Here is a 56,296-nt window from a genome sequence, read left to right as displayed (position 1 = left end):
CACTCCCCCTTCGCCCGACACCACCGGCCCCGTGACCGTCGCCATCACCCGGCGGGTCGACCCGGAGGACGAGATCCTCATGCACGCCTGGGCCGAGGCCGGCACCACTCTCGCCCAGCGCTTCCCCGGCTTCCTCGGCTCGGGCTGGGTTCGCCCGTCGCCCCAGTCCGCCGACTGGCACATGCTCTACCGGTTCGACTCCCCCGCGAGCCTGGCGACCTGGCAGAGCTCGCCGGAGCGCAACCGGTGGCTCTCGACCGGGACCAACCTCGTCCGCGACACCAGGGTCGAGCACCGCACCGGCATCGAGGGCTGGTTCGACGAGCCGGCCGACCACGCGGTCGAGGACCTCGACGCCCCGGCGCCACCGCCGCGGTGGAAGCAGATGGTCGTGATCTTCTTCGCCTTCTTCCCCACCAGCCTGGCGCTGACCTACCTGCTCGCCGCGCCGACCGACGGCTGGCCCGCGTGGGCTCGGGTCCTGCTCACCTGCGCCTTCGCCATCCCGTGGATGACCTATGTCTTCCTGCCCTTCGTCACCCGGCTCTTCCACCCCTGGACCCAGCCACGGCCGAGGACCTGAGAGACGGCGAAGGGGGTGGCCGCCCCGATGCGGGCGGCCACCCCCCTTCGAGGGTCTGGCAGGTCAGCTGCCGACGCGGAACCGGGCGAAGCCGGTGGCCGTCGCCCCGGCCTCCTCGAGGACCTTGCCGACGGTCTTCTTGGCGTCCTTGGCGAACGGCTGCTCGAGCAGCACGTTCTCCTTGAAGAACCCGTTTACTCGGCCCTCGACGATCTTGGGCAGGGCCTGCTCGGGCTTGCCCTCCTCCTTGGCCGTCTCCTCGGCGATGCGGCGCTCGTTGGCCACCGTCGCCTCGTCGACCTCGTCGCGGGTGAGCACGCTCGGGCTGAAGGCCGCGACGTGCATCGCGACGTCGCGCGCCACGTCCTCCGAGCCACCCTCGGTGCCGACCAGGACACCGATCTGCGCGGGCAGGTCGGGGCTGGTCTTGTGCAGGTAGGACACGACCGACGGCGCCTCGAGACGCGCCATCCGCTTGATCTCGATCTTCTCGCCGATCGTCGCGTTGGCGTCGGTCAGCAGGTCCGCGACCGTGCTGCCCTCGTAGGTCGCGGCGAGGAGCTCGTCCGCGGTGGACGCCTTGGACTCGACGGCGGCAGCGAGGACCTTGTCCGCGAGCTCCCCGAAGGGGGCGCCCTTGGCGACGAAGTCGGTCTCGCAGAGGACCTCGACGAGGGTGCCGACGCCGCCCTCGGCCTTCGCGGCGACCAGACCGTTGGAGGCGGTCCGGCCCTCGCGCTTGGTGACGCCCTTGAGGCCCTTCACGCGAAGGATCTCGGTCGCCTTGCCCTTGTCGCCATCGGCCTCGTCGAGGGCCTTCTTGACGTCGAGCATGCCCGCGCCAGTTGCCTCACGCAGCTCCTTGATGTCAGCGGCGGTGTAGTTCGCCATAAGTGGTTGTTCGCTCCCTTGCGTTGATCGGGACGGTCGGTGTCGTCAGGCCTGCGGGGTGGAGTCGGCGGCCTCGGTGGCCTCGGTGGCCTTGGTGGCCTCGGTGGCCTCCGGGCTCGCGCCGGCCTCGGGAGCCGCCGTCTGGGTGGTGTCTGCCGGGGTCGCGTCGGCAGCGGCGGCCTCGGTCGCCGCAGCCTCGGCGGCCTGGCCCTCCTCGGCGGAGGACGCGGCGGTCTCACCGGCTGCCGGGGCGACCTGCTCGGCGGTCTGCGCCGCGTCGCCCTCGAGCAGCTCACGCTCCCATTCGGCCATCGGCTCGGCCTCGGCGCCGCCCTCGGTGGCGCCCTGGTTGCCACCGGAGCGCGAGAGCAGGCCGTCGGCGACGGCGTCGGCGACCACACGGGTCAGCAGCGCGACCGAGCGGATCGCGTCGTCGTTGCCCGGGATCTTGTAGTCGACCTCGTCGGGGTCGCAGTTGGTGTCGAGGATCGCGATGACCGGCAGGCCGAGCTTGCGCGCCTCGTCGACGGCGAGGTGCTCCTTCTTGGTGTCGACGACCCAGACCGCGGAGGGAACCTTGGTCATCGAGCGGATGCCGCCGAGGGTCTTCTCCAGCTTGTCCTTCTCGCGCTGGAGGAGCAGCAGCTCCTTCTTGGTGTAGCCGGAGCCGGCGACGGTGTCGAAGTCGATCTCCTCGAGCTCCTTGAGGCGGGTGAGCCGCTTGGAGATCGTCTGGAAGTTGGTCAGCATGCCGCCGAGCCAGCGGTGGTTGACGTACGGCATCCCGACGCGGGTCGCCTGCTCGGCGATGGCCTCCTGGGCCTGCTTCTTCGTGCCGACGAAGAGGATGGTCCCGCCGTGGGCGACGGTCTGCTTGACGAACTCGTAGGCGTCGTTGATGTAGGTCAGCGACTGCTGGAGGTCGATGATGTAGATGCCGTTGCGCTCGGTCATGATGAAGCGCTTCATCTTCGGGTTCCAGCGACGGGTCTGGTGCCCGAAGTGGACGCCGCTCTCGAGGAGCTGGCGGATGGTGACGACGGCCATGCCGTGGTCCTCCTGTATTCGTGGTTGTCAGTTGGTCCTGGCGCCTGCGTACGAGCCCCACCCGAGAGATCTCGGGACTGCTGTGGTCCGCCCCGGATTCGGAAGAGCTCTTCGTCACCCGGCGAGAAGACGCGCGAATTCGCCCGGACAGACCGGGCGTGGTCCCAGTTTACGCAGGGTGGGGCGAAGGGAGGAAATCGCACGCCCGAGAGCGTCCCGGACAGACCAAAGCCCGGGCACGCCCCCTTCGCGGGAGGCGTGCCCGGGCTCGGGCGAAGGTCACGGCCGCCGGGTCACTCGACGACGGCGACGTCCGGGATGCCGTTCTCCGGCGGGGCGTCCTCGGCGGCCGCGGTGTCACCCTCGGTGATCTCGGCGTCCCCGAGGTCGGTCACGAGCACCTCGGTGAGGTTCTCGTAGTCCTCCCCCTTCGTCTGGGACATCGCCATGCCGGACATGCCGAGGTGGCTCTCCTCGGACCAGCGGAAGGGCGCCAGCCCCGGGCCGGGCCAGTTGGCGCCGTCCTTCTCGATGACCTCGACGATCCGCTCGCGGGTGAGGTCCTCGCCGGAGGCCTGGAGCGCCGAGACGAAGGCGTAGGCCTGCGACATGCCGAAGATGCGGTAGTTGGTCAGCTCGCCCTCACCGTGCTTGTCCCAGACCTCCTGCCACAGCTTGACCCACGGGTCGTCCGGGGTGTCCAGACCGGGGATGTACTCGGTGGTCATCATGCCGTCGAGGGCGCTGCTGCCGTCCTTGACCGAGCCGTCGGAGAACTTCGCGAGCAGCGAGCCGACGAGGTTCACGTCGGAGCCGACGTTGGTGTACATCCACTGCGGGTCGTAGCCGAGCTTCATCGAGACGAGCTGGCTCAGGGCGGTGTAGCTCGGGGTGTTGAAGCCGATGACCAGGTCGGCACCTGAAGCCTTGAGCTTCGAGATCTGCGGCCCGACGTCGGTGTTGCCGGAGGCGTACTCGACGCTCTCGACGATCTGGTCGTCGATGTACATCCGCAGACCCTTCTCGCCGTCCGCGCCCAGCTCGTCACCCTGGAGGAAGAGCCCGACCTTCGCGTCGGGCATGTTCTCCTTGATGTACTGGCCCATGATCTTGCCCTCGATCTCGTAGTCCGGCTGCCAGCCGAAGGTCCAGGGCCGCTTCTCCGGGTCGTTGCCCCAGAGCTGGGCGCCGGAGGAAACCATGAGGTCGGGCACCTCCTCCTGGTTGAGGAAGTCGACGACCGCGCTGTGCGTGGGCGTGCCGAGACCGCCGACGATGGCGAAGACCTCGTCCTTGAGGACGAGCTCGTCGACCACCTTGGAGGTGTTGGTCGGGTTGTAGCCGTCGTCCTTGACGTTGTACTCGATGGTCCGGCCGTGGATCCCGCCGGCCTCGTTGACCCAGTCGTAGTACGCCTGGGCGCCGGTGCTGATCTCGGAGTAGCCGGGGGCGGCCACACCGGTCAGCGGCTTGTGGTCGCCGATCTTGATCGTCGTGTCGGTGATGCCGGTGGTGTCTCCCTCGGCGGCGGCGTCGCCGCCACCTCCGCCGTCGCCGGAGTCGCCGTCCCGCCCCCCGGCGCCGCAGCCGGCGAGGATGAGCGCTGCGACGCTGGTGGCGGCCGCCGCGCGAATGGTTGTCCTCTTCATGGTTTGTTTCTCCTCAGGGGTGATGGTGGGGATGATCAAGAGCGTGAGAGTCGCGCCTGCTGGCGCCACCGAAGCAGGCTGCCGACCAGTCCGGCGGGAGCCAGGAGCACGACCGCCATCGTCGTCAGGCCGAGGACGAGCGGGGCGAGCTCGGCAGCCTGCAGGTCCGAGAGCCCCATGCCGGAGCCGAAATTGGTGACGAAGGTGGGGAGCAGCGAGAGCAGCACGGCGCCGATGAGCGCGCCGGTGAGCGTGCCCAGGCCACCGAGGACGACCGCCATGAGCAGCGTCAGCGAGAGCACGAGGTTGAACCCGCTGGGGGCCGCGATCCTCGTGATCATCGCCATGAGCGACCCAGCAAGTCCGGCGGTCGCGGTGCTCACGACGAAGCAGAGCACCCGGCTGCGACCGAGGTCAATGCCCGCGAGCTGGGCAGCTACCGGGTCGTCGCGGACCGCCCGCCACCGCCGGCCGACGCGGGACTCGCTGAGGTTGCGCAGCAGCAGGAAGGTCACGATGAGGCAGGCGACCGAGACCGTGGCCAGCCACTGCATCGTCCCGGTGTCGGTGCCGGTGAGGAAGAAGAGCGCGTCGTCCGCGAGCGGTGGCACGTCGCGGGTCGGGACGCGCAGGCCCGGCTCGCCGCCGAGGGTGTCCTTGAAGTGGATCGCGAGTGCCGGCACCGCGATCGCCAGCGCGAGGGTGGCACCGGCGATGTACGGCCCGTGCAGCCGCGCCGCCGCGACCCCGACGGCGGCCCCGACGGCCATGGTCACGACGATCGAGATGAGGAGCAGGAGCAGGAGGGGCATGTTCTCCCACCGACCCAGCAGGAGGGCCGTGGTGTAGGCGCCGACGGCCATGAACGCGCCGTGCCCCAGCGAGAGCTGGCCGTTGATGCCGGTGAGCACCGTGAGACCTCCGGCCGCGATCGCCAGGTAGGCGATCGAGGCGACCTGGCCCTGGCGGAAGCCGGAGAGCAGGTCGATCGCGAAGACCGAGACGACGAAGAGCACGAGCGCGAGGAGGGTGCGCCGCAGGATCGGGGACGAGAGCAGAGCAGACATCACACGGTCCGTTCGGTGGAGGTCGAGAAGAGGCCGCCGGGGCGGACGAGGAGGACGACGACCAGCACGATGAGCGCGGCCAGCGGGACCAGGCCCGAGCCGAGGTATCCGCTCACGAGCGAGAGGGTCACCCCCATGAGCAGCCCGCCCACGACGGCGCCCGCGGGGCTGTCCAGTCCGCCGAGCACCGCAGCGACGAAGCCGTACACGACGACGCCGTCCATGTACGAGGGATGGACCAGCCCACCGGCGGCGATGAGCAGCCCCGAGAGCGAGCCGACGACCGAGGCCAGGGCCCAGCCGAGGGTCAGCGTCCGGTTGACCCGGACCCCGAGGATCCTGGCCACCTCCTGGTTGAAGGCCGCCGCTCGCATCGTCAGACCGAGATCGGTCTTCAGGAACAGCAGGCGCAGCAGGGCCATCACGGCGATGACGATGAGGATCGTGAAGACGCTCGTCGGGGTGAGGTTGAAGGTCGTGTCGCCGACCGAGAAGCCGGTCAGGCCGAAGGGAGCGGGGAAGCTCTGGAAGTTGCTGCCGAAGATCACCGCGGCCACGGCGTGCAGGACGATGAAGAGTCCCAGGGTGAGGATGACCGGGTTGATGTGGTTGTCGTGGTCGACATAGCGGATGATCAGCCGCTCGACCAGCGCCCCGAGCACGAACCCGGCGACGAGGGCGGCGACGAAGGCGACCCAGTAGTTCATCCCGGACTCAATGAGGGTAAGGGCGATGAAGGTGGTCACCATCGCCATCGGCGCCTGGGCGAAGTTCACGATCCGGGTGGACTGCCAGATGAGGACCAGGGCGAGGGCGAACGCGGCGTAGACCATGCCGAGCGAGAGCCCGCCAAGGATGGTGTTGATCAGCTGCACGTCGGCTCCTTGTCAGTAGCCCAGGTAGGCATGGCGGAGGTTCTCGTCGGCCGCGAGGATGGCGGCGTCGTCCTGGGCGACGACCTTGCCCAGGCCCAGCACGACACCGACGTCGGCGATGGAGAGGGCGCTGCGGGCGTTCTGCTCGACGAGCAGCACCGTCAGGCCCTGCTCGTGGACGAGCTGGCGGATCACGCCGAAGATCTGGGACACGATGCGTGGCGCCAGCCCGAGGCTGGGCTCGTCGAGCAGCAACATCTTCGGGGTCGCCAGCAGCGCTCGGCCGATGACGAGCATCTGCCGCTCGCCCCCGGAGAGGGTGTGGGCCAGGGCGTTGGATCGGTCACCGAGGATCGGGAAGAGGTCGACCACGTCATCGATGCTCACCGCGTCCCGGTGGGTGGAGCGGCCGAGCGCGCCGAGGCGCAGGTTCTCCTTGACCGTCAGCTCGGTGATCACCCCGCGACCCTCTGGCACGTGGGCCATGCCCGCTCGCGTCATCTGGTCGGTCGAGAGCCGGGTGATGTCGCGCCCGTCGAAGCGGATGGTCCCGGCGTCGGCTCGGTGCAGCCCGGAGATCGTGCGCAGGAGGGTGGTCTTGCCCGCGCCGTTGGCCCCGAGGACTGCCGTGATCCGACCCGCCTCGGCCACGAGGTCCACGTCCTGCAGCGCCGTCACCGGCCCGTAGCGGCTGGTCACCCCGTCGAGCTCAAGCATGGCTTCCTCCCTTCGCGTCCTGCGGCGTCGCGGCGCCGTCGTCGTCGAGAGCCCCGCCGAGGTAGGCCTCGAGGACCGCCGGATCGTTGCGGACCTCGTCCGGGGTGCCGGAGGCGATCTTCCTGCCGAAGTCGAGGACGGCGAGGCGGTGGCACACCCGCATCACGAGGTCCATGTGGTGCTCGACGAGCATCACCGAGATCTCGTCGGCGAGATCGACGATGATGTCGCCGAGCTCGGTCATCTCGGTCTCCGAGAGCCCCGAGGCGGGCTCGTCGAGCAGCAGCAGCTTCGGCTCGGCGACGAGGGCCCGGGCGAGCGCGACCCGCTTGCGAAGGGGGTAGGGCAGGCCTCCCACGACGCTGCCGGCGCGCTCGGCGATGCCGAGCCGGTCCAGGACAGCCATGGCGCGGTCGGTGAGCTGCCGCTGGTCCTTGGCCCCACCCGGGGTCGCCAGGAGGGAGGAGAAGAAGCCGCTGCGCGAGTGCTGGTCGGCCCCGACGAGCACGTTGTCGATGACGCTCAGCCGGTCGAAGAGCCCCAAGCCCTGCAGCGACCGCGCTACGCCGTGGTCGACGAGCTGGTGCGGACGCCACCCGGTGACGTCGCTGCCCTCGAAGCTGATCCGACCCAAGGTCGGGGGGACGAAGCCGCACGCGACGTTGAAGAGCGTGGTCTTGCCGGCCCCGTTCGGTCCGATGACGCCAAGGACCTCCCGGGGCCGCACCTCCACGCTCACGTCGTCCAGGGCGACCACGCCACCGAAGCGCACCGTGATGTCGTCCATGCTCAGCACGGATCGGTGCGCGTCTGCGCCGACCATAGGGCGTCCTTCCTCGTCGAAGGCCCCACGTGAACGTGAGGTCGGATTCAACTCTGGTCGACATTGCCGACGGGCACCATGTGCGGCGCGCACAAAACGCTCCGTGCGGCCTGCCGGTTGTGCGTCGCTGACCAAGCAGGGACGCTGGCATGCTGTCCTGCATGAGCGACGGGACAGCCGCCCCAACGAGCAGGGGCACCGCGGCCGGAATCCGCCCCGTCTCGCCGTTGACGCCGGACGAGCAGGAGCGGCTGCGGGTCGCCTTCGCCCGGCTTCGGCCACGCAGCGAGAGCATCGCCGACCTCGTGGCGTCTCAGCTGCTGGACGGCGGGGACACCGGATACGACCTGCACCGTCCCGAGCGCATCGTCGAGGTGCGGGTCAGCATCCGCGACCACATCAGACGCGGGATCGACCGACTCTCCGGTGAGGCCGCCGACACCGGGCGAGCGGTGGACCTCTGGCGCGAGACCGGGAGGCGCCGCGCCCAGCAGGGCGTGCCGATGCCGCTCGTCCTCGCCACCTACAACTTCGGCACCCGGCTCATGTGGGAGGGACTCCTCGAGATCGGTGAGGAGCTGGACATCGAGGACCACCTGCTGCTCCGGGCCGGCCGCGTGCTCTGGTCGGGCCTGGACATCCAGATCCAGGTCCTTCGCGAGAGCTACCGTCGAGAGGAGCTCGCCCGGGAGCGCCGCGATCCAGCGCGGGTGAACGAGATTCTCGACGGACTGCTGCGCGGGCGCGCCGCCGAGCCAGACTTCGCCGCTCAGGCCCGGGAGGTCCTGGGCATGACCGCGGACAGCCCTCTGCTCGTCGTGGTGTGGCTCCCGACCGAGCTGACGGCGTCTGCTGACTTGGCCCATGAACGCTTGCAGGACGCCGGGTACCTCTCGTACTGGCGTCGGCACGGTGCACATGTGCTCGGACTGATCCCCGACGCCGGCGACGGCGACCGGGCCCGGGCCGCCCTGGCTCGCAGCATGCGGGGCCGGGTCGGTACGGCCCGGTCCCGGGACGGGCTGAACGGGCTGCTCGACGCCCAGCAGTCCGCCCTCGCGGCCGCGGACTCGGTCGCCCGGGACAGCGATGCCGTCGTCGACATCACCGAACGGCTGCCCGAGGCGCTGATGGCCGCCAACCCCGCCCTCACCTCGCTGCTCATCGAGGAGACGTTGCGCCCCCTCCTCGGGCTGAACGGGTCCACCCGCGACGTACTCCTCGAGACGCTCGTGGCGGTCGTCCGGCACGGCGGCTCGGCCACCTACGCGGCCGAGGACCTCGTCTGCCACCGCAACACCGTGATCTACCGGGTCAAGCGGATCGAAGAGCTCACCGGGCGCTCCCTGGACGATCCCCGCGACCGCCTGCTCCTCTCGCTCGCCGCGATCGCAACGCGAGCGGGGCGGGTCGGCCCCGACGACGACGCGCTGTGAGCGTCTCGCACTAGGGTCGTGAGGCATGAGTGATCTCCTGATCCCCCGACTGCGCGCGCACGGCGAGTCCATCTTCGCCACGATGTCCCGGCTCGCGGTGGAGCACGAGGCGATCAATCTCGGCCAGGGCTTCCCCGACGACCCGGCACCGCCCCTGGCGGTCGCGGCGGCCAAGCAGGCCCTGGACGACGGCTACAACCAGTACCCGCCCGCGCGCGGCGTGCCGCAGCTGCTCGAGGAGATCGCGACGCACCAACGGCAGCGGTACGACCTGCCCGTGGACCCCGCGACCGGTGTCACCGTGACGACCGGTGCCACGGGAGCGCTCGCCGGCGCGATCCTCGGACTGGTCGAGCCGGGCGACGAGGTGGTGATGTTCGCGCCCTACTACGACGCCTACGCCGCTCTCGTCGACCTGGCCGGCGGAGTGCGCCGCAGCATCCCCCTTCGCTTCCCGGACCTGACCGTCGATGCCGAGGCGCTCGCGGCGGCGTGCGGCCCCAAGACCCGGGTGATCATGCTCAACAGCCCGCACAACCCGATGGGCAAGGTCTACACGCCCGCCGAGCTGGAGATCATCGCCGAGCAGGCGCGCCGGCACGACGCGATCGTCCTCAGCGACGAGGTGTACGAGCACATGACCTTCGACGGGCACGAGCACACCCCCATCGCGACGCTGCCGGGGATGTGGGAGCGCACCATCACGATCTCCTCCGCGGGCAAGTCCTTCTCGGTCACCGGGTGGAAGGTCGGCTGGGCGTCTGGGCACCCCGACCTCGTCGACGTCGTGGCCGGGACGGCCCAGTGGCTCACCTTCTCCGGCGGGGGCGCGATGCAGGTGGCCGCGGCCGAGGCGCTGCGCAACACCGACGCCATCGTCACCGAGATGAACGAGTCGCTGCTGAGGCGACGGGACCTGCTCGTCGAAGGGCTGAGCGCCGCCGGCTTGACGCCCCGGGTGCCCGAGGGCACCTACTTCGTCGTCTCGGACACCTCGGGCATCGGGGTCGACGACGTCGACGCCTGGTGCAGGGAGATTCCAGAGGCGAAGGGGGTAGCCGGGGTTCCCGTCTCGGCCTTCTGCGACGAGCCCGGCCACGGTCAGACCTTGGTCCGGTTCGCCTTCTGCAAGAGCGAGGAGCGGATCCGCGAAGGGACCCGCCGGCTGGCTCGCTGACGACCCGGTCTCCACAGGTCGGATCCGCGCGGCACGGTTGTCCACCTCGGCGCCGACGGTCTATTCGGCGGCCAGCGCTCTCGGCATCGTCGTGCGTATGCCGACGCACCCCGCCCTGGTCCTCCTCGCGCTGTCGTCGTCTGCGGCGGTGTCTCTCGCCGCAGCACCCCCGCCCTACGGGCCCGCCCGCCCCGTGGAGCGCGCCGCCGGTCAGGTCGAAGAGACAGGTGAGGACCGGGCGGGTTCTTGGCAGTGGCCGCTGCGGCCGAGGCCGGAGGTCGCGGCAGCCTTCGACGCACCATCGAGCCGGTGGGGTCCGGGCCATCGCGGTCTCGATCTCGTGGGCTCCAACGGTGCCGAGGTCCGCGCGGTGGCGGACGGCGTGGTGTCCCACCGTGGCCGGGTCGCTGGGCGCCCGACGATCTCGGTGACGCACGCGAGCGGTCTGCGCAGCACCTACGAGCCGGTCACCAGCGAGCTGCGGACCGGTGAGCGGGTAGAGCGCGGGGAGGTGATCGGCGAGCTGGTCGAAGGCCCGGACCACTGCGCCGAGGCAACCTGCCTGCACCTCGGCGCGCTGCGCGGCCGCGACTACCTCGACCCGTTCCCCCTCTTCGGCTCGCCCCGGGTCATCCTCCTCCCCACCGCCCCCTGACCTCCCCTTTCGCAGATCCCCAAGGAACCTCAGACCAACGGCCCCCTCCCCCTTCGCAGATCCCCGGGGAACATCAGCCGAACGGCCCCCCTCCCCCTTCGCAGATCCCCGGGGAACATCAGACGAACGGTCGGCGGCGAGCGCCGGTCGATCAGGCTCGGGGGTGGGCCTGCTCGTAGGAGCGGCGCAGACGCTCGGCCGAGACATGGGTGTAGATCTGCGTCGTCGCCAGCGAGGAGTGCCCGAGGAGCTCCTGGACCATGCGCAGGTCGGCTCCCCCGTCGAGCAGGTGGGTGGCGGCGCTGTGCCGCAGGGCGTGGGGCCCGACATCCGGCGCGTCGGGAACGTGCCGGAGCAGCTCGTGGACGACCGTGCGGACCTGGCGCTGGTCGACACGTCCCCCCCGACGGCCGAGGAAGAGGGCGTGCCCCGAGGCTGCAGTGGCGAGACGAGGTCGGCCCGAGGCGAGCCACTCCCCTACCGCGCGGGCGGCGGGCTCGCCGAACGGGACGATCCGCTCCGTGCGTCCCTTGCCCAGCACCCGCACGACCTGGCGGGGTGAGTCGACGTCGTCGACGTCGAGGCCGCACAGCTCGCCGACCCGGATCCCGGTGGCATAGAGCAGCTCGAGGACGGCGCGGTTGCGGATGTGCACGGGATCGTCGTCGTCGGCAGCGACCGCGGCGATGTCGAGCAGCTCGGTCGCGGCGCCGGCGCTCAGCACGTCCGGGAGGGTTCGGTTGCGTCGCGGGCTGGCGAGCCGGACCGACGGGTCGACCTCTACCCGACCGGTGCGGCGGGCCCAGGCGAAGAAGGTCCGAACTCCCGCGGAGCGGCGCGCGAGCGTGCTGCGTGCCACCCCCGACCGCGACTGCTCACCGAGCCAGGATCGAAGGTCGGCGAGGGTGATCTCGCGCAGGTCCTCGGCGGCGGTCTCCTCGACGCACCAGGTGAGGCAGCCGAGGACATCGCCCCGGTAGGCGCGGACGGTGTGCTCCGAGAGATCTCGCTCGCGGGCCAGGTGGGTGACGAACTCCTCGACGAGAGTCTGCGCCCACGGGCTGCTCACGTGAGCACCTCGCGCAGACGGCTCTCGCACGCGCGAAGGAGCTCGTCCGGAGGCGCGCCGGCGTCGAGCTCGACGACCGGACGCCCGATCGAGCTGAGCCACTCGCGGTGCGCGAGGATGTTGCGGCCGTCGAAGTGAGGATCGTCGTACCCCGCGCGCCACGCGAGGAAGGCTCGGTGGTCCTCGTGCAGCGGTCCTCCTGGGGCGATCGCCTCGGCGCCATATCGACGCCGTTGCCGGTCCTCCAGCCGGGCCATGCGCGTCGCCGGGTCCAGGGTGAGGAAGACGACGGCCCGAACGCGGTCGACCACCCTGTCTTCGGCGCCTTGCCACCCCATGACCGAGCCGGACAGTGCCCACGCCGGGCGAGGGAGGAAGAGCAGCTCCATGAGGTCGACCCGATGCTCGGGCTCTCTCTTGTCGCGGTATGGCGGGTCGGTCGGGAGCCAGTAGTAGTCGTCGGCGTCGGCGTGCGGCACCGACCAACGCGCCGCGAGCGCCGACGCCAGGGTCGTCGTGCCGGCCCCACCGGCACCGGTCACGAGGACACGACACGGCAGCTCGGGCATGAGGGTCAGCATCGCAAGCGGGCGTGCACCGATCAACGCCCCTCGCCGCGCAGCCACCCCCCGAACTCGCCCTGGACCGCCCACCCCTGGACCGAGAGCACCCCGAGCTGGGCGAGGATCTCCTCCACCGGCATGAGCAAGGCGGACGCGAGCTCACCGACCGTGGTCTCCTTGCGCACGCGCAGGAGGTCGTGCACCCGGCGCTGATGCTGAGTCAGGACGTCGGCCGAGCGAGCGGGTCCGAGCCGCTCGACCTCTTCGCCGTCGATCTCGCCGATATGCCCCGCCAGCCGGATCACATCCCCCGCGTCCACTACGAGCTGAGCCCGCCCAGCAGCGATCCACTCGTTGCACCCGGCCGAGGCCATGGAGGTGACCGGCCCGGGCACCGCCGCCACGGGGATGTGCATGCTCTCCGCCCAGCCGGCCGTGTTCAGCGACCCCGAGCGCAGTCCCGCCTCGACCACGACGACCGCCCGCGACAGCCCGGCGATGATCCGGTTGCGCGAGAGGAACCGGTGCCGCTGCGCCGTCATGCCGGTCGCCAGCTCGGTGATCACCACCCCTTCGCGCGAGACCGCATCGATCAGACGCGCGTGCGACGCCGGGTAGATTCGGTCGGGCCCGCAGGGCAGGACGGCGACGCAGCCCTGCTCGCCGGTGAGGCCGCCATGATGCGCTGCCGCGTCGATGCCGAAGGCGGCACCACTCACCACGCTCCAGCCGGCACGGGTCAGCCCGTTGCCGATCTCGCGGGCGACCGCCTCGCCGTACCCGCTGCTTGCCCGCGAACCCACGACCGCGACCGAGCGCCGGGCCAGCAGGTCCAGCCGACCGGCTCCCCGCACGTAGATGAGGTGCGGGGCGACCGAGGGATGGTCCAGGGCACTCGGCCACTCTTCATCGCCCGGGATGAGAGTGCGAGCCCCGATGCGTCGGACTCGATCGATCTCGGCGTCGACGTCGACCTCGGCGACCCTCGCGCGCGCGCTCTCGGCCCGGTCCAGATCACCGGCGCACAGTCGCTGCCACGCGAGCACGTGCCCGTCCTGCTCGATCGCCGCAGCGAGCGCCGACGAGTCGTGCCGAGGTCGCTCCCGCCCGGGCTCGAGCAGCCGCGACCAGGCGATGCGGGCACGACGCTCGTCATCGCCCACCATGTCGAGGGCCAGGGTGACCGTGCGCCTCGTGGGCTGCTGGGCGCTCATGCCGCTGCGGCCCCCGACGTGCGGTATATCAGCGCCATGCCGATGTCGCCTGCGGACGGAACATCCCGACCGGCCAGGTCGGCCGCGGTCCAGGCGAGTCTGAGCACCCGGTCATAGCCTCTCCCGGTCAGGTTACCCAGCTCGAGGGCGCGGTCGAGCTGATGGGTCGTGCTGGACGGCAGCCGCCACGGTGGCCGCCGCAGCACCGGACCGGGCACCTGCGAGTTCAACGCCCAGCCGCCTTCGGCCCACCGGAGCGCCTGGGCTGCCCTGGCCTGCCTCACGTGCGCCGCGACGACCGCGCTGCTGTCGCCCGGCGCCTCGGACAGAGCCGCGAGCGAGACCTTGGGGACCTGCACCTGGATGTCGATCCGGTCCAGCAGTGGACCGGACAGCCGAGCCGCGTAGGTGCGCCGCTCCATGGGGCGGCAGCGGCAGGCCAGGCCACGCCCGTGCCCTTCGCCGCACGGGCACGGGTTGGCGGCAAGGACGAGCTGCACCCTCGCGGGGAAGGTCACCTGCTCCCGAGCCCGGGCGATGACGACCCGGCCGGACTCCAAGGGCTGGCGCAACGCCTGCAGCACGGACGTGGGGAACTCCGCTGCCTCGTCGAGGAAGAGCACGCCGTTGTGCGCCTGCGACACCGCTCCGGGGAGCACCGCCCCCGACCCGCCACCGACCAGCGCCGCCACGGACGCCGAGTGGTGCGGAGCGACGAAGGGGGGTGTCGGGTCGACCGCGGCACCGGCCGGTACTGCGCCGACGAGCGAGCGCACCGCGAGGCTCTCGAGGGCCTGGTCCTGGCTCAGCGGCGGCAGGATGGTGACCATCCGCTCGGCAAGCATCGTCTTGCCCGAGCCGGGCGGTCCGGTGAGCAGGACGTGGTGGCCTCCCGCGGCCGCCAACGTCAGAGCCGAGCGAGCCTCGTGCTGCCCGGAGACCTCGGCCAGGTCGATGACCCGCCCCGACGGTGGCGGCACCGGCTCCGGGTCCGGCGCTTCGGGCAGCTCCTCGCCTGATCGCGCCGCCCGGTACAGCGAGACGAGGTCGCCCAGCCGCCGGGCGGTCACGACCCGGACCCCGTCGACGAGACGGGCCTCAGCGACGTCCTCCGGCGCGACGACGACGCAGCGGCAGCCTCCTGCCCGCGCGGCGAGCACCGAGGGCAGCACGCCGACCACATGCCGGAGCTGGCCGTCCAGACCCAGCTCGGCGACGTGGACCACCTCCCGCACGGCCTGCACCGGCAGCTCACCTGCCGCGGCGAGGGCTCCTACCGCGATGGCCAGGTCGAAGCCCGTGCCGTGCTTGGGGATCGCCGCCGGTGAGAGGTTGACCATGACCTGACTGCTGTTGAGCGAGAACTCTGCCGAGAGCACAGCCGCGCGCACCCGCCCCGGCGCCTGGCGCAGCGCCCGGTCGGGCAGGCCGCCGATGTCGAACGCCGGCAGACCTCGCCCGATGTGACACTCGACGTCGACAAGGTGCCCACTGACTCCCCGCAACGCCACCGCCCTGGTCACCGCGATACTCATCGGCCGACCCCCTGGAGATGGGTCACGGTGTAGCTCCCGTCCGGGTGCCGCAGCAGCCCGACGACATCGATCCGCACCGACGCGTAGCGCTCGTCCTGAGCCTCCAGCCAGCAGCCGGCGAGGCGGCGGAGACGGGCGAGCTTGGCCCGGGTCACCGCCTCCGCCGGGGTGCCGAAGGTGGAGGATCGCCGGGTCTTCACCTCGCAGATCACCGCCGTCGGCCCGTCGCGCAGGACGAGGTCGATCTCTCCGACCGGGCACCGCCAGTTGCGCTCGACCACCTCCATGCCCAAGCCGGTGAGGTAGGCCTCGGCGGCCTGCTCCCCCTCGGCTCCTACCGTGCGCCGGTCATCGACCGCCTCGTGTCCCATGCGGACCACCTCCGCACGCGAGTCAACGCCGACAGCGTTCGGCGGGGCACTCCCCCTTCGCCCGCTGTGGAAAGGTCACGGCCCACCCGAGGCGGTGTGGACGGGCGCCGGGGTCAGAACCCGCTCTTGGGCACCTCGAGCTCGCTCTTGGCGAGCTCCTCGACGTTGACGTCCTTGAAGGTGACCACCCGGACCTGCTTGGCGAAGCGAGCCGGACGGTAGATGTCCCACACCCAGGCGTCCTCGAGGGTGACCTCGAAGTACACCTCGGCACCCTCTCCACGCACGTCGACCTGGACCGAGTTGGCCAGGTAGAAGCGGCGGTCGGTCTCGACGACATGGCTGAAGAGGTGCACGACGTCGCGGTACTCGCGGTAGAGCGCGAGCTCCATCTCGGTCTCGTACTTCTCCAGGTCCTCGGCACTCATCAGGGCAGCCTCTCCGCGCTGTCGGTCGGCGGGCAGGTGACCTCGCCATCATGCACCACGCCGGGCAGGCTCCAGGACCGCCGGTGCAGCGCGCACGCGCCGTGCCGGGTCAGGGCGTCGAGATGCGCGCTGGCGGAGTAGCCCTTGTTCTCGCCCCAGCCGTACTCGGGGTGCTGCTCCGACAGCTCGATCATCAGGGTGTCCCGGCTGACCTTCGCCAGCACGCTCGCGGCCGCGACCGACGAGCACGCCATGTCGGCCTTGATCATCGTGCGTACCGGAGGGGTGGCCGGTCCGTCCGCCAGCTCGGCGAAGAGTCCTACCTGCTCCGGGTCGCTGAGCCAGTCGTGGTTGCCGTCGAGGATGACGATGTCGGGCGTGACGTCCAGCGCCGCGAGCGCGCGCCGGCCCGCCAGCCGCAGCGCCGCCATGATCCCGACCGCGTCGATCTCGGCCGGGGAGGCGTGTCCCACCGCGCTGGAGAGCGCCCACCGGCACAGCCTGGGGACCATGGCTCCCCGCGCGGCCGGGGTCATGAGCTTGCTGTCACGCACCCCAGCAGGGGCGGAGCGGCACGACTCGTCGATCACGACGACGCCGACGCTCACCGGCCCGGCGAGGGCGCCGCGTCCCACCTCGTCCATCCCGGCGAGGACGGGGTAGCCCTGGCGTTGCAGATCGCGCTCGACCCGCAGGCTGGGCTTCTTCGGGAGGCGGCGCGATCCCCCCTTCGCCCTGGTGGGCCGGAGCTGCTGGCTGCTCATCTGCTCACCTCGCGGCGACGAGCCGCCCCGAGAGGTCGTCCGCAGCGCGGATCCGCGGCAGGTCGGCGTAGGCCTCGGCATGGTTGGACAGGCGTCCGAACCGGCCGAAGGGCCAGACGATCACCTCGGCCTTGCCCACCACCTTGTCGATCGGCACGGAGCCGTCGGCCCCGGTGGACGAGGGGTCGTGGAAGCGCGAGTCCGCGCTGTCGTCCCGGTTGTCGCCCATCACCCACACGCGGTCGCGAGGGACGGTGATGTCGAACTCGAGGTTGCTCGGCTCGACCCCAGGCTTGATGTAGGCGGACTCGTCGACCGCCTTGCCGTTGATCATCATCCGGCCCTCGGTGTCGCAGCACTGCACCCGGTCACCGGGCAGCCCGACGACCCGCTTGATGAGGTGCCCTTCGGAGGTGTCCGGGAGCAGACCGACGAAGGTGAGGCCGTCGCGGACCGCGTTGAGCACGGCGCCGTGGTTGGCCTGCTGGACCTCGCCGAGCCAGTCGCCCGGGTCCTCGAAGACGACGACGTCGCCGCGCTCGATCTCCAGCGGTCCCGGCGTGAGCTTGGAGACGATCACCCGGTCGCCGACGAGGAGGGTGTTCTCCATGGACTCGCTGGGGATGTAGAAGGCCTGCAGCAGGAAGGTCTTGACGACGAAGGACAGGGTGAGCGCCATCGCGAGGACGATGACCGTCTCCTTGACGGCCGCGCCGGCGCGCGCGCCGAGACCGGGTCGGTCCTGGTGGTCAGATCCGCCGCGGGAGCCGTCGTCCTCGGCGTCGGTGCGCGGCGAGTCGGCGTCAGTGGCCACGTAGTCTCCTTGTCGCTCCTGGCCCAGGGGTGGCCCGGAGCGCAGACAGTATCGCTGACCGCGTCGGCGCGACGCACATCGGTCCGGGGAGCGCCGGTGGCACGCTCACAGCACCCCCGCACGCGGTAGCGGCCAGTAGCGGAGCACGACCTCACCGACGACGTCGTCGACCGGGATCATCCCGCCGCCGGGTGCCCCGAGCCGGGAGCGGGAGTCGAGGGAGTCGGAGCGGTGGTCACCGAGGACGAAGATCCGCCCCTGCGGGACGACGACGTCGAAGGGGGACGAGCAGGCCTGCTCGTCCTCGGCGAGATAGTCCTCGGTCACCCTCTCGCCGTCGCGGACCAGTCCTGCCTCGGGGGTGCAGCTCAGCCGCTGGCCCCCGACCGCGGCGACCCGCTTGAGGTAGTCATGCTCGCCGAGGGAGACGCCGACGGCCGAGGCCAGACCGGACAGCGTGCGTCCCAGCAGCCCGTCGGACATGTACGGGCTGCGGTCGGCCGGCGCCATGGTGCCGGTGCCGTCGAAGACGATGACGTCGCCGGGTCGCAGGTCCCCGGTCGCGGTCTTGGCCACGACCACCCGGTCTCCCGCGCGGATCGTCGGCGACATCGAGGCGCTCGGCACGTAGAAGGACTCGATGACGAAGGCGCGGAGCAGCATCACGACGAGGACGGCCGCTCCGAGGTGCAGGAGCAGCCGCCGGCCGCGACGCGAGACGACCCCCGCCCCGGCGGGGGCGAGGGTCGTGCGCTCGTGGTCGGTGGTCATCACCGTCAGCCTAGGGCCGCTGGAGCCCGAAGGGCGTCAGGCCGGCCGACGTCAGCTGGCCGGGGTCTCGCGACGCTCGCGGATCCGGGCCGCCTTGCCGCGCAGGTCACGCAGGTAGTACAGCTTCGCGCGGCGCACGTCACCGCGCATCGCCACCTCGATCTTGTCGATGTTCGGCGAGTGCAGCGGGAAGGTGCGCTCCACGCCGACGCCGAAGGAGACCTTGCGGACGGTGAAGGTCTCACCGATCCCGCCGCCGTGGCGCCGGATGACGACTCCCTGGAACACCTGGATACGCGAGCGCGTGCCCTCGATGACCTTGGTGTGGACCTTGACGGTGTCGCCGGCCCGGAAGTCGGGCAGGTCGGTCTTCATCGAGGCCTGGTCGATCGCGTCGAAACGCTGCATGGCTGTCTCTTCCCGCGGGCGCCACAGGCCGCCCACCGTCCTAGGTCGTGTGAGTCGCGTCCGCTCCGCCGCGTGGTCTCCTGACCACTCCCCCTGTGGCAGGGGCGGGGTTCGCGTCGGACGCGCTGGACGATTCTGCCAGAGCGGGCACCCGGACCTGAAATCGCCGGCTCAGGGGCGGCGCTTGATCAGCTCGACCGTGCCGGTACCCGGGCCGGGGCCGACGACCTTGTACCCCGCCTTGCGGAACATCCGCCGCTGCTCGGCGATGTCGTGCCCTGCCTCGAGGACGAAGGTCGTCACGTCCGGCGGAGCGAGCCGCTCGGCGTAGCCGATGAGCGCGTGGCCCAGGCCCCTGCCCTGCAGGTCGGGCGCCACCATGAGCCGCTCGATCTGCCAGACCTGCGGGTCCTCCGGGGAGCGGCGCACCCGGACCGAGGCCACGAGGCGGCCCTCGGACCGGAAGGTGTGCGTGGTCCAGCTTTTCAGGCCGGCCTGCACCTCTTCCACCCCTTCGGCGGGCGCTCCGCGCCACTGCCGCGGTTCCGCGGTCAGCTCGCTCCAGCACGCCTTCTGCAGGGTGACGATCTCCCCCACCTCGGCGGGCGTGGCGATGCCGTGGTCGAGGTCGGCGAGCCCGTCGACACCGAGCGCTCCTGACCTGGGGAGCAGGTCGGGCCGGCGCGCCGCGGTGCGCTCGAGGCGCTGCTGGTGACGCCACCGCTCGATCCGTGCGTGGTCGCCGGAGAGCAGCACCTCGGGCACGGGGCGTCCGTCCCACTCGGCGGGCTTGGTGTAGAGCGGGTACTCGAGCAGCCCCCCTTCGTGGCTCTCCTCGACGAGGGACTCGGCGTTGCCGACCACCCCCGGCAGCAGCCGCACGACGGCCTCGATCATGGCCATCGCCGCGACCTCGCCGCCGTTCAGCACGTAGTCACCGAGGGAGACGACGCGGACCTCCATCCGCTCGGCCGCCCACTCGTAGACCCGCTCGTCGATCCCTTCGTAGCGACCGCAGGCGAAGGCGAGCCAGCCTCGCCCGCTCAGCTCGCGCGCCATCGCCTGGTCGAACGGCTGTCCGCCGGGACCGGGGACGATGAGGACCGGACGCTCGCCGGGGGCGTCGGCGGTGCCGAGCACGTCGGTCAGCGCCTCGCTCCACGGCTGGGCCGACATCACCATGCCCGCGCCGCCGCCGTAGGGGGTGTCGTCGACGGTGCGGTGCCGGTCGTGGGCGAAGTCGCGCAGATCATGCACCCGCAGGTCGACCAGGCCGTCGCGGCGGGCCTTGCCGATGAGGGAGAGGTCGAGCGGGGCGAGGTAGTCCGGGAAGATCGAGATGACGTCGAGGCGCATCAGCGCTCCTCCCGCGCGATGTCGAGCAGGCCCGCAGGGGCGTCGAGCGTCACCCTGCCGGAGTCGATGTCGACCGACGGCACGATCTGCTCGACGAAGGGGACGAGGGCCTGCGACCCGTCCGTGAGGGTGAGGACCAACCGGTCCTGGGCGGCACCGATCTCGAGGCCGGAGACCGTGCCGACGGGCTCCCCGCCAGGGGTGATCACGGACAGACCCACGAGGTCCTCCTCGTACCATCCCTCGTCGCTGTCGGCGTCTGCGCCAGGGTCTCCGGCCTCGCCGGGCTCGTCGCCAAGGAGGAGCCGGGTGCCGCGGAGGGACTCAGCACCGGTGCGGTCAGGGATCTCCTCGAAGCGCAGCAGCCAGATACCCCGGTGGACGCGCGTCTGGGCGATCGTCAGCGTGCGAGGCACGCCGCTCCCTGGCTCGGCCTCGGTTCGCAGCACGGTCCCGGGAGTCAGCCGACGCTGCGGGTCGTCGGTGTGCAGCTGGACGGTCACCTCGCCGCGCAGGGCGTGCGGCTTGCCGATCCGGGCGACGACGTGGGGTTGCGGCATGGGTACCAGGGTAGGACGCACGACGAGGGGCCCCGACCATGCCGGTCGGGGCCCCTCGATGCTCGGACCGCTCAGCGGTCGCGGTCGGTGTCGACGATGTCGATCCGCACGCTGTCTCCACCGGCGAGGGCGGACATCACCGTGCGCAGCGCCGTCGCCGTCCGACCCGACCGGCCGATGACCCGGCCGAGGTCGTCGGGGTGGACGCGGACCTCGAGGACGGTGCCGCGACGCAGGTTCTTCTCCCGCACCGCGACCTCGTCCTTGTGGTCGACGATCCCGGTGACCAGGTGCTCCAGCGCCTCGTCGAGCACGGTCAGGCCTTGTCCTCAGTGGACGCCTCGGTGGCCTCGGAGGCGGGAGCCTCGGTGGCCTCGGGCTCGGTCTTTGCGTCGTCGGCGACCGTGGTCTCCGCGGTCGCGGCCTCGGCGGCGTCGGCCTGTGCCGCGTCCTTCTCGGCCTGCTCGGCGGCCTCCTTCTCGGCCTTCTCCGCGGCGGCCTTGTCGGCCTTCTTCTTTGCGGTGATGGCCTCGTGCTCCTCGCCCTCCTTGCCGGCGGAGGCGAGCGCGGCCTCGTACAGGTCCTTCTTGGAGGTCTTGGGCTCCTTGACCTTGAGGTTGCCGGAGTCGACGATCTCGATGAGCCGGGCGACGGCCTCGGTGGGCTGGGCGCCGTTGGCGATCCAGTGCTTCGCCCGCTCCATGTCGATGTCGATGAGCGAGGGCTCCTCGGTCGGGTGGTACTTGCCGATCTCCTCGATGGCGCGCCCGTCCCGCTTGGTGCGCGAGTCCATGACGACGACGCGGTAGTACGGGGCGCGGATCTTGCCCATGCGCTTGAGTCGGATCTTGACAGCCACGGTGGTGGTCTCCTTGCAGATCAAGGGGCACGGCGAGACCGCACCGATCTGGTGTGCGGGGAGCCGTGACCCGGGGTAGGCATCCGCCCGCAGCATGCGGGCGGAAGGTGTACAGCGGGACAGTCTGCCACCGGCGGCACCCGTCCGCCCAATCCCCGGCTTCGGCGAAGGGGGCGAGCTCACCCCCTTCGCGCGCGGCTCAGCGGATCCGGCGGCCGCGCAGGACGACGTGCCGAGGGGCCTGGCAGGTGCGCACGTCCACCCTCGGGTCCCTCTCGAGGACGACGAGGTCGGCATCCTCCCCTTCGTCCAGGCCCGGACGACCGAGCCAGGTGCGGGCCGTCCAGGTGGCGGCCGAGAGCGCCTCGAGCGGGCTCATCCCGGCCCGGGTGAACAGCTCGATCTCCTGGGCGACGAGCCCGTGCTCGATCGAGCCTCCCGCGTCGGTGCCGACCATGACCGGGATGCCCGCCTCGTGCGCCGCTGCGACCGTGGCGAAGCGGCGCTCGTGCAGGTCGAGCATGTGGCGGTGGTAGTCGGGGAACTTCTCGCGGGCCGACTCGGCGATCGAGGGGAAGGTCTCGATGTTGACCAGGGTCGGGACGATGGTGATGCCCTGCTCGGCGAAGGTCGCGATCGAGCTGTCGTCCAGGCCGGTCGCGTGCTCGATGCAGTCGGTCCCGGCGGCGGCGAAGTCGTGCAGGGACTGCTCGCCGAAGCAGTGGGCGGTGACGCGGGCGCCCTCCTCGTGCGCGGCGGCGATCGCCTCGGTGAGCACGTCGACCGGCCAGCACGGGGCAAGGTCACCGACCTCACGGTCGATCCAGTCACCGACGAGCTTGACCCAGCCGTCGCCGGCGCGGGCCTCGGCGCGGACCCGGGAGACGAGCTGCTCGGGCTCGACCTCCCAGGCGAAGTTGCGGATGTAGCGCTTGGGCCGGGCGATGTGCCGGCCCGCACGGATGACCTTGGGCAGGTCGTCGCGCTCGTCGATCCACCGGGTATCGGCGGGCGAGCCGGCGTCGCGCAGCAGCAGGGCGCCGGCGTCACGGTCGGTGACCGCCTGCTCCTCTGAGGTCGCGTCGTCGACCGCTCCCCCGGCACCGAGCCCGACGTGGCAGTGGGCATCGACGAAGCCGGGCAGCACCCAGCCGGTGATCGTGTCCCAGTCGGTGCCCGTGGTCGGGGCGGTGTAGGTGATCTTCCCGTCGACCACCCAGAGCTCGTCGACGACGTCCTCTGGCCCGCGAAGGATTCGGCCGGTCACGTGCAGCGCGGTCATGCTCGGCACCCTAGCGCCGTCCCGCCCCCACCTCCCCGCGCGCTACCACGCAGTACTGGTCGTGATCACAGCTACTACTGCGTGGTAGCGGGCGAAGGGGGTCAGTCGTCGGCGGTGAGAGCCCGCCGGATGATCCGCTCGAAGACCTCGGGCTGCTCGGCGTGCACCCAGTGCCCGGCGTCCTTGACCGTCACCAGCCGCGCGTACGGGAAGTACTCGCGCATCGTCTCGGTCATCTCGTCCTTGACGTAGCCCGAGTCCTCCCCGCCGACCCAGGTCACCGGCCCCTCGTAGGTCAGCCCTTCGGCCTGACCGGCGGGCCAGCCGCGCAGCTGCTCGAGCGAGCGCGCGAGGAGGTCGATGTTGAGCTGCCAGCGCCAGCCGTCGTCGGTGCGCCGCAGGTTCTGCAGGATGAAGGCGCGCACGCCCTTGTCCGGGATGTCCTCGCTCAGGGCGTCGTCGGCGTCGGCGCGCCGCTCGATGCTGCCGAGGTCCAGCTCCTGCATCGCGGTGACGAAGCGGTCGATGTCCTCGGTCTCCTCGTAGTCGACCGGCGAGATGTCGACGACGACCAGCCGGTCGAGCAGCTCGGGGTGGCGCAGTGCCAGCATCATCGCGATCTTGCCGCCCATCGAGTGACCGACGACGGTCCAGGATCCGGAGTCGTCGATCCCGACGAGGGTCTCGGCGAGCGCGTCCGCGGCCTGCGCGTAGTCGAACTCTTCGGTCCACGGCGAGCGGCCGTGGTTGGGCATGTCGACCAGGGTCGACGTCGCGAGGTCCGAGGTGCTGCCGGCGACGGTCCCCCAGTTCTTGCCCTGACCGAAGAGGCCGTGGCAGTAGGCGACCCGCCGCTCGCCCTCCCCCTTCGTCGTCGTGTGCAAAGTCAGCTGCTCAGAGGTCACGACCGGTCACCTCTCGAGGAACTTCTCGAAGCCCTTGGGCAGCTGGCTCGGGTCGAGGTCGGGCATCCCGCCCTGACCCGCTCCACCGCCGAAGGCGCTGCCCGTAGGACCGCCGGCGGACCGGCCGCGCGCCCGCTCGGCCGCCTCGCGCTCCTGCTGGGCGCGCTTGGCCGGGTTGCCGGACTTGCCCTTCTTCGGCTTCTTGGCCGGCTTCTTCTTGCCGCCGCCGCCCATCCCAGGCATCCCCGGCATGCCCGGCATGCCACCGCCGCGGGTGAACTGCTTGATCGCCTTCTGCGCCTGCTCGAAGCGTTCCAGCAGCTGGTTGACCTCGGAGACCTGCACGCCGGAACCCTTGGCGATGCGCGCGCGGCGCGATCCGTTGATCTGCTTGGGGTGGCTGCGCTCGAAGGGGGTCATCGAGCGGACCATCGCCTCGACCCGGTCGAACTCGCGCTCGTCGAGCATGTCGAGCGCCCCGCTCATCTGCCCCATGCCCGGCATCATCTTCAGCATCGACTTCAGGCCCATCTTCTTCACCGCGGCCATCTGGCTGAGGAAGTCGTCGAAGGTGAAGTCCTCCTCGGCGAGCAGCTTGCGCTGCATCTCCTCGGCCTGGCCGCGCTCGAATGCGCGCTCGGCCTGCTCGATGAGGGTGAGCACATCGCCCATGTCGAGGATCCGCCCGGCCATCCGGTCGGGGTGGAAGACCTCGATGTCGCGCACGCCCTCGCCGGTGGAGGCGAACATGATCGGGCGCCCGGTGGTCCCGGCGACCGAGAGCGCGGCACCACCGCGGGCGTCGCCGTCGAGCTTGGACAGCACGACGCCGGTGAAGTCGACCCCCTCCTGGAAGGCCTGCGCGGTCTCGATCGCGGCCTGACCGATCATCGCGTCGATGACGAAGAGGACCTCGTCGGGCGAGATGGCGGAGCGGATGTCGGCGGCCTGCTGCATCAGCTCGGCGTCGACGGCGAGCCGGCCGGCGGTGTCGACGATGAGCACGTCGTGCTGGCGCGCCTGGGCCTCGGCGAGGCCGGCGCGGGCGACGGCGACCGGGTCACCGTGCGAGCGGGTCCCCTCGGCGCTGCCCCCGACGTCGTGGCCGCCGATGTTGCCGCGCTCGGGCGCGAAGACCCGGACCCCGGCCCGCTCGCCGACGACCTCGAGCTGGGTGACGGCGTTGGGCCGCTGCAGGTCGGCCGCGACGAGCAGCGGGGTGTGCCCCTCGTCCTTGAGCCGTGCGCCGAGCTTGCCGGCGAAGGTCGTCTTGCCCGACCCCTGGAGGCCGGCGAGCATGATCACCGTCGGTGGCCGCTTGGCCAGGGTCAGCTCGCGGGTGTGACCGCCGAGGATCTCGGTGAGCTCCTCGTTGACGATCTTGATGACCTGCTGCGCGGGGTTGAGTGCCTGGCTGACCTCCGCGCCGGTGGCGCGCTCGCGGATCGCGCGGGTGAACTCCTTGACGACCGGCAGGGCCACGTCGGCGTCGATGAGCGCCATCCGGATGTCGCGGACGGTCTTGTTGACGTCGGACTCGGACAGGCGCCCCTTGCCCCGGAGGTTCTTGAACGTCCCGGTCAGGCGGTCAGACAGGCTGGTGAACACCCGCCCTAGGGTACGGGGCGTCTCACCCGGGCGGGTCGCACGTGTCGATGAGGGCCGCGAGGACCTGGGCCACCCGTCCCGGCGTGAGGGGTGCACCCTCGGCGCCGACGACGTAGAAGGTGTCGACCGCTTGCCCGGCCCGGGTGCTGATGTGGGCGGAGAGCACGTCGAGGCCCTCCTGGGCCAGGCAGCGTCCGAGGTCGTGCAGCAGCCCGGCCCGGTCCTCGGCGCGGACCTCGAGGACGGTGGCGCGGGCGCTGGACCCCGGCAGCACGAAGGCCCGGCTCGGCCCCGCCGCCGAGGACCTGCGCGCCCGGCCCAGCCGGCGGTGCAGCGATCCCAGCCCCGACCGGTCGCCACCGGCGAGCCGGGTGAGACCGGCGGCGATCCGGCTCGGTTCCGGACCGTCGCCTCCGGGCGACTCGACGACCCAGGTGTCGGCCGCGATGCCGTCCTCGGTGCGCAGCCGGGCGCTGCGCACGGTGAGCCCGTGGGCGGCGAGGACCGCCGCGGTGTCGGCGAACAGCGCCGGCCGGTCACGGTCGTAGACCGTGACGGTCCAGCCGTCGCCGGCCGGGTCGACGGTGACGAAGGGGTGACCCTGGCCGATCCGGTCCTGCGCGGCCTGCGGCAGGCAGACCGGAGGCTGTGGCGAAGGGGGTGCAGCAGGGCCGGCCTCGAGCTCGGCGCGGACGGTGTCGGCGAGAGCGGTAAGGAGGGTGGCCCGCCAGTCGGTCCAGGTGGTCGGTCCGGCGGCCTGGGCGTCGGCGATCGTCAGGGCGAGCAGCAGCTCGAAGGTCTCCCGCTCTCCTCGCACCGTGTCGACGGCGGCGCGGATGGTCGCGGGGTCCTGCAGGTCTCTTCGGGTGGCGAGCTCGACGAGGGTGAGGTGCTCTCGCACGAGCAGCTCGAGGGTGCCGGCGTCCTGCTCGCTCAGGCCCAGGCGGGCACCGATCCTCGCGGCGATCCTCGCCCCGGTCTCGCTGTGGTCGTGCGCCCCGGCGATCTTGCCGATGTCGTGCAGCAGGGCGGCGAGCAGCAGCAGGTCGGGTCGGCGCACGTCCCTGGCCCGCGCCGACGCGCGGACGACCGTCTCGAGGAGGTGCCGGTCGACGGTGTGGATGTGCACGGCGTTGCGCTGCGGCCGGGAGCGCACGGCGCCCCACTCCGGGATCCAGCGCTGGACCAGCCCGACCTGGTCGAGGTCCTCCCAGGCCGGGACGAGGGCCGGTCCGGCCGCGAGCAGCTCGGTGAGGTGGGTCAGGGCGCCTTCCGGCCACGGGTCGGGCAGGTCCGGGCTGCGCGAGAGGTTGCGCAGGGTCTGCGGCGAGAGGCGCAGGCCGCCGCGGGCCGCGACGACGGCCGCCCGCAGCGGGAGCCCGGCGTCAGACCCGATCTGCTGCCTCGACCCCAGGACCGCCTCGCCGTCGTGTCGGAAGACGCCGTACCCCAGCGGGGTCATCGCCGGGCGCCGTGGGCCGACCCGCAGGGTTCGCGCGCGCTGGGCCTGCCCGGCGCGGCGCGTCGCGGCGTCGAGGGACCACGCGATCGACCGGGAGGCGGTGGCGACCTCGGTGAGCAGGGCGTCGGAGTCGTCGTGGCCGAGCAGTGCGGCGACGGCGTCGGCGTCGTCGCGCAGCAGGCGGTCTCGTCCCCGCCCTGTGCTCAGGTGCACGGCGTCCCGGACGTCGAGCAGGGCGCGGTGCGCCGCATCGAGCGGTCCACGGTCGCGGTCGGTGAGCCAGGCCCGGGTGAGGGCGGAGAGCACGGTGACGTCTCGCAGGCCGCCCTTGGCCTCCTTCAGGTCCGGCTCGAGGGACTGCGCCAGCTCGCCGAAGCGGGCATGCCGGGCGCGGACGAGGTCGAGCAGGGCGGGCAGCTGGGTGCGGGCGTCGGCGCGCCAGTCGTGGGCGACCGTGCTGCGCGCCGCGGCGACGAGGTCGGGGTCACCGGCGATCAGCCGCAGGTCGAGCAGACCGGTCGCGGCTGCGAGGTCGGCGCCGGCCACGCGACGGCACTCGGCCACGGTGCGCACGCTGTGGTCCAGCTTCAGCCCGGTGTCCCAGACGGGGTACCAGATGGCGTCGGCGACGGCCTGCAGGTCCGGGCCGCGCAGGCTGCGGCCGTCGTGCAGCAGGACGAGGTCGAGGTCGCTGAGCGGGCCGGGCACCTGGCGGCCCAGGCTCCCGACCGCGGCGAGCGCCAGACCGGAGCGGTGGGCGGCGGCTGCCTCGAACACGGCGCCCAGCCAGGAGTCGGTCGCCGCGGTGATGGCGCTGCGACGCGCCTCGCCGGCACCCGCGACGGTGAAGTCGCGGGTGCCGGCGAGGTCGAGGCGGATCGCCCGCAGGTCCCCGTCGGCCGGGGTCGAGATGGTGCGCAGTGCCACGGGTCGTCCTCTCGTCGCGGGCCGGTCGTCGGTCGGGTCAGATCGCGTCGATGCCGCGCTCGCCGGTCCGGACCCGCACCACGTCCTCGACCGGTGAGACCCACACCTTGCCGTCGCCGATGCGGCCGGTGCGGCTCGTGGAGACGATCACGTCGACGGTGGAGGCGGCCTCGGTGTCCTCGACCAGCACCTCGAGGCGGACCTTGGGCACGAAGTCGACGGTGTACTCGGCGCCACGGTAGACCTCGCTGTGGCCACGCTGCCGGCCGTAGCCGCTGGCCTCGCTGACCGTCATCCCGGTGATCCCGTAGGTCTCGAGGGCCTCCTTGACCTCGTCGAGCTGGTGCGGCTTGATGATGGCGGTGACGAGCTTCATGCGTGGACTCCTTCGGTGGTCTCGTCGTGGTGACGGGCGTCGTGCTGGATGCCGGCGCTGGTGACGCCGAGCCGGCCGCCGCGGGAGACGAGGTCGTAGCCGGACTCGGCGTGCTCGGCCGAGTCGATGCCGGCGACCTCGGCGTCGTCGGTGATCCTCCATCCCATCGTGGCCTTGAGCGCCAGGGCGATGACGAGGGTCAGGGCGCCGGAGATCACGAGGCTGACCAGGGCCACGGCGATCTGGACCAGGGTCTGATCGAACCCTCCCCCGTAGAGCAGCCCACCCTCCGTGGCCAGCAGCCCGGCGCCGACGGTGCCCCAGAGGCCGGCGACGAGGTGGACCCCGACGACGTCGAGGCTGTCGTCGTAGCCGTACCGGAACTTCAGGCCGACCGCGAGCGCGGCCAGACCACCAGCGACCAGCCCGAGGATGATCGAGCCCACCGGGGAGAGGTTGCCGCAGGCGGGGGTGATCGCGACCAGTCCGGCGACGACGCCCGAGGCGGCACCGATGGAGGTCGCGTGACCGTCGCGCACCCGCTCCACGGCGAGCCAGCCGAGGATGGCCGCGGCGGTCGCGGCGGTGGTGTTGACCCAGACGAGCGAGGCGAGGCCGTCGGCGGCGAGCTCGGAGCCGGCGTTGAAGCCGAACCACCCGAACCACAGCAGGCCGGCACCGAGCATCACCAGCGGGACGTTGTGGGGTCGCATCGCGGTCTTGCCGAATCCGATCCGCTTGCCGACGACGAGGGCGAGGACCAGGCCGGCGATGCCCGCGTTGATGTGCACGACCGTGCCCCCGGCGAAGTCGATGGGCGCGACGTTCGCGGCCCCGTCGGTGACTCCGGTGAGCAGCGCGGCGACGCCGTGCTCGGCACCGGAGAGGATGCCTCCGCCCCAGACCATGTGGGCGATCGGGAAGTAGACCAGGGTCAGCCAGATCGGGGTGAAGACCATCCAGGTGGAGAACTTCACCCGGTCGGCGACGGCACCGGAGATCAGGGCGACGGTGATGATGGCGAAGGTGAGCTGGAACCCGGCGAAGAGAACCTCCGGGATCCACACGTCGGCTCCGAAGACGTCGACGACGGGCATCCCGTCGGCGCCGACGGTGTCGGTCACGCCGTCGACGGCGCTGGCGACGCCGCGCAGGCCGGCGTTCTCCACGGGGTTGCCGAGCAGGCCGGCGATGTCGGAGCCGCCGAAGCTCATCGAGTAGCCCCACAGGACGTAGACGACGCCCGCGACGCCCATGGCGCCGAAGCTCATCATCATCATGTTGAGCACGGACTTGGCGCGGGTCATGCCTCCGTAGAAGAGCGCCAGCCCCGGGGTCATGAGAAGCACGAGGGAGGCGCAGACGAGCATCAGGGCGGTGGCGGCCGCGTCGGTCATCGGTGGATCGGCGGCGAGTGGTGTCAGTGCGTGCATGGAGGACAGCACACGGCACATGTGTTTCACCAGCTGCCGCGGCAGTGTTACGCGTTCGTTTCACCCCACGGCCCGTTGTAAGCGATCGGTTACACCGGCTCCCCCCGCCGCGGTGGAGGTAGGACCGTGGCGCCCAGCCGGGCGTGCCTACCTCGAACGAGTCGGGCGAGCGAGGAGCAGGTCAGCCACCACGGTGCCGGCATGGCTCTGCGGGTCGATGAGGTCGAAATGGTCGGCACCGGGGATCTCGAGCAGGCGCACCGACGTCCGCTCGGCCGCGTACCGGCGCGAGTAGTCGGGGGGCACCACGTCGTCGCGCTCACCGTGCACGAGCACGGTCGGATGAGGGGGCGAAGGGAGCTGGGCCGGGTCCGCGTCGACCGGCAGCGGCGCCCTCGGCCCACCGAGCAGGTCGTCGACGACATGGTCGGAGAGCCCCGCCTTCCTCGCGGCGGCGACGTCGCTCACCGCGGCGAGCGCGACCACTCCAGCGAGCGGAGAGGACAGCGCCCGGGCCGCCAGGAGCGCCAGGTGGCCCCCGGCGGAGTGCCCGCCGAGGACGACGGGGCGAGCGGCGCCCCCTTCGCCCAGCAGGTCGGGGAGCTGGCCGAGCAGCGCGAGGAGGTCGTCGAGGCCCCCCGGCCACTGCCCTCCGGCATCGCCGATGCGGCGGTACTCGGGCAGCACCACCGTGCTCCCGTCGTCGGCCAGCGAGGCCGCCATCGGGCGGAGGTGGGTGCGGTCGTAGCGGTTGCGCCAGAAGCCGCCGTGGACGAGGACGATGACCGGCCGGTCGGGCGCCGCCGCCCCCGTGGCTCGGTAGACGTCGGCGACCCCGGTCTCCACCGCCGCGTACCGGAGCACCGCATCGGGTCCGCGCGCCGGGCGGGTCAGGACATCGCTCACGACGGGCCCGTCACTGCTGGCGCAGCAGGTCGGCGATGGTGTCGATGCCGTGCTCGAGCTCGGCGAAGGAGGTCGTGAGCGGGGCCAGCCCGAGCCGGATCCCCGAGGGCGGGCGGAAGTCGGGGATGACGCCTTGCTCCCAGAGCGCGGGCATGAGTGCCTCGAAGGCGGGATGGTCGATGGTGACGTGCCCGCCGCGCCGCTCGGGGTCTCGCGGGGTCCCCAGCTCGACGCCGAGGTCGGCGAGTCGCTCGTCGACCAGGCCGATCGCGGCCTGGGTCAGCCTTGTCGACTTCGCCCGGATCGCCTCGATACCGACCTCCTCGATGATGTCGAGGGTGGCCTCCATCGCGAGCATCGCCAGCACGGGCGGCGTGCCGCTGATGAAGCGTCGGATGCTCGGCGCGGGGTCGTAGCCAGGCCCCATCTCGAAGGAGTCCCGCACCCCCATCCATCCCTGGATCGGCTGGGTGGCCTCCTCGATCAGCCCGTTGCGGACGTAGAGGAAGGCCGGCGACCCGGGCCCACCGTTGAGGTACTTGTAGGTGCAGCCGGTCGCCATGTCGACGCCCGCGGTGTCGAGCTGCAACGGCAGGACGCCGACGCTGTGGCAGAGGTCCCAGACGACGAGGGCGCCGGCCTCGTGGGCCAGGGCGGTGATCGCCTCGAGGTCGGCGACGTGACCGGAGCGGTAGGCGACGTGGCTCAGCTCGACCACCGCGGTGTCCTCGTCGACCGCCGCGGCCACGTCCTCGGGGGTGACCCCGCCGCGCGGGTCGGGGTCGATCCAGCGCACGGTGCGCCCGGTCTCGGCGGCGATTCCCTCGACGACGTAGCGGTCGGTCGGGAAGTTGCCGCGATCGAGGACGATCGCGGCACGGTCGGGCCGGAGGTCGACCGCCGCCCGCACCAGCTTGTAGAGGCAGACGGTCGTCGAGTCCGCGACCGCGGTCTGGCCCGGGGCGGCCCCGAGGGTGAGCCGCCCGATCCGGTCACCGAGGGTGATCGGGCGCTCGAACCACCCCTCGTCCCAGCCACGGATCAGGCGGGTCCCCCACCCCTTCGCGATGAAGTCCTCGTAGCGCTGCAGCAGCGCCCGAGGCGGGCGGCCGAGGGAGTTGCCGTCGAGGTAGGCCGCGACGGCCGGGTCGTCGGCGGCGACGAAGCGGTCCCGGACACCGCGAAGGGGGTCCGCCGCGTCGAGCGCGGCGATGTCGACCGGGGTCGCTGCGGGGCTCATCGCCCGACCTCGGTGCGCACGTCGAACAGCTCCGGGAAGAAGGTGAGGTCCAGTGCCCGCCGGAGGAACCCGACCCCGGACGAGCCGCCGGTCCCGGTCTTCATCCCGATGGTCCGCTGCACCGTGCGCAGGTGGCGGAAGCGCCACTCCTGGAAGTTGTCCTCGAGGTCGACCAGCTCCTCGCAGGTCTCGTAGGCGTCCCAGTGTGCCGCGGCGTCCTCGTAGATCCGCTTGAACATCGCGGTCACCCCCGGGTGCGCCACGTGGGCCCGGGTCACGTCCCGCTCGAGGACCTCGTCGGGGACCTCGTGCCCCTGCCGGTGGAGGTAGCGGAGGAACTCGTCGTAGAGGCTCGGGCGCTGCAGCAGGTCGGTCAGCAGGGCGTGACTCTCGGGCTCGGAGGTGAAGACGGGGAGCATCGCGGCGTTCTTGTTGCCGAGGACGAACTCGACCGCTCGGTACTGCGCCGACTGGAACCCCGAGGCGCTGGCGAGGAAGCCGCGGAACTGCGCGTACTCGGTGGGGGTCAGCGTCGCGAGGACCGACCACTGCTCGGTGAGCGTCTTCTGGATGTGCTTGACCCGGGCGATCTTCTTCAGCGCGTCGCGCAGGTCGTCCGCGGCGAGGGAGGCCGTCGCGGCCGCCAGCTCGTGCAGGACGAGCTTGAGCCACAGCTCGGTGGTCTGGTGCTGGACGATGAAGAGCAGCTCGTCATGGTGCTCGGGCTCGCTCACCGGCCGCTGCGCGGAGAGCAGCTGATCGAGCCCGAGGTACGAGCCGTAGGTCATCTGCTGGTCAAGGTCGGTGACGATGCCGTCCTCGACGTCGCGCGTGTTGTGCTCGACGCTCATCGGGCGCTCCTCTCGGGGTCTGCGGCGATGCTCCCACGAGACCCGAGCCTGCTCACCCCGAGAGTGCGAGACGATGGAGCGGTGACTCCCCTCCTCGTCTTCGACGGCGACTGCGGCATGTGCACCCGCTCGGCGCGGCTGGCCGAGCGCCTGCGCGCGAGCTCGGGCGACTTCGCCGTGGAGCCCTCGCAGCGCCTCGACCTCCCCGCGCTCGGTCTGAGCCAGGAGCAGTGCGACGAGGCCCTCCAGTGGGTGGCCGCGGACGGGACTATCAGCAGCGCCCAGGACGCGGTGGCCCAGGCCCTCCTCGCGGCACGCTGGTTCGTCCGCCCGCTCGGGGCGATCATCTCTCTCCCCAGCATCAACTCGGTGGCGGGCGTGGTCTACCGCTGGGTGGCCCGCAACCGCCACCTCTTCCCCGGCGGCACCCCCGCCTGCCAGCTACCCGAGCACTAGCCGACGATCGCGTCGACGAAGGCCTCCGGCACGAAGGGGGCGAGGTCGTCGGCGCCCTCGCCCAGCCCGACGAGCTTGACCGGGACGCCGAGCTGACGCTGGACCTGGACGACGATTCCCCCCTTCGCCGTGCCGTCGAGCTTGGTGAGGACGACCCCGGTGACCTCGACCGCCTCGGCGAAGACCTTCGCCTGGGTCAGGCCGTTCTGCCCGGTCGTGGCGTCGATGACGAGGAGCACCTCGTCGATCGGCTGCTGCTTCTCGATGACCCGCTTGATCTTGCCGAGCTCGTCCATGAGGCCGACCTTGTTGTGCAGCCGGCCGGCGGTGTCGACGACGACGCAGTCGGCCTCCATCTCGGCTCCGTGGCGCACCGCGTCGTAGGCGACGGCGGCCGGGTCGGCCCCGTCGCGGTCGCTGCGCACCACCGGCACCCCGACCCGGGCGCCCCACGTCTCCAGCTGGTCGGCGGCCGCTGCGCGGAAGGTGTCGGCCGCGCCGAGGACGACGTCGCGGTCGTTGGCGACGAGCACCCGGGCCAGCTTGCCCACGGTGGTCGTCTTGCCGGTGCCGTTCACCCCGACGACGAGGATGCACGCCGGACGCCCGTCCACGCGGCTGGCAGCCAGGCCCCGGTCCATGCTCGGGTCGACGAGCTCGAGCATGTCTGCGTAGAGCCAGTCCTTGGCGATCTCGGGGTCGGTGGTGGGGTCCACCGCGACGCGGGCCCGCAGCGAGTCGACGAGCTCGGTGGTCGGCTCGATGCCGAGGTCGGCCGCGAGCAGGGTGTCCTCGACGTCCTCCCAGTCCTCCTCGGAGAGGTTGCCCGAGGAGAGCAGGGCGAGCAAGGACTTGCCGATCGCGCTGTTGGAGCGGGAGAGCCGGCTGCGCAGGGCGCGCATCCGGTCGCTCGTCGGGGCCGGGGTCTCCACCGGCGGCGCGGTCGGGGCGGCGAGCACCGGCTCGTCGGGCACCTGCGTATCCGCCGAGCTGGGGGCCGCCTCCGGCGCCTCGGGTGCCTCGGGTGCCTCGGACTCGACCGTCGAGGTGTCTCCCGGCAGGGGCTCGTCGTCGTACTCGGAGGCATCGGCCTCGCGGACGTACCGGTCAGGCTCCTCCTGACCGACGACCTTGCTCTCGTCGGTCGTCGCGGTCGCGTCAGCGGCGGTGGACCCGGAGCGGTCGAACCACTCCGGCGGCTCCTCGTCGGCCGGTCGCGAGGCCGGCTCGACGGTCCCGGCCCGGTCGGGGGCCTTCGCCGGCGTCTCGTCCTGCGGCGCGGCCTTGTCGCTGGGGCGGTCGAGCACGATCGTCCCGCTGCGGTGGTCGGCGGTGCCCTTGGGCCGCTCCGGTGGACGATGCTGCGGCGGCAGCTCCTTCGTCGAGCCACCGCGACCGCGGAGCAGCCCGACGAGCAGACCGATGAGCACCCCCGCGAGGAGGATGGCGACGATGACGTACTCGAGGACGGTGTCGATGAATCCCACGGCACCATCCTCGCAGCCGCCGAGCTCACCCTGCGAGGTGACCGTGCTCCGCAGAGAGCTCCGTCCAGGGCCCCACGGCCTGGACCCGGCCGTCGACGAGGACCACGACCCGGTCGGCCTGACGCAGCGCCGCCCGCTTCGACGTCGCTCCGACCACGGTCACGCCGCGCCGACGCAGCGCCTGCCACAGCTCGATCTCGGTCGTCGCGTCCAGGGCGCTGGAGACGTCGTCGGCGAGCAACAGCTCGGCGTCGGCGGCCAGTGCCCGGGCCAGGGCGAGACGCTGGACCTGCCCTCCGGAGAGCCGCACCCCGCGGTGACCCACGAGCGCGTGGGGCCCGCCGGCGGTCGCCACGTCCGGCTCGAGCCGGGCGTCCTGGACCGGGGAGTCGAAGGCGCGGCTGTAGCCCAGCTGGATGTTGTCGGCGAAGGTCCCCGACAGCACCCGCGGCACCTGGGCGACATACGCCACCTGGCCCGGGCGGAGGAAGACCTCGGGGTCGTCGACCTCGCGGCCGTTCCACAGCAGCGACCCGCGGTGGTCGACCAGCCCGGCGAGGGCGCGCAGCAGGCTGGACTTGCCCGACCCGATCTGGCCGAGGAGGAGCACCAGCTCACCGGCCTCGACGCGCAGGTCGACGTCCTCGACACCGACCGTGCCGTCCTCGTGGACGGCTGTCATCGACTCCAGGGTGAGGGTGCGAAGGGGGATCCGCGGCACGTCCGGCGGCGCCGGGGCGGCGCCGGTGACCAGGTCCACCCCGTCGGGGGTGTCCATGAGGTCGGCGCCGCCGGCCAGGATGCTCGTGGCCTGCTGCCAGGCCCGGGTGCCGGGCGCCTCGGTGACGACGGCTCCCGCGACCCGACCGAACCAGTCGAAGCCGCCGACGGCTCCCACGACGAGGAGCGCGGTGGCCAGCCCCCACCATCCCCACAGGACCGCGGCCCAGGCGACCACCATGCCCGCCTGGACCATGATCATCGGCACGCCCTCGAGCACGGCCTTGACCCGGTGCTCGCGCACCGCGGCCTCGACCCGGCCGCCGTCGACCCGCCGCAGATGGGCGCGCAGCTGCGGGACCCTCCCGGCGAGCTTGACCGTGCGGGCCGACTCCAGGGTCGAGACGAGCGCACGCCCGAACTGCGCCCGGGTCGCCGAGGCGTGCGCGGCCGAGCGTCCCGCCGCGGGCCGCCCGAGCGCGGAGGCCCCGGCAGCGGCGGCGAGCACGGCGAGCAGCACCATCCCGGCCAGCGGCGTGCCGGCAGAGATCGCGGTGATCGCGACGATCGCGAGCCCGTTGACCACGTCGACCCAGCGGTCGGCGTACCGGGCGAAGCGGTCGGCGTCCATGGCGCGGGCGACGATCTCGCCGGCGGGGACGCGATCGAGACGCCGGTCGGCGGTCTGCCCGACGAGGACCGACATCCGCACCCGCAGCATCACCTCGATCCACCACCGCGGGTACCGCACGATCGCGGCGGCGAACATCAGCGGCCCGGCGAGGATCGCCACGACGCACCCGGCCAGCCACCACCACGGCTCGCCCCCGTCGCGCAGCGCCTGGACGGTCCGGCCCCAGGCGAAGCCGGTGAGCGCACCGATCGACCCGGTGAGGGAGAAGCCGAGGAAGAGCGCGACCGAGAGCAGCCCCCACCGCGGCCTGATGGTCAGCGCATGCCAGATGCCCCGAGCCAGCGACGGCCCGTCCCCGGTCACCGGCCGGTCCGGGGGGTCGATGCGGCGACGGCTGCCACCGATGCCGCCGCCCGGGTCCACCGGCGCCGGTGCCGTCCCCCCTTCGCCGTCGTGGGCCGAGGACTGCAGCAGGTCCCGGAAGGGACCGGGCGCGCTCACGAGGTCGGCGCGTCGGCCGCTCTGGATCACCCGCCCGGCCTCGAGCACCGCCACCCGGTCGGCGCGGGCGATGGTGCTGAGCCGGTGCGCGACGAGGATCCCCGTCCGGTCCCGCAGCAGCCGGTCCGACGCCGCGACGACTCGCGCCTCGGTCACCGGGTCCATCCGGGCGGTGGCCTCGTCGAGGACGACGAGCTGGACGTCGCGCAGGAGCAGCCGGGCGAAGGCGACGAGCTGCTCCTCCCCCGCCGACAGCGTCGCCCCTCCCGGACCGAGCACGGTGTCCAGGCCGTCCTCGAGCGCGGCGACCCAGTCACCCAGCCCGAGCTCGGCGACGACCCGCTCGACGGCGTGGCGGTCGACCTCGGCGAAGAGCGCGATGTTCTCGGCAAGGGTGCCGGCGAGGATCTCCGTGCGCTGGGTGACGACGCCGACCGCTCGCCGCAGCTCGGTGAGGTCAAGGTCGAGCACGTCGACCCCGCCGAGGAGCACCGTGCCGGGCTCGGGGTCGACCGCGCGAGAGATGAGGGAGGCGAGCGTCGACTTGCCCGACCCGGTGCGGCCGACGAGGGCGAGGGTCTGCCCGGCCGGCAGGTGCAGGTCGATGTGCTCGAGCGCGAAGGCGCCTTCGCCGTAGCGGAAGTGCAGGTCGGCGAAGCGCAGGTCGAGCTCTCCGGCCGGGACGCCCCGCCCGCCGCGCGGCTCGGGTTCGACGGCCAGCATCTGACGCAGCCGGATCACCGCACCGAGGCCCGCCTGGAGCTCGGGGAGCTGCTCGGCCACCCGGCCGACGATGCTCACGAAGCTCGTCGTGACGAGGAAGAGGGTGACCAGCTGAGCGACGGAGAGCCCGCCCTGGCTAGCCACGGCGATCCCGACGACGGCGATCGCGACGAGCAGCCCGTGCAGCAGCGTCATCCCCCGCACGGTCATGTCGCGCTCGACCTGCAGCACCTCGTGGAACCGGTCGTGGACCACCGAGGAGAGCCGGGCGAGGCGTTGCACGGCGAAGGGGGATCCGCGGCTCGTCCGGAGGTCGTCGCGTCCCGCGACGCCCTCCTCGAGGGCCGCGGCGTGGTCGGTCCAGGCCATCTCCTCGACGACCTTGCGCTCGGCGACCTCGGCCATGAGCGGACGCATCACGAGGTAGGTGCCGGCGGCGAAGACGGGGAAGAGGAACCACGCCGGCCACCACGTCACTGCCGCGACGACCCACATCGGCAGCGCGGCGATGAGCGCACGAAGCGCCATCCAGACCTGCTCGCGGACGAGGGTGCCCACGTCGTGGGTGTCGTCGTCGACCCGGTCGAGCACCTCGCCGACCGCCTGCTCGGAGAGCGAGTGCAGCGGCTGGTCGAGCGCGGCGTCGAGCAGGTCCTCGCGCAGGCGCCCCTCCGCCCGGTCGACGACGGCGGACCACATGACCCGGCCCACGGTGTCGAGCACCCCGCCGCCGACGAGGCACAGCGCCAGCCACAGGACGAGCGAGGTGCTCGCCTGCTCGGCCAGCCGTCCGGCGAGGACGGACCCGGCAGCCTGCCCGATGGCGTACCCGACGAGTCCGAGGATCGCCAGCCCGGCGAGCGGGCGCCGCAGCCGTCGCCACCCGACCTGCCGCTCGGGTGGGGTGGGTGGCCCCTCCCCTGCGCGGGGCGGTGCGGGAGCGGCGAGGGTGGTCATGGCGGACCCGAGCGTATGCCCCCGCCCCGACAACCACCTACCGCATTTCGGCCTCCCCGGCCGTACCCCCTTCGCACCTACCAAGGCAGGTGCGAAGGGCGGTAGGTCAGAAGATCGTCACCCGGTCGCCAGGGGCGAGCCACATGCCGTCGCCCTCGGTCACCCCGAACGCCTCGTGGAAGGCGTCGATGTTGCGGGCGGCGTTGCCGCGCAGGTCCTGCGGCGAGTGCGGGTCGATCGCGAGCAGGCGCTCGGCCTCCTCGCGGCGGGCGTTGCCGCACCACACCCGTGCCCAGCTGACGAAGAAGCGCTGGTCGCCGGTGAGCCCGTCCTCCCCCTTCGCCCGGGCCGCGTCCTCGCCGACCGCGAGCCGGTAGGCGGCGTGACCAATGGCCAGGCCGCCGATGTCGCCGATGTTCTCGCCGACCGTCAGGGCGCCGTTGACCCCCCGGTCGGGAGCGGTCCGGCTGCGCTGCCCGTCGAACTGCGCCTTGAGCGCGTCGGCGAGGGCGGTGAAGCGTTCCTTGTCCTGCGGGGTCCACCAGTCCCGCAGCGCGCCGGTGCCGTCGAAGCTGGCCCCGGAGTCGTCGAAGCCGTGCCCGATCTCGTGACCGATGACCGCCCCGATCCCGCCGTAGTTGCACGCCGGGTCGGCGCCGGGGTCGAAGAACGGCGGCTGGAGGATCGCCGCGGGGAAGACGATCTCGTTCATCCCCGGGTTGTAGTAGGCATTGACCGTCTGGGGAGTCATGAACCACTCGTCGCGGTCCACCGGTCCCCCGAGCTTGGCGATCTCGCGGTCGACGGCGACCTCGCTCGCGCGGCCGACATCGGTCAGCAGGTCGCCGGTCAGCTCCAGGCCGGAGTAGTCCTTCCACCGCAACGGGTAGCCCACCTTGGGGGTGAAGGCATCGAGCTTGGCGAGGGCCTCGCGCTGGGTCTGCTCGGTCATCCACGCCGACCCGGTGAACGAGCGCTCGAACGCGCGCTCGAGGTTGCCGACGAGCTCGACCATCTCGTCCTTGGCCTCGGGCGGGAAGTGCCGCGCGACGTAGAGCCGCCCGACCGCGTCACCGAGCGCATCCTCGACGAGGGCGACCCCCCGCTTCCACCGCGCGCGCTGCTCGGGGATGCCCGAGAGCGTCCGGCCGAAGAGGTCGAAGTGGGCCGCCGCGATCTCGGTGGACAGGTACGGCGCCATAGCGACGACGACGTGCCAGCGCAGCCACGACCGCCACGCCTGAAGACCCACCTCCCGCAGGGTGCTCGCCAGCGACCGGAGGTAGTCGGGCTGGCGCACGACGACTCGGTCCAGCGCCGACCCCGGCAGGCCCCAGCCCTGCGCCCAGGCGTCCCAGTCCATCTCCGGGCACGCGGCCTCGAGCTCGTCGCGGGTCGTGGGGTTGTACGTGGCGACCGCGTCGCGGTTGGCCACCCGGTCGTTGTGGCCGGCGGCCAGCCGCTGCTCGACCTCGAGCACCTGCGCGACCACCTGGTCGGCCCGGTCCTCGTCGGTGCCGGTGAGCACGAGCAGTGCGCGCGCGTGCTCCTGGTAGGCCGCGAGCACCGGGGCGTGCTGCTCCTCGCGGTAGTAGCTCTCGTCGGGCAGACCGAGCCCGGCCTGCTCGAGGTAGACGATGTAGCTGTCGGGGTCGCCGTCGTCGGTGTTGACGAAGGGGGTGAGCAGCCCGTCGACACCCCGTCGGCCGAGGCGGCCCATGGCCGCCGCCAGTGAGCTGAGGTCCTCGACCGCGTCGACCTCGGCGAGGAGCGGGGAGAGGGGCTGCGCCCCCTTCGCGTCGGCCGCCTCGATGTCCATGAAGGCCCGGTAGAGGCCACCGATCCGCTCGGCGTCGGGGTCGGAGCCGGGGTCTGCGGCGACCTCCTCGACGATGTCGCGCACGGCAGCCTCGCTGCGTTCGCGCAGGACGTCGAAGACGCCGTAGCGGCCCCGGTCGGAGGGGATCTCGACGCTGCTCAGCCAGGTGTTGTTGACGTGGCCGTAGAGGTCGTCCTGCGGCCTGGTGCTGGCGTCCAGCGGGTGGTCGAAGTCGGGTGTGGTCGCGGCGTCGTCGGTGATGTCGGTCTCAGGCACGCACGCCAGTCAAGCATGCCGGCCTCAGCTCGAGATCAGGCGGACTTCTTGCGGTTGGCGCTGCTCAGCGCCGACGAGGTCCGGGTCGCCGCGGCGTCCGCGCCGCTGCGCACCTTGACCACGACCCGCTCGCCGCGCGGGGTGAGCAGGTCGCGACCCTCGCGGCGGGCGGGGATGGCGACCAGCCCGAGCACGACGAGCGAGAGCGCGACGCAGACGAGCAGGGCGATCACCATCACGGTCATGCCACCATCATCCACCCTCCCGGCGCGGGCCGCCACCCGACACGCACGGTGGTGGCGGCGTTGACCGTCCCGGGGGTCAGGACGCGACGTCGCGCAGGCGCTGGCTCACGACGGTGGTGATGCCGTCCCCGCGCATCGACACCCCGTAGAGGGCGTCGGCGACCTCCATCGTCTTCTTCTGGTGGGTGATGACGATGAGCTGGCTGGAGTCGCGCAGCTCCTCGAAGAGGGTGATGAGCCGGCCCAGGTTGGTGTCGTCGAGCGCCGCCTCGACCTCGTCCATGATGTAGAAGGGGCTGGGCCGCGCCTTGAAGATCGCGACGAGCAGGGCGACCGCCACGAGGGAGCGCTCGCCGCCGGAGAGCAGGGAGAGCCGCTTGACCTTCTTCCCCGGCGGCCGGGCCTCGACCTCGATCCCGGTCGTGAGCAGGTCGGACGGGTCGGTCAGCGTCAGGCGACCCTCGCCTCCCGGGAAGAGGCGACCGAAGACCCCTTCGAACTGCTCCGCGGTGTCGCGGAAGGCCTCGCCGAAGACCTGCTCGACGCGTTCGTCGACCTCGGCGACGATGTGCAGCAGGTCCTTCTTGCTCTGCCGCAGGTCCTCGAGCTGGGTCGTGAGGAAGGTGTGGCGCTCCTCGAGCGCCGCGTACTCCTCGAGCGCCAGGGGGTTGACCTTGCCCAGGGCCTTCAGGCCGCGCTCGGCGGTGCGCAGCCGCTTCTCCTGCTCCTCGCGCACGTACGGCTTCGGCTCCGGCATGACGAAGTCTTCGCCCTGCTCGTCGGGGCCGGGCACGTGCGGGACGAGCTGGTGCGGCCCGTACTCCTCGGTCAGCACCTCGGGGTCGATGCCGAGCTCCTCGAGCGCCCGCTGCTGCAGGGCCTCGATGCGGAGGGTCTGCTGGGCCCGCGCGACCTCGTCCTTGTGCACCGCGTCGGTCAGCTCCCGCAGCTGGTCCTGCTGGGCGGCCAGGGCGGTGCGCAGCTCGCTCAGTCGTTGCTCCCGCGCGCTTCGGGCCTGCTCTGCGGCCTCCTGCTCGGCCCGGGCCCGGTCGACCGCGCCAGCGAGGACCCCTTCGGCACGCCGGGCTGCCACCTCGACCGCCGCGGCGACCTCGGCCTCGCGCCGCCGCCGCTCGCGCCGGGCCTGGAGGCGCTCTCGGGCGGCGATCTCGTTGCGGGCAGCGCCTTCGAGGGACTCCGCCCGGCCGTGGAGGGCTCGGGCTCGTTCCTCGGTGGTGCGAAGGGAGAGTCGCACCTCGGTCTCGGCGGTCCGGGCCCGGCTGGCCTCGACCTCGAGACGGTCCCGCTCGTCCAGCGACGGCTCGTCCTCGTCGGTGGGATCGGCGCTGGCGCGGTCGAGCCGCTCCTGCAGCTCGGTGACCTCGCCGCGGTCGCGGTCCAGGCCGGCGCCGAGCTCCTCGACCGCCGCGCGGGTGCGCTCGGCCTCGGCCCGCGCGACGCGCACCGTCTGGCCCAGCCCGCCGAGCTGCTCGGCGACGGCGGACATCTGGGCGTCGCTGTCGTGCAGGGCGTCGAGGGCCGCCTGCGCGGCCTCCTCAGCCTGCTCCTCGCGCGTCGTGGCGGCGGAGAGCTCGAAGGTGGCCTGCTCACCGGCCCGGGTCGCTGCGGTGACGGCTTCGCTCGCCTCGTCCAGCGCCGCCTGGACCTCGATCAGGCTCGGGGCGACGGAGGACCCGCCGCGCACGAAGCCGGGCCCGAAGACGTCGCCGTCACGGGTGACGGCGGTGACTCCCGCGGGTGCCAGAGCGAGCGCGGCGTCCTCGTCGGCGACGAGCGCGACGCGCTCGAGCACCTGGGCGAGTGCCGGTGAGACGGCCTTGGGGGCGGTGACGACGTCGATCGCCCACGTGCCACCGGCGGGCAGCTCGGGCCAGCTGGAGCGGTCGACGCTCGTGGCGGTCTCGCCGACGACGAGGTAGACCTGCCCGGCGTCGTCGTCGCGAAGCCGGCGGATGGCGCTGGCGGCGTCGGCGGCGGATGAGACGGCGAGCGCCTCGGATGCCGCGCCGAGGGCGGCAGCGACCGCCCCCTCGTGCCCGCCGGAGACGCTGATCAGCTCGGCGAGGGACCCGAGGATGCTCGGGCCGTCGGAGTTGGCGGCTTCGCGCAGGGCCTGGGCGCCGTCCTTGCGGCGCAGGCTGAGCTCGAGCGCCTCGACGCGGGCCTGCGCGGCGCTGCGCTCCTGCTCGGCCTGTCGCTGGGCCTCTTGCAGCCGGCGTACCTCGGCCGCTGCCTCTTCGTGACGCTCGGCGGCCTGCTCGTAGCGCTCGTCGAGCCCGGCCTCGCTGCCTTCGGCGTCGGCGATGGTGCTCTCGAGCCGGCGGAACTCGCTCTCGGCCTCGCTCGCTCGTCGGTCGGCGTCTGCGATCACCCCGTCGAGACGGCCCAGCTCGGCCTCGGCCGCCTCGACCTTGCTGCGTCGGGCGCTGACCTGCCCGGTGAGCCGGGCCAGTCCCTCGCGCCGGTCGGCGGCGGCGCGCAGCAGGCCCTGGATCCGCTGCTGCTCCTGCGCGAAGGCCGCCTCGGCCGCCTCTCGTGCGCCGGTCGCGTCGGCCAGCCGGTCGGTGATCGCGGCGACCTCGGCGAGCAGAGCCTCCTCCTCCGAGCGGGCCTGCGCCGCCTGCTGTCGCAGCTGCTCGGGGTCGCGACCGGTGGTGCTCTCGTGCTCCTCGTCCTGGCCGAGCAGCCGGACCCGCTCGGCGGCGACCGAGGCGGTCGACCCGAGCCTCTCGGCGACGGAGCGCAGGCCGACGAAGCGTTGCCCCGCCGCGGCGAGCGCGGGCGCCGCCGCGGCCCCCAGCCGCTCCTGCTCGCCGATCTCGTCCCGGGTCTGGGTCAGCGCGTCCTCGAGGGCGCCGCGACGGCGCAGCATCTCGGTCTCGTCGGCGACCTCCTGCTCGAGCGCCGAGGTGCGCTGCACCAGGTCGTCCGCGACGAGACGCAGCCTCGCGTCACGGGCGTCGGCCTGGATCGTCGCGGCCTTGCGGGCCGCCTCGGCCTGGCGACCCAGCGGGCCGAGCTGCCGGCGGATCTCGGTGGTGAGGTCGGCCACCCGAGCGAGGTTGGCCTCCATCGTCTCGAGCTTGCGCAGCGCCTTCTCCTTGCGCTTGCGGTGCTTGAGGACTCCCGCTGCCTCCTCGATCAGCCCGCGGCGCTCCTCCGGGGTCGCCCGGAGCACGGTGTCGAGCTGCCCCTGGCCGACGACGACGTGCATCTCTCGGCCGATGCCCGAGTCCGAGAGCAGCTCCTGGACGTCGAGGAGCCGGCAGCTCGTGCCGTTGATCGCGTACTCCGACCCGCCGTTGCGGAACATCGTCCGGCTGATCGTCACCTCGGTGTAGTCGATCGGCAGCGCACCGTCGGTGTTATCGATCGTCATCGTGACCTCGGCACGCCCGAGCGGCGCCCGCCCGGCCGTCCCCGCGAAGATGACGTCCTCCATCTTGCCGCCGCGCAGGCTCTTGGCGCCCTGCTCTCCCATGACCCACGCGAGGGCGTCGACGACGTTGGACTTGCCGGACCCGTTCGGCCCGACGATGCAGGTGATGCCCGGCTCGAGGGAGAGGTGCGTCGCGGAGGCGAAGGACTTGAAGCCCTTCAGGCTCAGGCTCTTGACGTACACGTCACGCTCTCTCGGTCTTTTGGGCGCCGGCCCCCCCGGCGGTGGGTGGCGCCACCCTACCCGCGCGAAGGGAGCGGCCCCGCCCGCTCAGCGGTCGGTGACCGGCGTGTCGTGACCCTGGTGGTGGGCGCTCGGGCGGGCCGAGGTACCCGCTTCGGCGATCGCCTCGTGGTGGCGGATGACCTCGGCGATGATGAACCCGAGGAACTTCTCCGCGAACTGAGGGTCCAGGCCGGCGTCGTCGGCGAGGGCCCGCAGCCGGTCGATCTGTCGCTCCTCCCGGCCCGGGTCCGCCGGAGGCAGGCCGAGCTCGGCCTTGAGCACCCCGACCCGCTGGGTCGCCTTGAACCGCTCGGCGAGGAGGTGCACCAGGGCGGCATCGACGTTGTCGATGCTCTGACGCAGCTGGTGCAGCTCGGGCGGGGTGTCGCTCACGGGGCCGAGGGTATGTCGGTGCCGCTGGCGAGCACAGCCCGTCTCACGGTCCGAGGCGCGAAGGGGGTGACCGTTCGTCTGAGGCTCCCCGGGGATCTGCGAAGGGCGCACGATCACCTCTGCGGTGACTGGCCACTCGCCCGAGGGCATGACGTGCAGCCTGGCCGGTCCGGACCGGCCTGGAGGTGCCGAGGCACTCGTCGCGGTGCTTCGACCGACACCGCCCACCAAAAGGTCAGGTCGTCATCACCCTGGCTGAGAAGTCCTTGCCACTTGTGCCATCTGGTCAGAAGTGGCGGGCGAGTCGCGCGACCCGCCCGCCACTTCTGCCCCCAGGGCAGATCTGGCGCACCGCGCACACGACGAAGGGTGTTCGCGCCCGGTCGGACCCGTGTCCGACCAATCCCCTACTTCTCGACGAAGGTGTCCAGGCCACCCTTCGGCTGCGCGTCCTGGCGCACCACGGCGGTCACCTCACCCCGGCGCTCGGCGGAGGACGGTTGCTCCTCGAGGAGCTGGTGCAACCGGTCCAGCGCGGCCGGCTCACCCTCGGCGACCACCTCCACCCGCCCGTCCTCCATGTTCCGGGCGTGGCCGAGCAGGCCCAGCTCGAGGGCCCGGGCGCGGGTCCACCATCGGAACCCGACGCCCTGGACCCGCCCGCGGACGAAGAAGGTGGCGCGGCTGGTCGTCGTCTCGCTGCTCACCCGCACGACGGTACTGCGGTGCGCCTCCCCGGCGAACGCGCGCGAGCGACCTACCGTGACGCTGTGGGCGCCGCACTACCGCAGACATCGCCTGCCCGAGCGCACGAGCACGCCGGGCAGCCGGCGACGTCGCGCCCCGAGCGCGGCCGCCCGGGGCGGGGACACCTCCCCGGTCTGGACGGCCTGCGGGCGGTGGCGATCGTCGCCGTCCTCCTCTTCCACCTCGACCCCGACTGGCTGCCCGGCGGCTTCCTCGGGGTCGACGTCTTCTTCGTCATCTCCGGCTTCCTCATCACGACCCTCCTCGTGCGCGAGCGCGAGGGCACGGGCCGGATCGACCTGCCGGCGTTCTGGACCCGGCGTGCCCGCCGGCTGCTGCCCGCGCTGCTCGTCGTCGTCCCGGCCTGCATCCTCATCGCCCGCACCGTCGAGGCCGACCTGCTCGTCGGGATCCGACGCCAGGCTCTCGGGGCGCTGACCTTCTCGACCAACTGGCTCGAGATCGCCCAGGGCAGCGACTACTTCCACGCGACGTCGCCGCAGCTGTTCATGAACTTCTGGTCCCTCGCGGTGGAGGAGCAGTTCTACCTCTTCTGGCCCCTCGTGACGGTCGCGCTGCTGGCGGTTCACCGCCGCCTCGGGCTGCGGTGGGGGGTCATCGCGGGGGTGGTGCTGGGGTTCGGCGTGATCTCCGCGACCCTCATGGCGGTGCGGTACGACCCGGCGGACGTCACCCGGGTGTACTACGGCACCGACACCCACCTCGTCGGTCTCATGCTCGGGGCCGCTCTCGCCCTCGCCTGGGCGGGACCCTCACGCGCGGGGACGACGACGCCTCGGTGGCATGCCTGGCGGCGCGGCATCGTCCTCGGCTCGCTCGTCACCCTCGGCGCCCTGCTCGTGCTTGCCGGTGAGGGGTCGTCGTGGACCTTCCGCATCGGGATCCCCGCGGCGTCGCTGGCCACCGCCCTGCTGATCCTCGCGGCCGTCGAGCGCCCCGGTGCGCTGCGCTCAACCCTGGAGCTGGCGCCGCTGACCTGGATCGGTCGACGCAGCTACGGGCTGTATCTGTGGCACTGGCCGGTCATCCTCGTCATCGACCAGGACCTCCCGACCGCTCCGGGATCGGGTCAGTACGTCTGGACGAGGCTGTGGGCGGTCCTCGTCACCGTCGCCCTCGCCGACCTCTCCTACCGCTTCGTCGAGACACCGGTACGTCAGCTCGGGTTCGCCGGTGCGGCGCGAGCGGTCGGTCGGCGCGCGCTGTCGGCGGCACCCCGGGCCCGCCACATCGCGGTCGGCGCGAGTGTCGCGGCGACCGTCGCGCTGCTCGCGGTTTTGCTGACCGCCCCGGACAAGACCTCGACCCAGGCCACGCTGGAGGCCAACGCCGCGGAGGCGGCCGCTCCTCGGCAGACCGAGGAGGCGCCGGCGAAGGGGGACGAGGCCGACTTCACGATGCCGCGCGGCTCGGAGATCGACGTCTTCGGTGACTCGATGGTCGTCGGCAGCGTGCACGCCCTGCGCTACTACTTCCCCGGCATCCAGATCGACGCGAAGTCCAACCGGCGCTGGTCGGACGGGACGGAGCGGGTCGCCGCCGCGGGGGACTCGCTCCGCCGGGCGGTGGTCCTCGCCTACGGCACCAACGCCGGGACCGACGAGGAGGCCGTTGAGGCGCTGCTGGAGGAGATCGGCCCGGAGCGCATGGTCGTGCTGGTCAACCTCCACGCGGAGCGGCTCAGCCGGGTCGAGGGTGACAACGAGACGCTGCACGCGATCGCGGAGCAGCACCCCAATGTCGTCGTCGCCGACTGGCACGGGGCCGTCAGCGACGACCCGGACCAGCTGCAGGCCGACGGCATCCACCCGTCGCTGACCGGGGCTCACCTGTACGCAAAGGTGATCCGGGCGGCCTTCGCCGAGCTCAGCGAGAGCCGCACCGGCACCCCCGTCGAGCTCGAGGAGCTCCCCGTCCCCTGAGCGCTCCCGCCGCTGCGGCGGTAGGGTGCGGACCGTGGTCCAGCGTCAGCTCCCCCGCCCCGCCGACCTGCGCGAGCTCGTCGGCTTCCGCACGCCGCAGCTGAGCGCCAGACGGCGCCGACTCGCGTCGGCCCAGACGATCGCGGACCTGCGAGACATCGCCCGGCGCACCACGCCCAGGGCAGCCTTCGACTACACCGACGGCGCCGCCGAGGGCGAGATCTCGATCGCCCGCGCGCGGCAGGCCTTCTCCGACGTCGAGCTGCACCCGTCGGTGCTGCACGACGTCACCCGGGTCGATACCACCTGCACCGTCTTCGGTGGGACGTCCTCCCTGCCCTTCGGGATCGCCCCCACCGGCTTCACCCGACTCATGCACACCGAGGGCGAGATCGCCGGAGCAGGCGCCGCCGGTGCGGCCGGCATCCCCTTCGCCCTGTCCACGCTCGGCACGGCCGCCATCGAGGACGTCGCGGCGGCGAACCCGCAGGGGCGCAACTGGTTCCAGCTCTACGTCATGCGCGACCGCGCGATCAGCTACGGGCTCGTCGAGCGGGCCGCCGCGGCCGGCTTCGACACGCTGCTCTTCACCGTCGACACCCCGGTCGCGGGGGCGCGGCTGCGCGACCTGCGCAACGGCTTCTCCATCCCGCCGGAGATCACCGCCCGCACGGCGCTCGACATCGCCACCCACCCGAGGTGGTGGTTCGACCTGATGACGACCGAGCCGCTGGAGTTCGCCTCGCTCACCTCGACCGACGGCACGGTGGGCGAGCTGATCGACGCCGCGTTCGATCCCTCGGTCGGCTACGACGACCTCGCCGCCGTCCGGGAGATGTGGCCCGGCCGGCTCGTGGTCAAGGGCGTGCAGACGGTGGCGGATGCTCGCCGGCTCGTCGACTGCGGCGTGGACGGGATCGTCCTGTCCAACCACGGCGGCCGCCAGCTGGACCGTGCTCCCGTCCCCTTCCACCTGCTGCCCCAGGTGGTCCGGGAGGTGGGTCAGCAAACCGAGGTCACCCTCGACACCGGGATCATGCACGGCGCTGACGTGGTTGCCGCGCTCGCGCACGGGGCGCGGTTCACGATGGTCGGCCGGGCCTACCTCTACGGCCTGATGGCCGGGGGCCGCGAAGGGGTGGACCGGGCCATCGAGATCCTCCGCGGCCAGATTGAGCGCACCATGCGCCTGCTGCAGGTCGCCTCGCTCGAAGAGCTTGAGCCCGGTCACGTCACCCAGCTACAACGGCTCGCGCCGCGCCCGCTCGCCTAGTCACCACCCGGCCCGCTCACGCGGTGGCGATCAACGTGTTCATCCGATGCTCGATGGACTCGGCCATCATGGCGATCTCCCGCTTGCGGATGGCGTTCCTCCGTGCGGCGTCGCGCCACCCGGCGAGCGCTCCGGCTACACGCGCGGTCCGCGCCCTGGCCTGTGCGGGCGAGAGGCCATCGTGCACACCGCGAGCAAGAGTAGATATAAGTAGACATTCTCACTACCCTAGGGATATGAAGACGATCACCGTCGCGCAGCTGCGGCAGAACCCCACTGACATGTTTGCTGAGGTCGAAGCTGGCGAGACCTACACGGTGACCCGCCACAACCGTGCGATCGCACAGGTCGTTCCTCGCCCTCATTCGGTTCAGCTCCTGCCGCCCAAGCGTCGAGGCGGCTCACGACTCGCTGACCTGCCCCGCCACGAACTACGTACCGCTGCCACCATCGAGGAACTGCTGGCCGACGAACGCGACCGATGACCGTCTACTACCTCGACACCTCGGTGGCTCTGCGAGCTCTGCTCGGACACTCTGCCTCAGCAGCGGCATGGATTGACCGCACCACAGCCGAGGAGCAGCACGTGGTGGTCTCATCGCGCATTCTCCGAACCGAACTCACCCGCGTGCTCCGCCGAGAAGGCCTGCCGGTGAAGCTACGCGACGAGGTCCTCGACTCGCTGTCCCTTGTTCCCATCACCGACGGAGTATTGGCGGCAGCCGAGGCCCTCGAGCCACACGTGAAAACGCTGGACGCCATCCATCTCGGCTCGGTGATCGCTGCCGGGCTAGACGCCACGATCGTCAGTCACGACGCCGGCATGCTCGCCGCCGCCACCTCACTGGGCTACCCAACCCACGATCCCGTGATGGAGTCCTGAACCAGCGCATCCCTCGGGTAGACCAGCTCGAAGCCGTCGCGCCACTCACCGCAACCGCTGGCAGCGTGGGCAGAAGTGGCTCGACCTGTTCATGAACTGCTCGCGCGCCATGGGCGCGCCGCAGCGCTTGCAGGGAAGGCCTTCGCGGCCATAGGCATCCAGGGAGCGGTCGAAGTAGCCAGAGGCGCCGTTGACGTTGACGTAGAGGGCGTCGAAGCTCGTCCCGCCCTGCTTCAGGGCCTGATCCATGACCTCGCGGGCGTGGCCGAGCAGCCGCTCGATCGCCGGCTTGGTCAGCGCAGAGGCGGGGCGCTCGCCGTGGGTGCGTGCCCGCCAGAGCGCCTCGTCGGCGTAGATGTTGCCGATTCCCGAGACCACCCGCTGGTCCAGGAGCACCCGCTTGATCCCGCTGGAGCGGGCCTTGATCGTGCGGGCGACGGCCCGGGCGTCGAAGGCGGGGTCGAAGGGGTCGGGTGCCACGTGCCCGACGGCCTCGGGCAGACCGTCCTCGCGAAGGGTGGAGAGCGAGAGCCCGCCGAAGGTGCGCTGGTCGACGAAGCGCAGCTGGGGTCCGTCGTCGGCGAAGTCGAGCCGGGCGTGCAGGTGCCGCTGGTCGGGCGAGTCCGGCGGCCCGACGAGCATCTGCCCGCTCATCCCGAGGTGCACCACGAGGGCGTCCTCGGGACGGTCCGCGCCCGGTGGGCGAAGGGCGAGCCAGAGGTACTTGCCGCGGCGGTGCGCGCCGGTGACGGCCGACCCGACGACGCGGGCGACGAGGTCGTCTGGTCCGGCCAGGTGGCGCCGGGCGACCCTGGTGCCGCGCAGCTCGACGGCCGCGATCGTTCGACCGGCCACGTGCTCCTGCAGACCGCGGCGCACGACCTCGACCTCGGGCAGCTCAGGCACGTCAGGACTGCTCGAGCTGGGCCGCGAGCAGCTGATATGCGCCTTCGGCTGCCTGCTGCTCGGCCACCTTCTTGGTCCGGCCAGAGCCACTGCCCCGCTCGACGCCGTCGACGACCACGGTCGCGGCGAACACCTTCTCGTGGTCCGGCCCCGAGGCCTCGACGTGGTAGCGGACCACCCCTTCGCCGATCTTGGCCGCGACCTCCTGCAGCGAGGTCTTCCAGTCCAGCGCGGCGCCGAGGGTCGCGCTGCGGCGCATCACCGGCCCGAGCAGCGCATGGACCAGGCGTCCCGCGGCGTCGAACCCCCGGGGATGGGGGCTGGAGAGGTAGGTGCAGCCGATGACCGCCTCGAGGGTGTCGGCGAGGATCGACTCCTTCTCGCGTCCACCGGTCCCCTCCTCGCCCTTGCCGAGCCGGACGAAGTGGCCGAGGTCGATGGTCCGGGACACCTCCGCCAGGGCGTGCATGTTGACCACCGCCGCGCGCAGCTTGGCCAGCTCTCCCTCGGAGAGATCGCCGTGGGTCCGGAAGAGGTGGTCGGTGACGACGAGGCCGAGCACCGAGTCACCGAGCAGCTCCATGCGCTCGTTGTGCGGGACGCCGCCGTTCTCGTACGAGTACGAGCGATGGGTGAGGGCACGCACGAGCAGCGGCTCGTCGAGCGGCTCCTCGGTCAGCTCGGTGAGCGTGACGAGGAGCTCCTCGACGGGCCGCTGCGCGATGGTGTCTCGCTGTGCCGTCACAGCAAGACCGGGCTCAGCCCTCGTGCTCGGTGCGGTCCGCAGTCGCGTAGTAGCGACCCTTGTAGGTACCGCACGACGGGCACGCCTGGTGGGCGGGAGCCGGAGCCTTGCACTGCGGGCAGGTCGACAGCGCCACCGGCGTCGCCTTCCAGTTCGCCCGGCGCGAGCGGGTGTTGGAGCGCGACATCTTCCGCTTCGGGACAGCCACGTCAGGTCCTCTTCTCTTCGTCGTCCTCTCCCTCGGTGGCCAGAGGCTGCAAGGCCTCGAGCGCGGCCCACCGCGGGTCTATCACGTCGTGCTGGTGGTCCGGGTCGTCCTCGAGCCTGAACCCGCACTGCGAGCACAGGCCGGGGCAGTCCTCCCGGCACACCGGTTGGAACGGCAGCGCAGCGAGCACCGCGTCCCGAAGCACCGGGTCGAGGTCGACCATGTCGTCCTCGATCCGCAGCTCCTCGTCGTCGTCCTGCTGCGTCGCCACCTCGCGGTGGTGCGCGGCCCGATCGGGCCAGACGTAGAGCTCCTGGAACGAGGAGTCGACCGGCAGGTCGACCTCGTCCAGGCACCGCACGCATGCCCCGGTCGCCGTGGCGGTGACCGTCCCGGTCACGAGGATGCCCTCGTGCACCGACTCGAGGCGCAGGTCGAGGTCCATCGGGTCCTCGGGCCGGACGGCCAGCACGTCGGTGCGGAAGTCCGGGGGCGGCTCGACCGTGCGGCGCACTTCGCTCATAGATCCGGGCCGTCGTCCGACATCCCTGACGTTCAGGGCGAAGGGCGAGGCAGGGTCGGTGTGCTCCATGACTCCACACAGTTTCGTACGGGACGGCCCACGCCAGTTGTGACGCAGACCGACTGGTTACGGTACCGGAGCCCGGGCGCCCGCCCCAAACCGACGCGTCTGGTGCAGGCCGGACCTCCTCAGTCCTGCCGCAGCCGCTCGACCAGGGCGGCTCGCACCCCTTCGCCCACCATGCCCGTGACATCGCCGCCGAAGCGCACGACCTCCTTGACCAGCGAGCTGGAGACATGCTCGAGCGAGGGCTCCCCGGGGATGAAGAGGGTCTCGATGCCGGTGAGCTGCCGGTTCATCAGCGCCATCGGCATCTCGTAGGCAAGGTCGGTGCCGCCGCGCAGACCCTTGAGGATCAGGGTGGCGCCGACCTCCGCGCACACGTCGACGAGCAGCCGGTTCGCGAAGGCCTGTACCCGTACCTGCGGCAGGTCGCCCACCTCGTCCTCGATGAAGGCGATGCGCTCCTCCACCGAGAAGGTGCCCTGCTTCGCCGGGTTGTGCAGGACCGCGACGACCACCTCGTCGACGAGCTGCGCAGCGCGACGAAAGACGTCGACGTGCCCAGCGGTGACCGGGTCGTAGGAGCCGGGGCAGACGGCGACCGTCATGTCACTGGCCGGTGTCGTCGCTGTCGAGGAGGCCCTCGTCCTCGGCCTGCCCGACGATGCGCCGCAGCTGGGGCAGGGAGGCGCAGCCGGCGTCGAGCAGCTCGACGTGGGCCTCGGCGTGCTCCTCCTCACCGTGGTGCTGCTCGTGGCGGGTGATCGCCCGTCGACGCTGGAGCGTCGGCAGCGCCACCTCCTCCTCGGCCACAGCGTGCGCGACGTGCAGCTCGGCGAAGGCGCGCCGGGCGGCGTCACGATGCAGGCCGACCGTGCGCATCCCGCGGAGCAGGTCCTCGAAGAGACGGTGGTCCTCGAGGATGAGTCGGACGATGTCGCCGGAGGCAGGTCGGGGGATGACGTAGTCGCTCACCCCGGAGAACCTACCGGCTCAGATCTGGTAGTCCGGCGCCCAGGGGCGGGCGAACCACAGCACCGTCTCGCCGTAGGCCTTGCGGTCCTCGCAGACCATCCCCTCGGGCCAGGTCGGCTCCGGGCTCCGGCTGGAGCGCTCCACGACGACGACCGCCTCGGGGCTGAGCCAGTCCCGCGACAGGAGCAGCTCGAGCACCTCGCTCATCTCGCTCTCCGGCAGGTCGTAGGGCGGGTCGGCGAGCACGACGTCGTAGGCGAGCCCTGCGGGCTGCTGCAGCACCGATTGCACCGTCGCGGCCTGCACCCGGGCGCCGCCGACCCCGACCTCGTCGATGTTCGCGCGGATCACCCCGACGGTGCCGCGGTGCGACTCGACGAGCAGGACCGAGCTGGCGCCCCGGCTGGCGGCCTCGAGCCCGAGCGCCCCCGAGCCTGCATAGAGGTCCATGACGTGCCCGCCGTCGACGAGGTCGCGCGCCTCGAGCGCCGAGAAGAGCGCCTCACGCACGCGATCGCTCGTGGGACGAGTCCGGTCACCGCTCGGGGTGCGCAGCCGCCGCCCTCCCGCGCTGCCGCTGATGATCCGCGTCATGCCTCCATCCTGCGGCATCGCCTCGGTCAGGACTTCTCCAGGTAGGCCGCCTGCTCCTCCTCGGCCCACCGGGAGACCGCGGCGGCGAGGTCCGGGTGAGCGTCCAGCCCGGGGTCCTGGGCGAGCACCGCCTCGACGTCGGCGCGGGCGACCTCGATGACCTCCTCGTCCCGGAGCAGGGAGAGGTGGCGCAGCGAGGAGCGCACCCCCGACTGCGCGGTGCCGAGCACGTCTCCCTCGCGGCGCTGGGCGAGGTCCAGACGCGCCAGCTCGAAGCCGTCGCTCGTCGCGGCGAGCGCCTGCAGGCGGGTCTGGGCGGCGTCGGACTCGTTGCCCGAGACGATCAGGCAGACCCCGGGGTGCCCGCCGCGACCGATCCGTCCCCGCAGCTGGTGCAGCTGAGAGATGCCGAAGCGGTCGGCGTCCAGGACGACCATGACGCTGGCGTTGGGCACGTCGACGCCGACCTCGATGACGGTCGTCGAGACGAGCACGTCGACCTCCCCGGAGGTGAACGCCGTCATCACCGCGTCCTTCTCCTCCGCCGGCAGCCGCCCGTGCATCACCGCGGTCCGCATCCCGGCCAGAGCGGGCACCTCCTCGAGCAGGGCCTTCGTCCCCAGGACGTCCGCGAGGGGTCGCTCGACCGCGCCCGCGGCCTCGACCTGCTCGCCGTCGGCCTCGTCGTCGCCGACCTCGATCTCGCTGAGCAGGTCGACGCCGTCCTCGAGCTCGTCCCCGATCCGCGGGCACACGACGTAGGCCTGGCGACCGGCCGCGATCTCCTCGGCCACCCGTGACCACATCCGCTCGACCCACCGCGCGTTGCCGGCGGGCACGACGTGGGTGCTCACGGCCTCGCGTCCCCCCGGCCGGTCGCGAAGGGTCGAGACGGCCATGTCGCCGAAGACGGTCATCGCCACGGTGCGCGGGATGGGCGTCGCGGTCATCACGAGCAGGTGCGGCGGGTGCTCGCCCTTGGCTCGCAGGGCATCGCGCTGCTCGACGCCGAAGCGGTGCTGCTCGTCGATGACCACCAGCGCGAGGTCGGCGAAGTCGACCCGGTCCTCGAGCAGCGCGTGCGTCCCGACGACGATCCCGGCCTGGCCGGAGACGATCTCGAGCAGGGCCTCACGGCGGGCCGCGGCGCTCATCGACCCGGTGAGCAGCCTGACCCGGGTGGCCTGCTCGGCGCCCCCCAGCATCCCCTCCTCGGCGAGGTCGCCGAGGAGGGCGCGGATCGTGCGCTCGTGCTGCGCCGCGAGCACCTCGGTCGGTGCGAGCAGAGCCGCCTGCCCGCCGGAGTCGACCGCCGCGAGCATCGCCCGCAGCGCCACCACCGTCTTGCCCGAGCCGACGTCTCCCTGCAGCAGCCGGTGCATCGGCGTCTCACCGGCGAGCTCGCCGAGGATCTCCTCACCGACCTCGCGCTGGCCTGCGGTGAGCTCGAAGGGGAGCCGGTCGTCGAAGGCGGCCAGCAGCTCACCTTCCCCCCTTCGCGGGCGGGTCAGCTCACGGGCGCGGAGCAGGCGGCGCTGACCGAGCAGGCACTGCAGGACGAAGGCCTCCTCGAAGCGCAAGGTCGCCCGCGCCCGCCTCACGTCCTCCATGGTGTGCGGAGCGTGCAGCGCGCTGAGCGCCTCACGGCGCGGCAGCAGCCCGCGGCGCTCCCGGACCTCCTCTGGCACCGGCTCGGTGACCGAGTCGAGCTGCTTGAGCACGACCCGGACCGCGGCGGAGATCCCCCACGACTGCACACCGGGCACGTGCCGGTAGATCGGGATCAATCCCCCTTCGTCCACCGCGAGCTCACCCAGGGCAGCGACCGACTCCAGCGTCGAGTAGGCGGGGTGGGCCAGCTGTCGGCGCCCGCGGTACTCCCCCACCTGCCCGGCGAAGAGGAAGGTCCTGCCCACCTGGAGGTTCTGCTCGTGCCCGTAGGCGCGGAAGAAGGTGACGTCCATCCGGCTGCGGCCGTCGGTGATGACGACCTCGAGCATCCGTCCCTTGCGGTTGCGCATGGAGCGGCCCTTCGCCGACTCCACGGTCGCCACCGCGACGAGGTAGTCGCCCACGGCCGGAGCACCGAGGTCTGCCGCGGTGGTTCGGTACCGCCGCGGGGCGAAGTCGAGCAGGTCGGCGACGGTGGTGATGCCACGGTGGGTGGCGAGCTTGGCCGCGGCCTGCCCGACCAGGCCCTTCAGCCGGGTCTGCTCGGTCGCCACTACTCGACCCCGATGAGGACGGGGTAGTGCGACTGACCACCGTCGACGACCTCGACCTCGACCCCGGGAGCGGACGACTCGGCGGCGTCGGTGAGCGTCTCGAGCAGGCCCGGGTCCACCCCTTCGCCCGCGACGAGGGTGACCAGCTCGACCCCGGACCCGCAGAGCCGCTCGAGCACCTGCCCGGCGACCTGCTCGAGGTCCTCGCCGACGATGGTGATGTCGCCGCCGACGATCCCGAGGGCGTCGCCGACGCGGCACGGACCGCCCGAGGTCAGGCCGTCCTTGACGGCGATCGTGACCGCGCCGTGGCGGGTAGCCGCCGCGGCGCGCGTCATCGTGATCTGGTTGTGCCGGGCATCGGCCGCCGGGTCGTACACGGCGAGGGCCGCGATGCCCTGCACCACCGTCGTCGACTCCACCACGTGCACCTGCTGCCCCTCCTGACCGGCCGCCTGCGCGCAGGCGTTCGCGGCGAGCAGGGTGTCGCGGTCGTTCGGCAGGAGAAGCACGTCACCGGAGCCGGTCCCGCGGACCGCGTCGAGCAGCTCGCCCGCGGAGGCACGCCGCCCCGGACCGGAGGTGACCACCCGCGCTCCCGCCTGCTCGAAGACCTCAGCGATGCCCGGGCCGGCCGCGCAGGCGACGACGGCCAGACCGACCCGGGGCGGCGGGTGCACGATGTGCTCCAGC

55 protein-coding genes (2 of these 55 only partly in view) are annotated in these 56,296 nt (G+C 72.1%); 9 read left to right on the top strand and 46 right to left on the bottom strand.

The window, feature by feature from the left end; all coding sequences use genetic code 11:
* Positions 1-583: the 3' portion of an antibiotic biosynthesis monooxygenase gene (locus FB557_RS08700; protein WP_144857233.1), read on the top strand. 5 nt of this gene lie to the left of the window's left edge; only the last 583 of its 588 coding nucleotides appear in the window; its start codon lies off the left edge, out of view; its stop codon occupies positions 581-583.
* Between the two features lie 63 nt (positions 584-646).
* On the opposite strand, the gene tsf is transcribed toward FB557_RS08700, so the two are convergent.
* From tsf to FB557_RS08665, 7 genes are all read right to left on the bottom strand, one after another.
* Positions 647-1,474, bottom strand: coding sequence for a translation elongation factor Ts (gene tsf / locus FB557_RS08695; protein WP_144857232.1), 828 nt, complete (start codon positions 1,472-1,474; stop codon positions 647-649).
* Between the two features lie 45 nt (positions 1,475-1,519).
* On the bottom strand, positions 1,520-2,521 hold the full coding sequence (gene rpsB / locus FB557_RS08690) for a 30S ribosomal protein S2 (protein WP_144857231.1): 1,002 nt from the start codon (positions 2,519-2,521) through the stop codon (positions 1,520-1,522).
* Between the two features lie 293 nt (positions 2,522-2,814).
* Entirely contained in the window at positions 2,815-4,170 is a 1,356-nt protein-coding gene (locus tag FB557_RS08685; RefSeq protein WP_144857230.1) for an ABC transporter substrate-binding protein, read from the bottom strand.
* Between the two features lie 35 nt (positions 4,171-4,205).
* On the bottom strand, positions 4,206-5,237 hold the full coding sequence (locus tag FB557_RS08680; protein ID WP_144857229.1) for a branched-chain amino acid ABC transporter permease: 1,032 nt from the start codon (positions 5,235-5,237) through the stop codon (positions 4,206-4,208).
* Positions 5,237-6,112 carry a branched-chain amino acid ABC transporter permease gene (locus FB557_RS08675; protein ID WP_144857228.1) on the bottom strand — a complete coding sequence of 292 codons (876 nt, stop codon included), beginning with the start codon at positions 6,110-6,112 and terminating at the stop codon, positions 5,237-5,239. Before FB557_RS08675 ends, FB557_RS08680 begins: the two co-directional genes overlap by 1 nt.
* A gap of 12 nt (positions 6,113-6,124) precedes the next feature.
* Positions 6,125-6,829 (bottom strand): ABC transporter ATP-binding protein, encoded by a 705-nt coding sequence (locus FB557_RS08670; protein ID WP_144857227.1) that lies wholly within the window; start codon positions 6,827-6,829, stop codon positions 6,125-6,127.
* Positions 6,822-7,652: an ABC transporter ATP-binding protein gene (locus FB557_RS08665; protein ID WP_144857226.1), complete on the bottom strand. Its 831-nt coding sequence runs from the start codon at positions 7,650-7,652 to the stop codon at positions 6,822-6,824. The genes FB557_RS08670 and FB557_RS08665 overlap by 8 nt, the downstream gene beginning before the upstream one ends.
* Positions 7,653-7,813: 161 nt before the next feature.
* Between FB557_RS08665 and FB557_RS08660 the strand changes: the two genes are divergently transcribed.
* The 3 genes from FB557_RS08660 to FB557_RS08650 all read left to right on the top strand — a co-directional run bounded on the left by FB557_RS08660 (position 7,814) and on the right by FB557_RS08650 (position 10,920).
* Positions 7,814-9,088: a PucR family transcriptional regulator gene (locus FB557_RS08660; protein WP_170236249.1), complete on the top strand. Its 1,275-nt coding sequence runs from the start codon at positions 7,814-7,816 to the stop codon at positions 9,086-9,088.
* A gap of 25 nt (positions 9,089-9,113) precedes the next feature.
* Entirely contained in the window at positions 9,114-10,265 is a 1,152-nt protein-coding gene (locus FB557_RS08655) for an aminotransferase class I/II-fold pyridoxal phosphate-dependent enzyme (RefSeq protein ID WP_144857224.1), read from the top strand.
* 97 nt (positions 10,266-10,362) lie between these two features.
* Positions 10,363-10,920: a M23 family metallopeptidase gene (locus FB557_RS08650; protein WP_144857223.1), complete on the top strand. Its 558-nt coding sequence runs from the start codon at positions 10,363-10,365 to the stop codon at positions 10,918-10,920.
* Between the two features lie 151 nt (positions 10,921-11,071).
* Here the strand turns inward: FB557_RS08650 and FB557_RS08645 are convergent, their stop codons facing one another.
* The 23 genes from FB557_RS08645 to kynA all read right to left on the bottom strand — a co-directional run bounded on the left by FB557_RS08645 (position 11,072) and on the right by kynA (position 32,622).
* Complete coding sequence (locus FB557_RS08645; protein WP_246074618.1) at positions 11,072-11,989, bottom strand: tyrosine recombinase XerC; 918 nt, start codon at positions 11,987-11,989, stop codon at positions 11,072-11,074.
* Positions 11,986-12,558, bottom strand: a complete 573-nt coding sequence (locus tag FB557_RS08640) for an AAA family ATPase (protein ID WP_144857221.1) — start codon at positions 12,556-12,558, stop codon at positions 11,986-11,988. The genes FB557_RS08645 and FB557_RS08640 overlap by 4 nt, the downstream gene beginning before the upstream one ends.
* A gap of 32 nt (positions 12,559-12,590) precedes the next feature.
* A complete protein-coding gene (gene dprA / locus FB557_RS08635; protein WP_144857220.1) occupies positions 12,591-13,766 on the bottom strand; it encodes a DNA-processing protein DprA in 1,176 nt (391 codons plus the stop codon).
* Positions 13,763-15,301, bottom strand: a complete 1,539-nt coding sequence (locus FB557_RS08630; protein ID WP_144857219.1) for a YifB family Mg chelatase-like AAA ATPase — start codon at positions 15,299-15,301, stop codon at positions 13,763-13,765. The genes dprA and FB557_RS08630 overlap by 4 nt, the downstream gene beginning before the upstream one ends.
* Positions 15,298-15,672: a YraN family protein gene (locus tag FB557_RS08625; RefSeq protein ID WP_144857218.1), complete on the bottom strand. Its 375-nt coding sequence runs from the start codon at positions 15,670-15,672 to the stop codon at positions 15,298-15,300. Before FB557_RS08625 ends, FB557_RS08630 begins: the two co-directional genes overlap by 4 nt.
* Positions 15,673-15,785: 113 nt before the next feature.
* Positions 15,786-16,100, bottom strand: coding sequence for a DUF2469 domain-containing protein (locus FB557_RS08620; protein ID WP_144857217.1), 315 nt, complete (start codon positions 16,098-16,100; stop codon positions 15,786-15,788).
* On the bottom strand, positions 16,100-16,864 hold the full coding sequence (locus FB557_RS08615; RefSeq protein ID WP_144857216.1) for a ribonuclease HII: 765 nt from the start codon (positions 16,862-16,864) through the stop codon (positions 16,100-16,102). Before FB557_RS08615 ends, FB557_RS08620 begins: the two co-directional genes overlap by 1 nt.
* 4 nt (positions 16,865-16,868) lie before the next feature.
* The gene (gene lepB / locus FB557_RS08610; protein ID WP_246074616.1) at positions 16,869-17,678 is read right to left on the bottom strand and encodes a signal peptidase I; all 810 of its coding nucleotides are present in this window, start codon (positions 17,676-17,678) and stop codon (positions 16,869-16,871) included.
* A gap of 105 nt (positions 17,679-17,783) precedes the next feature.
* Positions 17,784-18,449, bottom strand: a complete 666-nt coding sequence (lepB, locus tag FB557_RS08605) for a signal peptidase I (RefSeq protein WP_144857215.1) — start codon at positions 18,447-18,449, stop codon at positions 17,784-17,786.
* A gap of 51 nt (positions 18,450-18,500) precedes the next feature.
* Positions 18,501-18,857 carry a 50S ribosomal protein L19 gene (rplS, locus tag FB557_RS08600; protein WP_144857214.1) on the bottom strand — a complete coding sequence of 119 codons (357 nt, stop codon included), beginning with the start codon at positions 18,855-18,857 and terminating at the stop codon, positions 18,501-18,503.
* A 171-nt stretch (positions 18,858-19,028) separates the two neighbouring features.
* Positions 19,029-20,213 carry a tRNA (guanosine(37)-N1)-methyltransferase TrmD gene (gene trmD / locus FB557_RS08595; RefSeq protein ID WP_144857213.1) on the bottom strand — a complete coding sequence of 395 codons (1,185 nt, stop codon included), beginning with the start codon at positions 20,211-20,213 and terminating at the stop codon, positions 19,029-19,031.
* Positions 20,213-20,773 carry a ribosome maturation factor RimM gene (gene rimM, locus FB557_RS08590; protein WP_144857212.1) on the bottom strand — a complete coding sequence of 187 codons (561 nt, stop codon included), beginning with the start codon at positions 20,771-20,773 and terminating at the stop codon, positions 20,213-20,215. Before rimM ends, trmD begins: the two co-directional genes overlap by 1 nt.
* 71 nt (positions 20,774-20,844) lie before the next feature.
* Entirely contained in the window at positions 20,845-21,087 is a 243-nt protein-coding gene (locus FB557_RS08585; protein ID WP_144857211.1) for an RNA-binding protein, read from the bottom strand.
* A gap of 2 nt (positions 21,088-21,089) precedes the next feature.
* Positions 21,090-21,632 (bottom strand): 30S ribosomal protein S16, encoded by a 543-nt coding sequence (gene rpsP, locus FB557_RS08580; protein WP_144857210.1) that lies wholly within the window; start codon positions 21,630-21,632, stop codon positions 21,090-21,092.
* A gap of 199 nt (positions 21,633-21,831) precedes the next feature.
* On the bottom strand, positions 21,832-22,914 hold the full coding sequence (locus FB557_RS08575) for an amidohydrolase family protein (protein ID WP_144857209.1): 1,083 nt from the start codon (positions 22,912-22,914) through the stop codon (positions 21,832-21,834).
* Between the two features lie 101 nt (positions 22,915-23,015).
* The gene (locus FB557_RS08570) at positions 23,016-23,819 is read right to left on the bottom strand and encodes an alpha/beta fold hydrolase (RefSeq protein ID WP_246074614.1); all 804 of its coding nucleotides are present in this window, start codon (positions 23,817-23,819) and stop codon (positions 23,016-23,018) included.
* A 6-nt stretch (positions 23,820-23,825) separates the two neighbouring features.
* Complete coding sequence (gene ffh, locus FB557_RS08565) at positions 23,826-25,427, bottom strand: signal recognition particle protein (protein WP_144857208.1); 1,602 nt, start codon at positions 25,425-25,427, stop codon at positions 23,826-23,828.
* Positions 25,428-25,449: 22 nt separating this feature from the next.
* On the bottom strand, positions 25,450-27,816 hold the full coding sequence (locus FB557_RS08560) for a [protein-PII] uridylyltransferase (protein WP_246074612.1): 2,367 nt from the start codon (positions 27,814-27,816) through the stop codon (positions 25,450-25,452).
* A gap of 37 nt (positions 27,817-27,853) precedes the next feature.
* Complete coding sequence (locus FB557_RS08555; RefSeq protein ID WP_144857207.1) at positions 27,854-28,192, bottom strand: P-II family nitrogen regulator; 339 nt, start codon at positions 28,190-28,192, stop codon at positions 27,854-27,856.
* Entirely contained in the window at positions 28,189-29,589 is a 1,401-nt protein-coding gene (locus FB557_RS08550) for an ammonium transporter (protein ID WP_144857206.1), read from the bottom strand. Before FB557_RS08550 ends, FB557_RS08555 begins: the two co-directional genes overlap by 4 nt.
* Positions 29,590-29,772: 183 nt before the next feature.
* Complete coding sequence (locus tag FB557_RS08545) at positions 29,773-30,531, bottom strand: alpha/beta hydrolase (protein WP_144857205.1); 759 nt, start codon at positions 30,529-30,531, stop codon at positions 29,773-29,775.
* 10 nt (positions 30,532-30,541) lie between these two features.
* Positions 30,542-31,771: a kynureninase gene (gene kynU, locus FB557_RS08540; protein ID WP_144857204.1), complete on the bottom strand. Its 1,230-nt coding sequence runs from the start codon at positions 31,769-31,771 to the stop codon at positions 30,542-30,544.
* Positions 31,768-32,622: a tryptophan 2,3-dioxygenase gene (kynA, locus tag FB557_RS08535; RefSeq protein WP_144857203.1), complete on the bottom strand. Its 855-nt coding sequence runs from the start codon at positions 32,620-32,622 to the stop codon at positions 31,768-31,770. The genes kynU and kynA overlap by 4 nt, the downstream gene beginning before the upstream one ends.
* Before the next feature lie 81 nt (positions 32,623-32,703).
* On the opposite strand from kynA, the gene FB557_RS08530 reads away from it, so the two are divergent.
* Positions 32,704-33,078: a thiol-disulfide oxidoreductase DCC family protein gene (locus FB557_RS08530; protein WP_170236248.1), complete on the top strand. Its 375-nt coding sequence runs from the start codon at positions 32,704-32,706 to the stop codon at positions 33,076-33,078.
* Here the strand turns inward: FB557_RS08530 and ftsY are convergent.
* The 7 genes from ftsY to FB557_RS08495 all read right to left on the bottom strand — a co-directional run bounded on the left by ftsY (position 33,075) and on the right by FB557_RS08495 (position 45,225).
* Positions 33,075-34,565, bottom strand: coding sequence for a signal recognition particle-docking protein FtsY (gene ftsY, locus FB557_RS14585; protein WP_144857201.1), 1,491 nt, complete (start codon positions 34,563-34,565; stop codon positions 33,075-33,077). The two genes, FB557_RS08530 and ftsY, sit on opposite strands and share 4 nt — an antisense overlap.
* 25 nt (positions 34,566-34,590) lie before the next feature.
* A complete protein-coding gene (locus FB557_RS08520; RefSeq protein WP_144857200.1) occupies positions 34,591-38,100 on the bottom strand; it encodes an ATP-binding cassette domain-containing protein in 3,510 nt (1,169 codons plus the stop codon).
* Between the two features lie 106 nt (positions 38,101-38,206).
* Complete coding sequence (locus FB557_RS08515; protein WP_246074610.1) at positions 38,207-40,195, bottom strand: M13 family metallopeptidase; 1,989 nt, start codon at positions 40,193-40,195, stop codon at positions 38,207-38,209.
* 35 nt (positions 40,196-40,230) lie between these two features.
* Positions 40,231-40,440 carry a hypothetical protein gene (locus tag FB557_RS08510; RefSeq protein WP_144857199.1) on the bottom strand — a complete coding sequence of 70 codons (210 nt, stop codon included), beginning with the start codon at positions 40,438-40,440 and terminating at the stop codon, positions 40,231-40,233.
* Between the two features lie 76 nt (positions 40,441-40,516).
* On the bottom strand, positions 40,517-44,083 hold the full coding sequence (gene smc / locus FB557_RS08505; RefSeq protein ID WP_144857198.1) for a chromosome segregation protein SMC: 3,567 nt from the start codon (positions 44,081-44,083) through the stop codon (positions 40,517-40,519).
* Between the two features lie 87 nt (positions 44,084-44,170).
* Entirely contained in the window at positions 44,171-44,518 is a 348-nt protein-coding gene (locus FB557_RS08500) for a chorismate mutase (protein ID WP_144857197.1), read from the bottom strand.
* A gap of 407 nt (positions 44,519-44,925) precedes the next feature.
* The gene (locus FB557_RS08495; protein ID WP_144857196.1) at positions 44,926-45,225 is read right to left on the bottom strand and encodes an acylphosphatase; all 300 of its coding nucleotides are present in this window, start codon (positions 45,223-45,225) and stop codon (positions 44,926-44,928) included.
* Between the two features lie 63 nt (positions 45,226-45,288).
* On the opposite strand from FB557_RS08495, the gene FB557_RS08490 reads away from it, so the two are divergent.
* From FB557_RS08490 to FB557_RS08475, 4 genes are all read left to right on the top strand, one after another.
* Positions 45,289-47,208: an acyltransferase family protein gene (locus FB557_RS08490; RefSeq protein WP_144857195.1), complete on the top strand. Its 1,920-nt coding sequence runs from the start codon at positions 45,289-45,291 to the stop codon at positions 47,206-47,208.
* Between the two features lie 34 nt (positions 47,209-47,242).
* Complete coding sequence (locus FB557_RS08485; RefSeq protein ID WP_144857194.1) at positions 47,243-48,481, top strand: alpha-hydroxy acid oxidase; 1,239 nt, start codon at positions 47,243-47,245, stop codon at positions 48,479-48,481.
* A 236-nt stretch (positions 48,482-48,717) separates the two neighbouring features.
* The gene (locus FB557_RS08480; protein ID WP_144857193.1) at positions 48,718-48,966 is read left to right on the top strand and encodes a type II toxin-antitoxin system Phd/YefM family antitoxin; all 249 of its coding nucleotides are present in this window, start codon (positions 48,718-48,720) and stop codon (positions 48,964-48,966) included.
* Entirely contained in the window at positions 48,963-49,364 is a 402-nt protein-coding gene (locus FB557_RS08475; RefSeq protein ID WP_144857192.1) for a type II toxin-antitoxin system VapC family toxin, read from the top strand. Before FB557_RS08480 ends, FB557_RS08475 begins: the two co-directional genes overlap by 4 nt.
* Positions 49,365-49,409: 45 nt before the next feature.
* On the opposite strand, the gene mutM is transcribed toward FB557_RS08475, so the two are convergent.
* The 9 genes from mutM to FB557_RS08430 form a co-directional block, all read right to left on the bottom strand.
* Positions 49,410-50,270 (bottom strand): bifunctional DNA-formamidopyrimidine glycosylase/DNA-(apurinic or apyrimidinic site) lyase, encoded by an 861-nt coding sequence (mutM, locus tag FB557_RS08470; protein WP_144857191.1) that lies wholly within the window; start codon positions 50,268-50,270, stop codon positions 49,410-49,412.
* 1 nt (position 50,271) lies between these two features.
* On the bottom strand, positions 50,272-51,015 hold the full coding sequence (gene rnc / locus FB557_RS08465) for a ribonuclease III (RefSeq protein ID WP_144857190.1): 744 nt from the start codon (positions 51,013-51,015) through the stop codon (positions 50,272-50,274).
* 13 nt (positions 51,016-51,028) lie between these two features.
* The gene (rpmF, locus tag FB557_RS08460; RefSeq protein ID WP_144857189.1) at positions 51,029-51,223 is read right to left on the bottom strand and encodes a 50S ribosomal protein L32; all 195 of its coding nucleotides are present in this window, start codon (positions 51,221-51,223) and stop codon (positions 51,029-51,031) included.
* Between the two features lies 1 nt (position 51,224).
* A complete protein-coding gene (locus FB557_RS08455; protein ID WP_144857188.1) occupies positions 51,225-51,815 on the bottom strand; it encodes a YceD family protein in 591 nt (196 codons plus the stop codon).
* A 119-nt stretch (positions 51,816-51,934) separates the two neighbouring features.
* A complete protein-coding gene (coaD, locus tag FB557_RS08450; protein WP_144857187.1) occupies positions 51,935-52,417 on the bottom strand; it encodes a pantetheine-phosphate adenylyltransferase in 483 nt (160 codons plus the stop codon).
* A 1-nt stretch (position 52,418) separates the two neighbouring features.
* Complete coding sequence (locus FB557_RS08445; protein WP_144857186.1) at positions 52,419-52,784, bottom strand: hypothetical protein; 366 nt, start codon at positions 52,782-52,784, stop codon at positions 52,419-52,421.
* A gap of 18 nt (positions 52,785-52,802) precedes the next feature.
* Positions 52,803-53,378 carry a 16S rRNA (guanine(966)-N(2))-methyltransferase RsmD gene (gene rsmD / locus FB557_RS08440; RefSeq protein WP_144857185.1) on the bottom strand — a complete coding sequence of 192 codons (576 nt, stop codon included), beginning with the start codon at positions 53,376-53,378 and terminating at the stop codon, positions 52,803-52,805.
* A 26-nt stretch (positions 53,379-53,404) separates the two neighbouring features.
* A complete protein-coding gene (locus tag FB557_RS08435; RefSeq protein WP_144857184.1) occupies positions 53,405-55,603 on the bottom strand; it encodes an ATP-dependent DNA helicase RecG in 2,199 nt (732 codons plus the stop codon).
* A protein-coding gene (locus tag FB557_RS08430; protein ID WP_246074608.1) for a DAK2 domain-containing protein crosses the window boundary here: on the bottom strand, positions 55,603-56,296 show its 3' portion. 980 nt of this gene lie beyond the right edge of the window; only the last 694 of its 1,674 coding nucleotides appear in the window; its start codon lies off the right edge, out of view; its stop codon occupies positions 55,603-55,605. The genes FB557_RS08435 and FB557_RS08430 overlap by 1 nt, the downstream gene beginning before the upstream one ends.

Origin of the sequence: Marihabitans asiaticum, from assembly GCF_007828725.1 — a bacterium.
Taxonomy (GTDB): domain Bacteria; phylum Actinomycetota; class Actinomycetes; order Actinomycetales; family Dermatophilaceae; genus Marihabitans; species Marihabitans asiaticum.
The sequence above is the reverse complement of the archived record's forward strand: the minus strand, read 5'-3'. Positions and strand labels throughout refer to the sequence as shown.

What these genes read in the sequence shown, in the direction of transcription:
- tsf (WP_144857232.1), bottom strand. Translation starts at nt 1,474, where the DNA reads ATGGCGAACTACACCGCCGCTGACATCAAGGAGCTGCGTGAGGCAACT.
- rpsB (WP_144857231.1), bottom strand. Translation starts at nt 2,521, where the DNA reads ATGGCCGTCGTCACCATCCGCCAGCTCCTCGAGAGCGGCGTCCACTTC.
- FB557_RS08685 (WP_144857230.1), bottom strand. Translation starts at nt 4,170, where the DNA reads ATGAAGAGGACAACCATTCGCGCGGCGGCCGCCACCAGCGTCGCAGCG.
- FB557_RS08680 (WP_144857229.1), bottom strand. Translation starts at nt 5,237, where the DNA reads ATGTCTGCTCTGCTCTCGTCCCCGATCCTGCGGCGCACCCTCCTCGCG.
- FB557_RS08670 (WP_144857227.1), bottom strand. Translation starts at nt 6,829, where the DNA reads ATGCTTGAGCTCGACGGGGTGACCAGCCGCTACGGGCCGGTGACGGCG.
- FB557_RS08665 (WP_144857226.1), bottom strand. Translation starts at nt 7,652, where the DNA reads ATGGTCGGCGCAGACGCGCACCGATCCGTGCTGAGCATGGACGACATC.
- FB557_RS08660 (WP_170236249.1), top strand. Translation starts at nt 7,814, where the DNA reads ATGAGCGACGGGACAGCCGCCCCAACGAGCAGGGGCACCGCGGCCGGA.
- FB557_RS08655 (WP_144857224.1), top strand. Translation starts at nt 9,114, where the DNA reads ATGAGTGATCTCCTGATCCCCCGACTGCGCGCGCACGGCGAGTCCATC.
- FB557_RS08650 (WP_144857223.1), top strand. Translation starts at nt 10,363, where the DNA reads ATGCCGACGCACCCCGCCCTGGTCCTCCTCGCGCTGTCGTCGTCTGCG.
- FB557_RS08640 (WP_144857221.1), bottom strand. Translation starts at nt 12,558, where the DNA reads ATGCCCGAGCTGCCGTGTCGTGTCCTCGTGACCGGTGCCGGTGGGGCC.
- dprA (WP_144857220.1), bottom strand. Translation starts at nt 13,766, where the DNA reads ATGAGCGCCCAGCAGCCCACGAGGCGCACGGTCACCCTGGCCCTCGAC.
- FB557_RS08630 (WP_144857219.1), bottom strand. Translation starts at nt 15,301, where the DNA reads ATGAGTATCGCGGTGACCAGGGCGGTGGCGTTGCGGGGAGTCAGTGGG.
- FB557_RS08625 (WP_144857218.1), bottom strand. Translation starts at nt 15,672, where the DNA reads ATGGGACACGAGGCGGTCGATGACCGGCGCACGGTAGGAGCCGAGGGG.
- FB557_RS08620 (WP_144857217.1), bottom strand. Translation starts at nt 16,100, where the DNA reads ATGAGTGCCGAGGACCTGGAGAAGTACGAGACCGAGATGGAGCTCGCG.
- FB557_RS08615 (WP_144857216.1), bottom strand. Translation starts at nt 16,864, where the DNA reads ATGAGCAGCCAGCAGCTCCGGCCCACCAGGGCGAAGGGGGGATCGCGC.
- lepB (WP_144857215.1), bottom strand. Translation starts at nt 18,449, where the DNA reads ATGACCACCGACCACGAGCGCACGACCCTCGCCCCCGCCGGGGCGGGG.
- rplS (WP_144857214.1), bottom strand. Translation starts at nt 18,857, where the DNA reads ATGCAGCGTTTCGACGCGATCGACCAGGCCTCGATGAAGACCGACCTG.
- trmD (WP_144857213.1), bottom strand. Translation starts at nt 20,213, where the DNA reads ATGCGCCTCGACGTCATCTCGATCTTCCCGGACTACCTCGCCCCGCTC.
- rimM (WP_144857212.1), bottom strand. Translation starts at nt 20,773, where the DNA reads ATGCCGCAACCCCACGTCGTCGCCCGGATCGGCAAGCCGCACGCCCTG.
- FB557_RS08575 (WP_144857209.1), bottom strand. Translation starts at nt 22,914, where the DNA reads ATGACCGCGCTGCACGTGACCGGCCGAATCCTTCGCGGGCCAGAGGAC.
- FB557_RS08555 (WP_144857207.1), bottom strand. Translation starts at nt 28,192, where the DNA reads ATGAAGCTCGTCACCGCCATCATCAAGCCGCACCAGCTCGACGAGGTC.
- FB557_RS08550 (WP_144857206.1), bottom strand. Translation starts at nt 29,589, where the DNA reads ATGACCGACGCGGCCGCCACCGCCCTGATGCTCGTCTGCGCCTCCCTC.
- kynU (WP_144857204.1), bottom strand. Translation starts at nt 31,771, where the DNA reads ATGAGCCCCGCAGCGACCCCGGTCGACATCGCCGCGCTCGACGCGGCG.
- kynA (WP_144857203.1), bottom strand. Translation starts at nt 32,622, where the DNA reads ATGAGCGTCGAGCACAACACGCGCGACGTCGAGGACGGCATCGTCACC.
- FB557_RS08520 (WP_144857200.1), bottom strand. Translation starts at nt 38,100, where the DNA reads ATGACCACCCTCGCCGCTCCCGCACCGCCCCGCGCAGGGGAGGGGCCA.
- FB557_RS08510 (WP_144857199.1), bottom strand. Translation starts at nt 40,440, where the DNA reads ATGACCGTGATGGTGATCGCCCTGCTCGTCTGCGTCGCGCTCTCGCTC.
- FB557_RS08480 (WP_144857193.1), top strand. Translation starts at nt 48,718, where the DNA reads ATGAAGACGATCACCGTCGCGCAGCTGCGGCAGAACCCCACTGACATG.
- FB557_RS08475 (WP_144857192.1), top strand. Translation starts at nt 48,963, where the DNA reads ATGACCGTCTACTACCTCGACACCTCGGTGGCTCTGCGAGCTCTGCTC.
- FB557_RS08455 (WP_144857188.1), bottom strand. Translation starts at nt 51,815, where the DNA reads ATGGAGCACACCGACCCTGCCTCGCCCTTCGCCCTGAACGTCAGGGAT.
- coaD (WP_144857187.1), bottom strand. Translation starts at nt 52,417, where the DNA reads ATGACGGTCGCCGTCTGCCCCGGCTCCTACGACCCGGTCACCGCTGGG.
- rsmD (WP_144857185.1), bottom strand. Translation starts at nt 53,378, where the DNA reads ATGACGCGGATCATCAGCGGCAGCGCGGGAGGGCGGCGGCTGCGCACC.